General features: G+C 42.1%; 45 protein-coding genes. 11 read left to right on the plus strand and 34 right to left on the minus strand.

Annotation, left to right across the window (positions count from 1 at the left end; translation table 11 throughout):
* From VMW78_06825 to VMW78_06840, 4 genes are all read left to right on the plus strand, one after another.
* The coding region (locus VMW78_06825) for a hypothetical protein (protein ID HUV50711.1) at positions 1–538 on the plus strand (538 nt) is incomplete at its 5' end.
* Positions 538–987: a hypothetical protein gene (locus VMW78_06830; protein HUV50712.1), complete on the plus strand. Its 450-nt coding sequence runs from the start codon at positions 538–540 to the stop codon at positions 985–987. The genes VMW78_06825 and VMW78_06830, both read left to right, overlap by 1 nt.
* A 279-nt stretch (positions 988–1,266) precedes the next feature.
* Positions 1,267–1,635, plus strand: coding sequence for a PilZ domain-containing protein (locus tag VMW78_06835; GenBank protein ID HUV50713.1), 369 nt, complete (start codon positions 1,267–1,269; stop codon positions 1,633–1,635).
* Positions 1,636–1,768: 133 nt separating this feature from the next.
* On the plus strand, positions 1,769–2,353 hold the full coding sequence (locus tag VMW78_06840) for a type II toxin-antitoxin system prevent-host-death family antitoxin (protein ID HUV50714.1): 585 nt from the start codon (positions 1,769–1,771) through the stop codon (positions 2,351–2,353).
* Here VMW78_06840 and VMW78_06845 read toward each other — a convergent pair.
* From VMW78_06845 to mraZ, 23 genes are all read right to left on the minus strand, one after another.
* Positions 2,343–4,052, minus strand: a complete 1,710-nt coding sequence (locus tag VMW78_06845; protein HUV50715.1) for an ATPase, T2SS/T4P/T4SS family — start codon at positions 4,050–4,052, stop codon at positions 2,343–2,345. The two genes, VMW78_06840 and VMW78_06845, sit on opposite strands and share 11 nt — an antisense overlap.
* The gene (locus VMW78_06850; GenBank protein HUV50716.1) at positions 4,049–5,635 is read right to left on the minus strand and encodes an AAA family ATPase; all 1,587 of its coding nucleotides are present in this window, start codon (positions 5,633–5,635) and stop codon (positions 4,049–4,051) included. Before VMW78_06850 ends, VMW78_06845 begins: the two co-directional genes overlap by 4 nt.
* 55 nt (positions 5,636–5,690) lie before the next feature.
* Positions 5,691–7,247, minus strand: coding sequence for a type IV pilus secretin PilQ (gene pilQ, locus VMW78_06855; GenBank protein HUV50717.1), 1,557 nt, complete (start codon positions 7,245–7,247; stop codon positions 5,691–5,693).
* 12 nt (positions 7,248–7,259) lie between these two features.
* A complete protein-coding gene (locus VMW78_06860; GenBank protein ID HUV50718.1) occupies positions 7,260–7,781 on the minus strand; it encodes a hypothetical protein in 522 nt (173 codons plus the stop codon).
* Between the two features lie 121 nt (positions 7,782–7,902).
* Positions 7,903–8,457 (minus strand): hypothetical protein, encoded by a 555-nt coding sequence (locus VMW78_06865; GenBank protein HUV50719.1) that lies wholly within the window; start codon positions 8,455–8,457, stop codon positions 7,903–7,905.
* A 2-nt stretch (positions 8,458–8,459) separates the two neighbouring features.
* A complete protein-coding gene (pilM, locus tag VMW78_06870; protein HUV50720.1) occupies positions 8,460–10,361 on the minus strand; it encodes a pilus assembly protein PilM in 1,902 nt (633 codons plus the stop codon).
* A gap of 170 nt (positions 10,362–10,531) precedes the next feature.
* Positions 10,532–12,262 carry a TIGR03960 family B12-binding radical SAM protein gene (locus tag VMW78_06875; GenBank protein HUV50721.1) on the minus strand — a complete coding sequence of 577 codons (1,731 nt, stop codon included), beginning with the start codon at positions 12,260–12,262 and terminating at the stop codon, positions 10,532–10,534.
* 40 nt (positions 12,263–12,302) lie between these two features.
* Positions 12,303–13,490: a cell division protein FtsZ gene (gene ftsZ, locus VMW78_06880; GenBank protein ID HUV50722.1), complete on the minus strand. Its 1,188-nt coding sequence runs from the start codon at positions 13,488–13,490 to the stop codon at positions 12,303–12,305.
* Between the two features lie 47 nt (positions 13,491–13,537).
* Positions 13,538–13,897 (minus strand): four helix bundle protein, encoded by a 360-nt coding sequence (locus VMW78_06885; GenBank protein ID HUV50723.1) that lies wholly within the window; start codon positions 13,895–13,897, stop codon positions 13,538–13,540.
* Between the two features lie 41 nt (positions 13,898–13,938).
* A complete protein-coding gene (ftsA, locus tag VMW78_06890) occupies positions 13,939–15,165 on the minus strand; it encodes a cell division protein FtsA (protein ID HUV50724.1) in 1,227 nt (408 codons plus the stop codon).
* Between the two features lies 1 nt (position 15,166).
* Complete coding sequence (locus VMW78_06895) at positions 15,167–16,018, minus strand: FtsQ-type POTRA domain-containing protein (GenBank protein ID HUV50725.1); 852 nt, start codon at positions 16,016–16,018, stop codon at positions 15,167–15,169.
* A 4-nt stretch (positions 16,019–16,022) separates the two neighbouring features.
* Positions 16,023–16,970, minus strand: coding sequence for a UDP-N-acetylmuramate dehydrogenase (murB, locus tag VMW78_06900; protein HUV50726.1), 948 nt, complete (start codon positions 16,968–16,970; stop codon positions 16,023–16,025).
* Positions 16,963–18,348: a UDP-N-acetylmuramate--L-alanine ligase gene (gene murC, locus VMW78_06905; protein HUV50727.1), complete on the minus strand. Its 1,386-nt coding sequence runs from the start codon at positions 18,346–18,348 to the stop codon at positions 16,963–16,965. Before murC ends, murB begins: the two co-directional genes overlap by 8 nt.
* A gap of 24 nt (positions 18,349–18,372) precedes the next feature.
* The gene (murG, locus tag VMW78_06910; protein HUV50728.1) at positions 18,373–19,500 is read right to left on the minus strand and encodes an undecaprenyldiphospho-muramoylpentapeptide beta-N-acetylglucosaminyltransferase; all 1,128 of its coding nucleotides are present in this window, start codon (positions 19,498–19,500) and stop codon (positions 18,373–18,375) included.
* A gap of 5 nt (positions 19,501–19,505) precedes the next feature.
* Complete coding sequence (ftsW, locus tag VMW78_06915; GenBank protein ID HUV50729.1) at positions 19,506–20,654, minus strand: putative lipid II flippase FtsW; 1,149 nt, start codon at positions 20,652–20,654, stop codon at positions 19,506–19,508.
* Positions 20,651–21,979: a UDP-N-acetylmuramoyl-L-alanine--D-glutamate ligase gene (murD, locus tag VMW78_06920; GenBank protein ID HUV50730.1), complete on the minus strand. Its 1,329-nt coding sequence runs from the start codon at positions 21,977–21,979 to the stop codon at positions 20,651–20,653. The genes ftsW and murD overlap by 4 nt, the downstream gene beginning before the upstream one ends.
* 90 nt (positions 21,980–22,069) lie before the next feature.
* Positions 22,070–23,149 carry a phospho-N-acetylmuramoyl-pentapeptide-transferase gene (gene mraY, locus VMW78_06925; protein ID HUV50731.1) on the minus strand — a complete coding sequence of 360 codons (1,080 nt, stop codon included), beginning with the start codon at positions 23,147–23,149 and terminating at the stop codon, positions 22,070–22,072.
* 14 nt (positions 23,150–23,163) lie between these two features.
* A complete protein-coding gene (gene murF / locus VMW78_06930; protein HUV50732.1) occupies positions 23,164–24,594 on the minus strand; it encodes a UDP-N-acetylmuramoyl-tripeptide--D-alanyl-D-alanine ligase in 1,431 nt (476 codons plus the stop codon).
* A complete protein-coding gene (locus VMW78_06935; protein ID HUV50733.1) occupies positions 24,594–26,150 on the minus strand; it encodes a UDP-N-acetylmuramoyl-L-alanyl-D-glutamate--2,6-diaminopimelate ligase in 1,557 nt (518 codons plus the stop codon). The genes murF and VMW78_06935 overlap by 1 nt, the downstream gene beginning before the upstream one ends.
* Positions 26,147–27,970 carry a penicillin-binding protein 2 gene (locus tag VMW78_06940; protein ID HUV50734.1) on the minus strand — a complete coding sequence of 608 codons (1,824 nt, stop codon included), beginning with the start codon at positions 27,968–27,970 and terminating at the stop codon, positions 26,147–26,149. Before VMW78_06940 ends, VMW78_06935 begins: the two co-directional genes overlap by 4 nt.
* Positions 27,967–28,266, minus strand: a complete 300-nt coding sequence (locus VMW78_06945) for a hypothetical protein (protein HUV50735.1) — start codon at positions 28,264–28,266, stop codon at positions 27,967–27,969. Before VMW78_06945 ends, VMW78_06940 begins: the two co-directional genes overlap by 4 nt.
* An 82-nt stretch (positions 28,267–28,348) precedes the next feature.
* Complete coding sequence (rsmH, locus tag VMW78_06950; GenBank protein ID HUV50736.1) at positions 28,349–29,287, minus strand: 16S rRNA (cytosine(1402)-N(4))-methyltransferase RsmH; 939 nt, start codon at positions 29,285–29,287, stop codon at positions 28,349–28,351.
* 4 nt (positions 29,288–29,291) lie between these two features.
* Complete coding sequence (gene mraZ / locus VMW78_06955) at positions 29,292–29,738, minus strand: division/cell wall cluster transcriptional repressor MraZ (protein ID HUV50737.1); 447 nt, start codon at positions 29,736–29,738, stop codon at positions 29,292–29,294.
* 331 nt (positions 29,739–30,069) lie between these two features.
* Here mraZ and VMW78_06960 point away from each other — a divergent pair, with 331 nt between their 5' ends.
* From VMW78_06960 to VMW78_06970, 3 genes are read left to right on the plus strand one after another with little or no spacing between them, the layout of a single operon-like run.
* Positions 30,070–31,851, plus strand: a complete 1,782-nt coding sequence (locus VMW78_06960; GenBank protein ID HUV50738.1) for an ARMT1-like domain-containing protein — start codon at positions 30,070–30,072, stop codon at positions 31,849–31,851.
* A gap of 22 nt (positions 31,852–31,873) precedes the next feature.
* On the plus strand, positions 31,874–32,893 hold the full coding sequence (locus VMW78_06965) for a hemolysin family protein (GenBank protein HUV50739.1): 1,020 nt from the start codon (positions 31,874–31,876) through the stop codon (positions 32,891–32,893).
* Positions 32,890–34,125, plus strand: a complete 1,236-nt coding sequence (locus VMW78_06970; protein ID HUV50740.1) for a hemolysin family protein — start codon at positions 32,890–32,892, stop codon at positions 34,123–34,125. The genes VMW78_06965 and VMW78_06970 overlap by 4 nt, the downstream gene beginning before the upstream one ends.
* Positions 34,126–34,151: 26 nt before the next feature.
* On the opposite strand, the gene efp is transcribed toward VMW78_06970, so the two are convergent.
* From efp to kdsB, 3 genes are all read right to left on the minus strand, one after another.
* Positions 34,152–34,721 carry an elongation factor P gene (gene efp / locus VMW78_06975; protein ID HUV50741.1) on the minus strand — a complete coding sequence of 190 codons (570 nt, stop codon included), beginning with the start codon at positions 34,719–34,721 and terminating at the stop codon, positions 34,152–34,154.
* A 184-nt stretch (positions 34,722–34,905) separates the two neighbouring features.
* A complete protein-coding gene (locus tag VMW78_06980; protein HUV50742.1) occupies positions 34,906–35,754 on the minus strand; it encodes a hypothetical protein in 849 nt (282 codons plus the stop codon).
* The gene (gene kdsB, locus VMW78_06985) at positions 35,747–36,499 is read right to left on the minus strand and encodes a 3-deoxy-manno-octulosonate cytidylyltransferase (protein HUV50743.1); all 753 of its coding nucleotides are present in this window, start codon (positions 36,497–36,499) and stop codon (positions 35,747–35,749) included. Before kdsB ends, VMW78_06980 begins: the two co-directional genes overlap by 8 nt.
* A 107-nt stretch (positions 36,500–36,606) precedes the next feature.
* Between kdsB and larB the strand changes: the two genes are divergently transcribed.
* The gene (gene larB, locus VMW78_06990; GenBank protein HUV50744.1) at positions 36,607–37,356 is read left to right on the plus strand and encodes a nickel pincer cofactor biosynthesis protein LarB; all 750 of its coding nucleotides are present in this window, start codon (positions 36,607–36,609) and stop codon (positions 37,354–37,356) included.
* Positions 37,357–37,384: 28 nt separating this feature from the next.
* Here larB and VMW78_06995 read toward each other — a convergent pair whose 3' ends face one another.
* The 4 genes from VMW78_06995 to argC all read right to left on the minus strand — a co-directional run bounded on the left by VMW78_06995 (position 37,385) and on the right by argC (position 43,035).
* On the minus strand, positions 37,385–37,714 hold the full coding sequence (locus tag VMW78_06995; protein HUV50745.1) for an HIT domain-containing protein: 330 nt from the start codon (positions 37,712–37,714) through the stop codon (positions 37,385–37,387).
* A gap of 313 nt (positions 37,715–38,027) precedes the next feature.
* Positions 38,028–40,553: a preprotein translocase subunit SecA gene (gene secA / locus VMW78_07000; protein ID HUV50746.1), complete on the minus strand. Its 2,526-nt coding sequence runs from the start codon at positions 40,551–40,553 to the stop codon at positions 38,028–38,030.
* 312 nt (positions 40,554–40,865) lie between these two features.
* Complete coding sequence (locus tag VMW78_07005; GenBank protein HUV50747.1) at positions 40,866–41,792, minus strand: M23 family metallopeptidase; 927 nt, start codon at positions 41,790–41,792, stop codon at positions 40,866–40,868.
* A gap of 205 nt (positions 41,793–41,997) precedes the next feature.
* On the minus strand, positions 41,998–43,035 hold the full coding sequence (gene argC, locus VMW78_07010) for an N-acetyl-gamma-glutamyl-phosphate reductase (GenBank protein HUV50748.1): 1,038 nt from the start codon (positions 43,033–43,035) through the stop codon (positions 41,998–42,000).
* Between the two features lie 260 nt (positions 43,036–43,295).
* Between argC and panP the strand changes: the two genes are divergently transcribed.
* Positions 43,296–44,915 carry a putative pyridoxal-dependent aspartate 1-decarboxylase gene (panP, locus tag VMW78_07015; protein ID HUV50749.1) on the plus strand — a complete coding sequence of 540 codons (1,620 nt, stop codon included), beginning with the start codon at positions 43,296–43,298 and terminating at the stop codon, positions 44,913–44,915.
* Here panP and VMW78_07020 read toward each other — a convergent pair.
* Both VMW78_07020 and VMW78_07025 read right to left on the minus strand, forming a co-directional pair.
* Positions 44,912–45,121 (minus strand): hypothetical protein, encoded by a 210-nt coding sequence (locus VMW78_07020; protein HUV50750.1) that lies wholly within the window; start codon positions 45,119–45,121, stop codon positions 44,912–44,914. The two genes, panP and VMW78_07020, sit on opposite strands and share 4 nt — an antisense overlap.
* A 41-nt stretch (positions 45,122–45,162) precedes the next feature.
* Positions 45,163–46,605 carry a hypothetical protein gene (locus VMW78_07025; GenBank protein ID HUV50751.1) on the minus strand — a complete coding sequence of 481 codons (1,443 nt, stop codon included), beginning with the start codon at positions 46,603–46,605 and terminating at the stop codon, positions 45,163–45,165.
* A gap of 235 nt (positions 46,606–46,840) precedes the next feature.
* Between VMW78_07025 and VMW78_07030 the strand changes: the two genes are divergently transcribed.
* Entirely contained in the window at positions 46,841–48,706 is a 1,866-nt protein-coding gene (locus VMW78_07030) for an ABC-F family ATP-binding cassette domain-containing protein (GenBank protein ID HUV50752.1), read from the plus strand.
* Position 48,707: 1 nt separating this feature from the next.
* On the opposite strand, the gene arfB is transcribed toward VMW78_07030, so the two are convergent.
* Both arfB and VMW78_07040 read right to left on the minus strand, forming a co-directional pair.
* The gene (arfB, locus tag VMW78_07035; protein HUV50753.1) at positions 48,708–49,133 is read right to left on the minus strand and encodes an alternative ribosome rescue aminoacyl-tRNA hydrolase ArfB; all 426 of its coding nucleotides are present in this window, start codon (positions 49,131–49,133) and stop codon (positions 48,708–48,710) included.
* Between the two features lie 14 nt (positions 49,134–49,147).
* Positions 49,148–49,327, minus strand: coding sequence for a hypothetical protein (locus VMW78_07040; protein ID HUV50754.1), 180 nt, complete (start codon positions 49,325–49,327; stop codon positions 49,148–49,150).
* 211 nt (positions 49,328–49,538) lie between these two features.
* Between VMW78_07040 and VMW78_07045 the strand changes: the two genes are divergently transcribed.
* Complete coding sequence (locus VMW78_07045) at positions 49,539–49,826, plus strand: PBPRA1643 family SWIM/SEC-C metal-binding motif protein (protein ID HUV50755.1); 288 nt, start codon at positions 49,539–49,541, stop codon at positions 49,824–49,826.
* Positions 49,827–50,000: the final 174 nt, after the last annotated feature.

Genomic DNA, 50,000 nt, shown 5'->3' on the forward strand with positions numbered 1-50,000 from the left:
TATTATCGTGCTTGGCGTCTTAAGCGTTTTCGGCTTTAGTTTTATTTCGACGGCTGTTCATACTTATTCCATGATGGAAAAACAAAAAAGTCTTTTTGATCAGGCTGCAATGGCTATGGAAAGAATCAGCAGGGAATTGAGGGATGCAAAGTCTATTTCGTCTCCGGCATCCGGAAATTCAGGCTCCACCCTAACCTTCACAAAAAGCAATGGAACTCTACAAGACAGCGACACCAATATATCATTTCGGCTTCCCGGCACCAGTACTGTTTTGGAAAGGAACAGTACTGGTGCCGGCGGCGGCGGCGGCGGTGGCGGTGGCAGCGGCGGCGGCGGTAATACAGTGGACCTTGCCGATAATGTTTCCGCATTTACTGTAACCAATAGTTCCAATGAAATAACCATCACCCTTACATTAGAATCAGGTGAAGCAAGTATTACTCTACAAAGCTATATTTATCCCAAAAATCTGCCTTTTGATGGTGATGATTATTCTGGAAGAAATTTTGCAGGTTTTTGGAAGGAAGATATACAATAATGAGAAGAATTTTATCAGGTCATTTGAATAATAAGGGCGTTACCCTTATTACACTCATTATAGCCATAACGATATTCGCTATTTTTATAACGGTTTTTTCCTATGTTATGGTTGCCAAACACGGGTCTTCAGCCCTCTACGTGCAGTCAACACAGGCTTATGCTGTTGCGCAGGCAGGCATAGAATATGGCATTCGGTATGCAACGGATAAATATATAGCCGATCCTACTTATGATTATATTAATTTCCCAATTACTAAACCGTTCGGTAACGGGAGCTTCACTCTTGAATATAGTAGTGAAGATTCAGACACCCTGACATCAACAGGGACGGTCGGTGTAGCGACAAGGAAGATTATATGTAACTACTTAGAGGAGATAGTGACAGGTGTTGGTGGTAGTGGCCCAGATGGCCCAGGTGGCCCAGGTGGCCCAGGTGGCCCAGGTTAACCGAATAACATCTCTGTTCCTCTCATGAACAATTACAACTGCGACATCTATATTTACGACATAGAGTTGGCCAAGGAGGGAGGGATGAAGCCACCAAGTCACAAAAAGACTTTAATTTTAAAGCGTTATAAAAAAGAGAAAAAAAAGTTGTAGATACGGCATATACTGTATATTAAAAATTATATTATAATCTTAGTGCCTCTGTGCCTTTGCACCTTTGTGCCTTAATACCTTACTGCCTGAACTACTACTAATGACTTTTGAGTAAAGGGAGAGATTATGCAAACCGGCGATTCTGATATTAATAGAAGAGAATATATCCGCTTAGACAGGAGTGTGATGATCAGCTATAAAAAAGCGGGATCTTCTGAGGAATACGATATGACAAACACCAAAGATATCAGTAAGGCTGGAATGTTTTTCTTTTCTCATATAAATTACCCTGTCGGAACAAATCTGGAGCTGCTTGTCAGGTTTCCCTTTAGAATTGGAAAGGAGCGCGTTAAGGTAATTTCTAAGGTTCAGAATGTAAGAAAAAAAGAAAAGCTTTACGGTATTGGTGCGGTATTTATTAAGATGGATAAAACTGTTTTATCTGAACTTTATTCATTTATTGATAATATTAAGAAAAAAAATGGATTAGTGTAACCTAGGTTGAGCGATTTATTGCGAAGATATGTGCCGAGATCTTGATGCATAAGGGTTTGCGAAAACCGCAGGCATACCCGTGGATATGTCGAGGATTTTCGCGAATCCTTGATGCGCAAGAGATCGGTGCAGGTTGAGTAAAAAATCACTCAATTTAGGTGTAATGAGGGCTGCTATGCAATACATTCCAATCACAAGTGCAAAAAATCTACTGCCGGACCTTGTCAAAAAAATTAAAGCCTCTGATAATACTATTGCTATCACTAAAAATGGGATGCCGGAGGCCGTGCTGATCAGCATGAAAAGGTTCGAGGAGCTGTTGCAGGCATCGGATGCTCTGACTAATAATTTTTCCGGCACTGAAAAAAGACAATGTGTCCGTTTAGACGAGCATTTCGTGATCAGCTATAAGAGAGAATTGGGTTCTGATGGATACGATATCACAAGCATAAATAATATCAGTAAGGGCGGGTTGTCTTTCATTTCTCATGTGAATTATCCAATCGGAATAACGCTGGAGTTAATTATTGCTTTTCCCTTTAGAAAGGGAAAGGAGCGTGCTAAGATAATTTCTAAAGTTGTGAATGTAAGAAAAAAAGGAAAGCTTTACGGTATTGGCGTGGTATTTATTAAAATAGATAAAACTGTTTTATCTGAACTTTATTTATTTATTGATAATATTAAAAAAAAATCGACTGTTCGACAAGTTAGACCATAACTACCGAAGCCGCTTCCTCAAGCGTAGTTATTCCCCGAAGGACCTTATCGGCAGCATCATCTCGCAACGTTCTGAAGCTACCTGCTTCTTTAGCAGCTCTGGAAATTTCCTGGGCTGATTTTTTTTTCAAAATCATCTCCTGTACCATCTCATCGATGACCAGAACCTCATATACGCCGGTTCGCCCCTTGTAACCTGTATTCATACAACTTGTGCATCCTTTTCCGCGCTGGAAATCAGCGTCCTTTACCCTGTCCAGCAGCCCCCATGCGGCAAGCGCCGGTTCAGGCGGAATGTAAGGCTCTTTGCAGTTAGGGCAAATGGTTCGCATCAGACGTTGCGCAAACGATACCAGCACAACAGATGAAACAAGAAAAGTTTCTACATCCAGAACCATAAGCCGAGTAATTGCCGAAGCAGCGTCATTTGTATGTATTGTGCTCAAAACACGGTGTCCGGTCAGCGCCGCCCGGATAGCAATGCCGGCTGTCTCTTCATCCCGTATCTCCCCTACCATAATGATGTCAGGATCCTGCCGGAGGATGGATCGGAGGCTGCTGGCAAAGGTCATACCCGCCTTGATGTTCAACTGTACCTGGCGCACCCCTTCCATCTGGTATTCAACCGGATCTTCAACGGTAATAATGTTGACATCAGGTTTGTTCAGTTCTTTTAGTATTGAATAAAGACTTGTGCTTTTGCCGCTTCCGGTCGGCCCGGTACTCAGAATCATTCCATAAGGCTTTTTCATGACAGCCTCTATTTTTTTTCTGTCCTCTTCGGACATACCAAGACGTTCCAGAGTATAGACACCTGTGCTCGTGTCCAGGAGACGCATGACCAGATTTTCTCCGAAAATAGTCGGTATGACGGAGGCCCTGATGTTAATTTCCTTGTTCCCCATCTTAACCGTAAATCGTCCATCCTGTGGCACTCTCGATTTGGCCACGTCCATATTTGACAGGATCTTTATCCTGGAAACGATGGGCAGCATCATAGATTTGGCTGGAGCGGGAACATCGTGAAGCCTGCCGTCAACACGAAACCTGACATGGGCATAATCTTTTTCCGGGCTGATATGTATATCACTTGCCCCATGCTGCACTGCGTTTGAGATAATTGAATTGACCAGGCGAACAACAGGTTCCTGTTCAGCCATATCCTGAAGAGAGTTTACCTCCATATATGTGGTCGGTTCCACATCCCTCGTGGAATCAACATCATATTGCACCTCCTCAATATCGTCCACAACGCCGCCAAGGGCCGAATATGTTCCGTAAAGCCTGCTGATTAATTCAGTTAATTCCTTCTCAGCGCAAATTACGGGTTCCACCTCGGTATCTGTAAGAACTTCAGCGGTATCCAGCGCTTCTATGTCCAAAGGATCTATCATAGCTATCGTAAGGAGACGGCCTTTTTTCCTTAAAGGAACCAGTTGATGTTTCCGGGCTATGGCTGCGGGAATAAGGTCTTTTAAGCCGGTATCTTCCGGATAATCATCAGAATTGTATTTTGCTAAATGTAACTGCCGGCAGAGTACATCTACGATCTGAAAATCAGTAATAATCCCCTTCTGGATCAAATACTGTCCCAGCTTGATACCCGCCCTTTTCTGACCGAGCAAGGCCTCCATGAGCTGGTCTTCGGTTACCAGCCCGGCCTCTAAAAGCATATCGCCAAGTCTCTTTTTTGTTCTCAAATTTTGTCCTTTAAGTTAGTCGAGTATTTCCTCTTTGGAACATTGGAAAAAAAGAGAGTATCATCATCCCATCCGGTTACGATCTTTGCTCCTGAGAAAAGCACTGCCGGCAGCATATCGAGACTGTCTCTCGCTGATTCTTCATTAGCGAAACAATTCCTGAGAAGAACAGCAAATTTCCTGCCCTCCCGGCTATTCCTGTAAGGGAGCATCCTGAGAGAAAACGCCGAATCAGCATATAACCTTGTAAATTCATAGGCCTCTTCAAGCGTGTCTTTCATGGCCAGTTGCACCCACCAGCCGATTGCCAAAGGATTATCCTGCGCAGGAACAGCTGGAAAATTGATCACATCTCCAACAACTATACCATTAAGATCTTTAATCTCCGGGTTAAGCGGGGCCAGGGATGACAGTATCCTGTCCAGGCAATCAGAATCCGGAAGACCATACACCTTATAAACTATCGCCAAAACTGTTTCCCCGCTGTTTACTCTTATCTGCCCCAATACTTCAGGAAAGTTTTTTGCCTCTGCAAACACTTCCGGCTTGACTTTATTTACGCTCTCATGCGCTGCAAGATGAGTAGCGCCTGCCAAAAGATGCGGTTGAGGCACCAAAGGACGGACGGAATTTGATGCGGATAAGTTGGTTGGGATATCTGCTTTTAGTCGCTCAGGCTTTGGATTCAATATCAATACCGCGGCTATCAGGCAGCTTAAGGCAGCAGCCGCAGCCCACTGCCATCTTCTTGACTGCTCATGAGGAATTCTCTTAGCACATGCACGTACAAGGGAGCGGCTTACCCTGAACCTGTTCTGAATAATCAGCGTAAGTATAATCTGATGACATAAATTTATTATTTTTCTGGGATAACCACCGGTAGCCCTGTATATAGCCCACAAAGCCGGATAACTGAACATAACCGAAATTTTGTTGCCGCCACTTGCTGCTTTGTCCAGGCGAAATTTTATCATCAACCTGCTTTCGCGGAAGCTCAGCGGACCCAAAAAGAGACGGATATTTATCCTGTCGGCAAAATTTGCATGCTCTTTCAATATGTGCTGAAATTCTTTTTGCGCAAAAATAACTATTTGCAGCAACTTATATTCATTGGTTTCATAATTAAGAAATTCACGGAGAATTTCGAGACAAAAGAGAGGTATTTTCTGTCCTTCGTCAATAATCAGAACAACCCTCTTGTCCTCATCCACGCCTTTGCGAAAGAGATACTGCTTTATAAGCTCTTTTATCCGCCGCTCATCGGCATTGCTTGCAAGTTCAGCAGCTCCTAACATTTCAGCGAATGTATTCAAAAATTCATGAGGGTTGTTAAAATTAGGATCCAGTATAAGATGGGTTTCAGTTGCTTCTTCAGCGGCAAATCTGCGGATAATCTGGCGGCAGAGCGTGGTTTTCCCTGTTCCCACATCACCGATAACCACATTTAAACCCCTTCGCAGGCGTACAGAAAGTTCTAATTTTTGCAAACATGCAAGGTGCTGCCATGACTGAAAAAAAAACTCAGGATCAGGTGAGTTGGAAAAGGGTTCCTTCTTTAAATTTAGGATGCTGAAGTAATCCATTTAGCTCCGCTTTGCCACGCAATTAGTTGAATAGTCGGGTTTGGAAAACGGTCGCCTACTCCTCACCGATTATTGCCTGTTCAAGAATATGCGGGGTAATAAATATCAGTATTTCTTCCATATCCTTACTCTTAGACGCACCTTTGAAAAGATATCCCAATACAGGGATGTCTTTTAGCCATGGAACTCCATATTCGCCCTGGCTCATTGTTTCCTTGCTTAGGCCCCCGATAACTGTGGTTTGTCCGTTAAATAGTATAACAGAAGTTTCAGCGCTTTTAGTTATAATTGTTGGATTGCCATCTACTTTATTGATAAAATCAGGCTCATCTTTATTTATTTTGATTTCTATTTTAATAGTTTTATCGTCAATAACATGCGGTGTAACTTTCAAGCTGAGTGTCGCTTTTTTATACTCTATATCGCCTATATTTTCACCCGATGTAACCTTAAAAGGGATATCCCTGCCGCTTTCTATTACAGCTTTCTGATTATCAAGCGTTGTAATGGAAGGACTTGACAGGATATTTAGTTTACCTTCTTCCTCTAAAGCGGAAAGCTGGACATTAAGGACATGTTCGCCTAATTTTCCAGCTACATAACCCAAAGTCATACCTGCTCCCAGTGTCGGAAAATCTGTCGGAAAATCAACGGCAAGACCTGAAGTCGGATTTAATGCGGTGCCTAAAGCGCCCCCTAAAACCCCCTCTGAGTTTGAACCGGAAGTAACCCATTCGGTTTGACCGCCGCCCATATCGCGTTTATATAATCCCCCCCATTGAACCCCAAGCTCTCTGGCTGTATCCTTGCTTGTCTCAACTATATTTGCCTCTATCAGGACTTGAGAAATCGGCCTGTCAAGCTCTTCAATTAATGGGAGCATTCTTTCAATATCATTCCTGGTTGCCTGCAGAATAAGCGCGTTGGTATGTTTATCAACCATCACAGAACCATGAGTCTTCCCATCTGTCTTTTCTGCAAGAAATTTTTCCAGATTTTTTTTAAGATCTTCTGAATCAGCAAAACTGATCTGAATGACTTTGGTCAAAAGTGGCTCAACTCTTTCCAGCGCTCTTTTCTGGGTTTCCCGTGTTATGTCCTGCTGCATATCTTCCAGGGTTAAAATGCGGATCAAATCCCCTTCCCATGCATAGGTAAGTCCGTGTGAACGCAAAATACCTTCAAATACCTGGGCCCAGGAAGCATCTTCAACATTTATATTAACTTTACCGCTTACTTTCTCATTGATAATAATATTCTGATTTACTGCTTTTGCCAAAGTCCTGAGAAGCACAGAGAGTTCTATCTCTCTCATTTTCAAGCTTATTTTACCGGAAGGAAGAGACTTTTCAGGCTCAGGCACCACGCTTTCTTGTTTTACTTTCTCTTCCATTGCCATTTTCGGCAGGTCAACAGCGCGTTTTCTGGCCGAAGGGGAAAAGCCCTTAGACTGTTCAGCCTTTATCTTCCACGTCTCAAAGAAAGTATCTTTTTTTTCACTCTTTTTACCGGCACAACCGGCAACAATAGTGATAATTAAAATAGAAAAAACAAACCTGATCGCGATCTTATAAATCAGAGCGACACCTTTAAGATTATAATTTTTTTTCATATCCGACTCTGTCTACCTGGTTTTGTCTAATAAAGGGACGTTAACCTCTTCCAGTGGAAGTATGATAACATTTTTACCACCTGTCAGTTCAAGCGCTACCCGTGTCGGAGAAATACTACCGACAATATATCCGCCGCCATTGACTATAATTTCGCCTGCTTTATATTCTATACCATTAATGATGGCCAGTTTCTTATCAGCCATCTCTAAATATCCTGAATAGGTAAAACGCGCTTTCTCGGCTGAGACTTCAGCCCGACCGCTCTCCGGCTCGAATTTTACAGGCAGTCCGGGCTTTAAAAAAGGATCTCTCTTCCATTCAGCCCCAGCCTGTCCTATAATAAAGGCTTCGGTCTTTGTCAATACTGCCCTGCTCACCTCTTCGACAACATCGGCTGTGAGTTTTTTTAAGTTGGTCAATTCATCTTCCGTCTCAACATGGACTATCTTTGGAGTAGCCGCTAAAAAGTTGTATGCAGCATATCCGACAGCAAGTATAACAAAACAGAGTATAATTTTTTCTCGTGTTGACATATATATCTCTTGCAAGTGTTCAAAGGTTCAAAAATTCACCGTTCAGGGTTATAAGAAACTTAACCGTTGCACTAATCCTTACCCCTTAATCCTTAATCCTAAGCATCGTGAATGGTTACTATTACCTTTGTTTTTGATTTAAACTGAGAGCAAGCCACATTTTCACCTTTAATTCCTTTCCTTCCGTTGTTCTTTGAATATGAACTCTTTCTATATGTTCCAGGAAAGGAACTCTTCCAAGCTCAGTCAAGAATTTGCGGAAATTAAAAAAATCCCCTTTTACAAAAGCATTGACCAATAAAAGTCCGGAATCACGATCCAGAGATATGACATCCGGAATGACGGAAACGACTTCCAGGTTGCATTTTCCGGCTATTTCAGCAAATATCACTGGTATCCCTTCTATTTTATCTTCTGAGAGTCTAACCTTGGCTGGAAAGGTCAAAACTTCCGGACCGCCGGCCTGCATCTTACCCAAGATGTCTCTATACACAGGGAAAAGCACCTTCTGCCTATCTATCCGGCAGCTAAGCGCTTTAATTTCTTGATCCTTAATTTCAGAAAACTTATTGTATGAGTATATCCCTATAACAACAAGAATCAAAACACCCGCCCCGAATGCTGAAAAATAGATCGATCCCCTTCCCGGTAATTTTATAAATTGTTTTAGTTCCATTTTTAAACCAGTTTTAATTCTATAGTAAAATAAAGGGCATCTCCTTCTTCTCCGTATGATTCAACAGCGCCTTTATTAACCGCAGGAGCGCTGAAGATAGGTGAGCCTTCCAGCCTCATAGCATATGCTACTAAATAGGTTTCAAGCATATCGCTTTCCCCAAGTATAATGCCCTCCAGCACCAATCTTTTTTCAACATTCATGCTCTTATTTGCTGAAACGCTTCCCAGATCAACCGTTATGCTAAGCAAACGTATGTTTGAAGAAGCCAGGGCTGACAGCTCGCCGATAGCCGCATTTAGCAGTAATTTCTCGCTATATTTCTTAAACCCCTGCTGTTTCTTCTTGAGCCTGGTCGCCGCCTGCAAGATTAAGTCCTTATTCACACATGGACTATATTGATCCAATTGCTGATTAAGCCGGGCCAATTCCACTTTCTTCTGCTCACCGGAACTCGCCAGCCACCCAAAAAATCCAACAGAAGCAATTATAAGTAGCATAAAAGCCACAGAAATACACTGTTTTATAAGCGTAATTTTTGCATGATTCTTCTTGTCTTTGTGTGTAAAAATAAAATTAGGGGTACGGATATTGTCGGACAAAGCCATACCCACGGCCAGAGCAAACGGAGCCCTGCTGGAAACTGACTCGGGAGGAGCCACAGCGCCTAAAAAAGGAGTTTTGGCAGAATCAAAGGGATCGTTGATCTCCATATCGACTCCCAGTTTCTGAGCGATATAATCAATTAATGGGCCGTAAAAATGGACCCCTCCGGAGTTGTAAACCTTTCCGACACTTTCAACTTTAAAGGTCGTGGTGTAATGTTTAAATGTCCTTTCCACCTGTCTGGCCAATCTGTCGACAGCAGGACTGATCATCCCAAGTATTTCCTCTTTTTTGAGATGAAAGCCGATATCTTCTTCGGACAGAGGAGGAGAATCCGGGTTGAGGCTGAAAAGCACCTTTTGAGCCTGCCCGATATTCATGGCGGCTCCTGAATCAAAACCCCCTGAAAGAGGCTGCTCTTTTTCCCCAGTTAATTTTCCAGGTAATTCCAAAGAAAATTCTTTTTTGCTATCATTAAACCTTTCCATTAGGGATTCAATCATGCTGTTCACCCCGGTCTTGATGCCGCGGGTTAAGACAAGATTCCCCTTGAAAAAGATATCAATGCGTGACCAGCTATGGGCGATATGAAGATTAGTGACTGTTTGATCAGAGGTCGGCATCCAGCCGCTTTTTAATAGGTTTTGAATTGCAAATGGAGCAATTGATATGCCGGTAAGAGGAAAGCCGATCCTTAAAAAAAGATTTTTTGCTTCCTCTACCTCTCGCTTGGGAGCGGTATAAGCTATAACTACTATCTTGGAGACACCTTTTTCGACAACTTCATCCTGCACTCTAAAATCAAATATGGTCTCTTTTTCATCAAAGCCGGCTTCTTTTTTAAGTTTCCAATAAACTGTCTTTTCAATCTGCTTTTTCGCTGCCTTAGGTATCATAAAATGCCGTACATCAGCCCGGGCAGCCGACATAATACTCCATATTTTAAGCTCTTTCAAAGGACCGCAAAATTCGGTCAGCGCCGATTTCAGGAAATCGTCGAACTCAGGAGTATCTTCAGACAGGTCGTTATTAAATGACACACGCTTGAAATCCAGTAATTGCCATTTCAGGTCGGGAAGCTGTTTGATCTTAACCAGCCTGATATCGGCATAGCCGATATCAATCCCTACTGTAATCGATTCTTTAGAAGGAATAATTCCGGCCAAATAAGATTTAAAGCCACTGGTAATCGGAGAAAGAGTAGAGATAGCCAGGGTCTTGCCTGGTTGAGGATCATTACCGCGAATTGCATCAAGCAACTTTTCGGTAGAAGATATTTCATCGTTTTTCGACAGCATGGCAATATCTCAAAAACTCCTTAATATTAATTACTTGTAAAAACATTAACTGATTATTTAGCTCATATAGTATAATTTTGTCCAGAATTAACAGCTCACAACTCATCATATAAATACCCTGTCTATATCCCCCAACAACTATCAATTGAACTTTTCACACAATTGAAGTGTTACTTTTTCTTACAAACTCCGCATATAGTGCACGATTCAACCTTGCATGGTTCAGAGATTTTACCCTGCAGCGCCTTTTTGTATTCTCCCTTTAGATATGTTTTTCTGATTCCATGATCAATAAAATCCCAGGGGAGTAATTCATCTAAGGCCCGATCCCTCAGTGCATAAAAATCAGGATTTAAATCAGTTGATTTTAATGTTTTAGCCCAGTTGCCATGATTATTATTAGCCATGGATAAAATATTTGCGACCTTGCGATCTCCTCGCGAAAACAAAGCCTGAATGTAAGTATGACGCGGAATCTCTGCATTAACTCTTATATTAGCGACCTTTTTCAAACCATCCTTTACCATCTTTATCTTCTTTTTTAATGTATGTTCATCATCCATGGCAACCCACTGAAAGGGGGTAAACGGTTTTGGCACAAAAGGATTAAGGCTTACGGTTATTTGTCCTATATGTTTCTTTATCCTGCTCGACTTTAGAAACCGTTGTTTTATCTTTATGCATAATTTTATTATCTCTTCAACATCATCATCGGTTTCAGTCGGAAGTCCTATCATGAAATATAGCTTTAAATTTGGAATGCCGCTTAAAACAAGGGCTTCAGCAGCCTCAAGTATATCTTCTTCGGTAATATTTTTATTGATTACTCTACGCATCAGTTCGGAACCTGCATCAGGCGCGATAGTTACGGTTTTGACCTTACTTTGCATGAGCGCCGATATCAGTTCAGGAGCCAAAGCATCAGCCCTGAGAGAGCTAAAAGATATTCTGACATTTGTTTGTTTAAGCACTCTGCACAAATCTACAATTCCGGGATGATCTGAAACCGCTGCTCCGACAAAGCCGATCCTGTCTGTAAGCGAAGCCCCATGTTCCAAACATTTTTTCAGGAGATAAGGGGATCTTAATCGTGGAGGCCTGTAAATATATCCTGCGGTGCAAAAGCGGCATCCATGCGGACAGCCCCTGCTTACCTCGATTAAAAATGTTCGCTGAAATGTTGTATTTGGAGTCAAAATGGCGCTACAGGTGGGGATATGGGAAATGTCTTCAATAAAAAGGCGCTTGATTTTATCAGGCACGTCACATGTCGGCTCAAAAGAGCAAATAGTTCCATCCATATTGTATGTAGTTTTATAAAAACAAGGAACATATACTCCTGGAACGTTTCCGGCAAGATATTTAAGATGCGACTTTTTGTCTGCCTTCAATAGTTCGGGCTGAAAAACTTCAAAAAATCGAGGAAGCATTGCCTCTGCTTCCCCAATAAAAAAACAATCTATAAAACAGGCTATAGGTTCAGGATTTAAAAAACACGCAACCCCTCCTGCTACAATTAAAGGATGGACATCTTTTCTGTGGCTGGATTGCAGAGGTATGCCCGCTCTTTCGAGAATTGTCAGAACATTCAAGTAGTCGTTTTCAAACGAAAGAGAAAAGGCTATTATGTCAAAATCTGAAATAGGCCTTCCCGACTCTATCGTAGTTATGCGATCTGTTGCGCATCCGTTTTTCTCCGGCAGGAAAGCCCTTTCGCATAATACATGATCTATCTGATTGAGCAAATGATATACTGTCTGAAAACCAAGGTTGGACATTCCAACATAATATCTGTTGGGATATACAAGCGCTACCCTGATCCGCTCTTTCCAATCTTTTCGTATTGCGCCGATCTCTAATTCGGCAAATTTACGATGTGATTTATCTGTTTCATGCACCATCTTTTCAGCGTTGTATTTTCTTTGCTTTGCTAAGATTAAACTAATCCGCCTTCTTTCTTAAAAAGGTGGGGACATCAAAATCATTGTCAATTATTGTTCCCTTATACCCTCTGTATACGGCACCGGAGGATTCACCAACCGCCTCTTTCTGTCTTATAAATGTCGGCGCATCATAGTCTACAACATTTTGCAAATCAGCAGGGGTTATATCTCTGATCCTGCCTCTCAGACAATGCTGGGCAAGACTATTTTTCCGTGTTGATGATTTAGAACTATCGCCTATTCCTGTCGCAATGACTGTTACGCTCAACTCATCAGCAAGCGCGTCATCAATTACCGCACCCCATATAATATCCGCATCTTCACCAACTTCACGATATATCCGTTCTGAAGCTTCTGCCATCTCTTCCATTGTTAAATCACTGGGGCATGTTATATTCATTAATACACCCTTAGCGCCGGCAATGGAAATATCTTCCAGCAGAGGATGAGATATTGCCCGTTCAGCAGCCTCGGTTGCTCGGTTTTCACCACTTGCGACGCCAATACCCATGATGGCCAGACCAGCCTTTGACATAATTGTTCTTATATCGGCAAAGTCAAGGTTTACCAGGCCGGGCATCATGATAAGATCGGTAATCCCCTTGACTGAATGAAGCAACACTTCATCTGCTCTCTTAAACATTTCAATCATTTTGGCATTTTTGGATGCCAGGCCTCTTAGCCTGTCGTTGGGTATTGTAATCACGGTATCGGCAACATCCTTTAACATTTCAATCCCTTCTTCCGCCTGCATAGCTCTTTTTTTTCCTTCAAACGAAAAAGGTTTGGACACAACCGCAACCGTCAGCGCCTTAATATCTTTACAAATTTCAGCAATAACCGGCGCAGCGCCGGTGCCGGTGCCACCTCCAAATCCTGCGGTAATAAATACCATATGGCTGTCTTCAAGGGCCTCTCTTATTGCGTCCGCACTTTCCAGGGCTGCGTCTCTGCCTACCTGGGGGTTAGCGCCGGCGCCAAGGCCCTCTGTGATTTTATCTCCTATCTGGATCTTGGTCGGCGCCCTTGAGATATCAAGAGCCTGGGAATCTGTATTGACTGCTATAAATTTTACCCCCTGAAGCCTGGAATCAATCATGTTGTTGATTGCATTTCCTCCGGCCCCTCCTACGCCAATAACCTTGATCTTTGCAGATTTATTATTTTCCACAAATGTAAACATAATCCCCCTCCCTATATATAAGTTGATTGTAACCGTTTATGGTTGTCGGTTCACAGTTCACACTGTTTTTTCAATGAACCATGCAAGGATTGAAGCGTTTTGTATATTGATTTCAAGTCTTGAATTAATTCCTTTGCATCTAAATCAGAAAATATATTAAGCTCTCGTGAAATATAAATCTGTGCTCTCAGATCCACGGCCGATTTTTTTGCAATATTTATAAACCTTTGAAAATCCGGAATACTCTTTCTTTCGCTTCCTTCCGCAATATTTGATGGAATAGATATAGATGAGCGCAATATTTGATCTTTCATTCCATAATCACGGCAATTTCTTAATAATTTATAAAGACGTACCGACAACCTGCAAGATTTTTCCCGAACTTCTAAATCTTCAAAAGATGTTCCCATAATTATACCTCCTGTTTTTTTCAACTGTGAACGGTTACAGATTAAATTACATCTTTAAACCATCTTTTCATCCTGGTCATAATATTATTAAATATATTTCCGTCACGGATTCTGAATTTCTTTATGCTCTGATTCCTGGCGCCATATATAACGAGTCCGACACCTGTAGCATACATGGAATTATTCACTATATCGACAAGACCTATGATTCCCCTGGGTTTGCCAAGGCGTGTTGGAAGTTGCAATATAGATTCCGCAACATCAGCGGCTCCATTCAGAAGGGCTGAACCTCCTGTTATAACCACTCCTGATGAAATAATATTCTCCATGCCAGCCCTGTATATTTCTCTTTTTATCAGTGTAAATATCTCTTCCATACGTGGTTCTAAAATCTCTCCCAGTATCTGTATCGGGAGTTTTCTGGGATTACGCCCACCCATGCCCGGCACTTCGATTGTTTCTTCACCATGTATATTGCGGGTAATACAGGTCCCGTATTTCTTCTTTATCTTTTCTGCTTCAGCATGTGGTGTCCGCAGCCCGATTGCCAGATCATTCGTAAGATTGTTACCTCCAATGCCAAGTACAAATGTATGTCTGATATTGCCACCTGAAAAAATAGCCAGATCCGAAGTGCCGCCGCCGAGGTCGATAATGGCCGCTCCCAATTCCTTTTCTTCATCGGTCAAAACCGCTTCACTTGAAGCAAGAGACTCCAGAACAATATCACATACATCAAGACCTGACCGATTTGCACATTTTATAATGTTATGGGCAGATGTTACAGCTCCTGTAACAATATGAATCTTTGCCTCCAATCGCACACCGGCCATGCCGACAGGATTCTGGATGCCGGCTTCGTCATCTACAATGAACTCCTGCGGAAGCACATGTATTACTTCGCGATCCATGGGAATAGCAACTGCCCGCGCCGCATCAATTACACGTTCCACGTCTTGTTTTGTGATTTCCGAACCCTTTATTGCTACAATCCCGCGGCTGTTAAAACCGGTTATATGTCCTCCGGCGATTCCGGCATAAACAGATGAAATTTCACATCCAGCCATAAGTTCAGCCTCTTCAACAGCCTTTTTTATCGATTCTACTGTTGATTCAATATTAACCACCACCCCTTTTCGAAGCCCGATTGAGGGATGAGTGCCGATCCCGATGATGCTTATTTTATCCCCTGACAATTCACCGACCACGGCACAAATCTTGGTAGTTCCGATATCAAGGCCGACAATTATCTTTCCCTGTCCCTCCATCTTAAGCCTCCTTATAATCCATAGCCGGTGATTCAATTTTAACCGGATTTACCACAATGCGATCCAAATTGTTCAAGTCTATAGTATCAAAATCTGAAAACATCAGTCCTTTCTCCATATAGAAAAGAACGTTTTTAAGTCTTTCATACTTGCCTGGATAGTTATTATATCCAAGGCTTATAGCTTTGATACCGTTAAACGCATAAAGTGTAATGCCTATTTCCCTGTCAACACTGATTACTTTTAATAATTTGTTTGGAATAATTGATCCCGGTCTTTGCCCGAGTTGCAATACATCCATTACTGCATTAAAAGGTATGTTGCGGAATTTTCCGGAAACATCCAGACCAGAAACATCCAGATCAGAAAACTCAAGACCGATAATAATCGGCAAATTGTCGGGATCTGAGGCTGCTAACTCTTTAAATATCTCTCCATGATCGTTTATCAGAAATTTGCGGCCAAGGTCTATGATGGCAAGAGGTTTATGCTCCTTTATCCTTATATTTATTCCATCCGGCAGTTCCCTCATTACTTCGGCATCGTCGATCCATGGATGTGCCAACAATCTTTTTCTTGTTGCAAAAAGATTTACAGAAAAAATATTTATTCCAGCATCAATACCGGCATGCTTAATTATCTGATTTTGGGAAAGTCTGTTCGTTCCCTTAACGATTATGCTGTTTGCCCTGAAATAATCACACTGAGTCAACAGGTCATAACCAAAAATGAAAACAATGCTCATAGCCGTGACCAGGGAAACCGCAGCCATAATTTTGAAACAGGCAATAATGCGCCGAATAACTTTAGCGCGCCTTTTTGCCAGGCTGTTTTTATAATAGTTTTGTCGCATATACTTATCCCCCGGCTATTGTAATTTCCGATTCAAGCTCTATGTTAAAAATTTTCAACACTTCCCCCTGAATGAGTTCCATCAGCGCGAGCATATCTGCTGCCGATGCATTACCTTTATTAATGATAAAATTTGCATGTTTTGATGATATCTTTGCGCCCCCGATCGATTTCCCTTTAAGCCCTGCCAGATCAATAAGCTCCCCTGCTGTTTTGCCGAATGCAGGATTTTTAAAAAAACATCCAGCGCTTGGAAAGCCCGAAGGCTGTGTTTTTTTGCGTGCCTTCAAGATTTCCATAGCCTGCTTTTTCAACCCTTGCGGGTCCGAAGGACGCAGAGAAAAACAGCCGCTTAATATAATCGGTTGCCCGTTATCAATATCTGTTATCTTCCTGTCCCATGAGAGTTTTCTGTAAGCAAACCGCAAATTTTGCCTTAAAATAACTCTGGTTTCCCCTGCGGGCAGTAAAACCTTTATGGAATCAATAGCATCGGCCGTTGCTCCGTAAGCAGTGCCGGCATTCATTATAATGGCGCCTCCGACGGTTCCGGGAATGCCAAGAGCAAAATTCATTCCTTCAAAACCGTTGTCTATGGCAAAAGAACAAAGGGTATGAAGCCTTGTGCCGGCCATGGCTGTTACAATTACAGAGCCCTTTCCGCCGCCTGTTACGGCAATGCCGTCGAGACACTTATTAAGAACAACCACAATCCCGTTTATGCCGCTGTCCTTTACAAGAAGATTTGTGCCGCCGCCGATTACCATGCAGTAAATCCCCTTTTTCTCAGACCATTTGATAAGCTCCAAAAATTTTTCAAAACTTTCAGGGGTTACAAAAGCCCAGGCAGGCCCGCCAACCCGTAAAGAGGTGTGCCTGGACATAGGTTCGTTGAATTTGACGTTTTTGCCAAAAAGCTTTGCGAGCCATTTTTTTGAGTCAGGATTAAGCATTACTAGTTGCTTTCAGCTCTTCAAGTATTTCTTCCCCTGCTTTCCATACATCCCCTGCGCCAAGAGTAAGCAGAATATCCCCTTGCCTTAATGTTTCTTTTAAATAAAAGACAGATTCGGAAACACTGTCTGCATATATGGCATCTCTGTGGCCATGGGCCTTGATCCCCTCACATAACAACAGGCTGTCAACCCCTGTTATCTTTTCTTCTCCAGCAGGATATATGGGAAGAAGTATAAGTTTGTCAGCCTGGTAAAAAGCGCGCGTAAAATCATCAAAAAGAGCTTTGGTCCTTGTATAGCGGTGCGGTTGAAATACCACCACCTTGCGTCTGTCCGGCCAGCATGTCTTAACCGCCTGCAGCGTTGCCTTGATTTCAGTAGGATGGTGGCCATAGTCATCCACGACTGTAATCCCCTTTATCTCCCCCTTGACTTCAAGCCTGCGGTGAACCCCTTCAATAGTTTCAAGAGCATATTTAATTTTTTTAAACGGAATATCCAGTTCAATCCCAACCGCAATACTTGCCATGGAATTATAGATGTTATGAGATCCAGGCAGATTCAATACTATTTCACCAAGCAACAAGCCATGATGATAAATACTGAATCTGCTTTTAAGACCTTCAAATGATACATGAGTAGCCTGAAAATCGGCTTGCGCACTCATCCCGTATGTGACGAATCTTTTCTTTATTTTCGGGATCAAGCCCTGTATTGGCTCGTTATCAAGACAAAGGACAACAAGACCGTAAAAAGGGACTCGATCTATAAATCTTAAAAAAACCTCCTTTATGGCGTTCAGGTCCTTGTAAAAATCAAGGTGTTCCTTGTCTATATTTGTCACTACTGCTATTGCAGGAGACATTTTTAGAAATGAACCATCGCTTTCATCAGCCTCAGCCACAATAAAGTCTCCATGGCCCAGAAGCACATTTGTGCCGATGCTTTTCAGTTTTCCTCCGATAACGACTGTCGGGTCCAACCCCCCTTTATCAAGAATACTTGCAATTATTGAGGTGGTCGTTGTCTTGCCGTGCGTTCCCGCGACTGCAATGCTGTATTTTAAACGCATAAGCTCGGCAAGCATCTCAGCCCTTGGTATCACGGGAATCGACATTTCTCCGGCCCCGACAACTTCCGGATTTCCAGGCTCGATTGCCGACGATGTTACCACAACATTGGCTCCTCTGATCTGCTCCCTGGAATGCCCTTTAAATACAGTGCATCCCAGCCTTTCCAGGCGCTCGGTAATGGATGACAATTTTACATCAGACCCTGAAACCTTGTATCCAAGATTAAGAAGTAGTTCGGCAATACCGCTCATCCCTATGCCGCCGATTCCAACAAAGTGCATGTGATATTTCTTATGATACATATTCGTAAATTAGGAATTGGCAATTCAATCCCTTAATCCCCTAATCAACTTGTAACAATCGTCAACAATAGCCTCAGCCGCATTGGATCTGCCGATGGACTTTGCCTTGGAAGCCATAGCCTTAAGGGCTCCTGGATTTGATGCATAGTACTCGATTCTTTCGGCAAGCTTTTTACCGGCAAGATCTTTTTGAAGTATCATTTCAGCCGCACCTGCATTTTCAAGTGAACCTGCATTTAAAACCTGATGATCGTCGGCGGCAAAAGGATATGGTATGAAAATAACCCCCTTGCCTATGACCGCGACTTCGGCCACAGTTGTCGCGCCTGCCCTGCAAACAACCAGGTCGGCATTATGATACTGCGTGGCCATATCGTCGAAAAAAGATTTAACCATGCAGGAAATACCGCTTTTCATGTATGCTCTTTTTACATCTTGTTCGTCGGCAGATCCGGTCTGATGCACAAAAAAATATTTATCCTTTTCCTTCAAATATTCAAAAGCTTCTAAAACAGCCGTATTTATGCTGTGAGCCCCCTGGCTTCCCCCAAGAATCAGTACTGTAAAAGGTTTTTTCCGCAATTGATCAGCCGAACCTGCATCCTGCGGATCTATTGTGGGTTGCAGAATCTCCTTGCGTACCGGATTCCCTGAAACAAGTATTTTTTCCGGTTCAACAGGGACAAGCCATCGGAATCTCTCTAATCTTGTGTCTTTAAAGGATACATATATTCTGTCCGCAAAACCGGATAAAATGCGATTTGTAATTCCAGGCAGAATATTCTGCTCATGGATGACGATCTTAATGCCCATAAGCCATGCCGCTATAACAACCGGTCCGGCAGAATAACCGCCGACCCCTGCAACAAGGTCGGGCCTGAAATCCTTAAGAATCATGATGGATTCAAGTATTGCTTTTGGTATTTTTAAGACCGAAACAGCCTGCCTCCATAATCCCCTGCCCTTGATCCCTTCTGCTGTAATAGGTTTATGTTTAAAAACAGTTTTTGATAAAATAGCTATTTCAAAAGGATTGCCTGTGCTGACGAAAAGAACTCTGTTCTCCTTATCCCGCGTTGCAAAGGCGTCTGCAATAGCTATACCCGGAAAAAGATGTCCTCCTGTACCACCGCCTGCGATAATAATGCGCATAAGTGTTATTCGCCCTTCAATCCTGACGCTTCTATATTATTCAGTATCCCTATTGATGCCATACTGAATAAAAGCGATGTCCCGCCATAACTCAAAAAAGGTAATGCAAGCCCCTTGGTCGGCAAAAGTCCGACAGCAACTCCCATATTAATGCAAACCTGAATGGCTATTGCAGATGTAATGCCGACAGCCATAAACGACTCAAAATAATCCCCGGCGTTTTTCGCGATATTTATGCCCTTCCATAAGATCAGAGAATAAAGCCCTATGACAATCAGCACCCCGCACAAACCAAGCTCTTCACCAATGACCGAAAAGATAAAATCCGTATGTGGTTCAGGAAGATAAAATAGTTTCTGGTAACCTTTTCCGATTCCTGTGCCCCATATTCCACCTGTACCAAAAGCCATGAGAGAATGGATGATCTGATAACCCTCATTCATTGAATACTGCCACGGGTCCCAGAAACTGATGATACGTTTTAAGCGATACTCTGAGTTAATCATTAAAAAGTAAGCAGCAGGGAGTAAAAATATTAAAGGGGACAAAAGATGTAAAATGCGTGCCCCACCGACATAAAGCATGATCCATGTAATAATCCAGAGAATAAGCACAGACCCAAAATCAGGCTGAAGAAATATCAGGGTTGTAAACATGCAAAGAATAAAAAAGTGGGGTAAAAAACCTATATAAAAATCTTTGAGAACATCCTTTTTTTTGCTCATGGAATAAGCCAGATAGATTACCAGCGCAAAACGGGCAAATTCCGACGGCTGAAAATTTAAACAACCAAACCGCAGCCAGCGCGTTGAACCATTCACAGAATATCCAAATTCTGTAGTCTTCACTGCTACAAGAGTAATAACGGCCAGAATAAGAATCGGGTATGTTAAAGAACGGATAAGTTTCAATGGAATGTGCCTGCAAGCAACCAGAACAAGGATACCAAGCAGGGAAAAAAGGACCTGTTTTTTCAAAAAATAATAATCGCTGCCGAACTTTTTAAGAGCAAGGGCTGAACTGGCACTGTAAACCATTACAATTCCTATCCCCACAAGGAAAAGCACCGGAAACAGAAGCTTGACATCGTAATGTCCTGTTTCCGCGCCATAGGCTCTTAAAACCGGTATTTTTTCTGCTTTGCCTTTTTTCATTTCAGCCTGCTTTTATTTATTTTGCCGACAGCCCTGCAAAAGTCTTCTCCCCGCTTGGCATAGCTGGTATACATGTCAAAGCTTGCGCATGCCGGAGATAGAAGAACCACATCTCCTGGAGAGGCTGCATGATAAGCCGACAGCACAGCATCCTCCATTGAAGAAGCCCTTTTTGTTGATGTTATATCGCCAAGTGCGGACGCTATATCCTCTTTTGCTTCTCCAAAAACAATGAGCCTTTTAACATGCCGGCTCACCAAATCTCTGAGGGTTCGAAAATTACCGCCCTTATCACGACCTCCCATAATAAGAATTACCGGCTTGCTGAAGGTTTCAAGCGCCCTTGCGACCGCATCAACATTTGTTGCCTTTGAATCGTTGAAAAAACCAACCTCATTTATTGTGGCAACATATTCGAGCCGATGAGGAAGCCCTTTAAAACTACTTAAAGCCGATTGTATCCCCTCTAAACTCCCTCCAATCGCCAGCGATGCCAGCGATGCCGCATAAGCATTTTCCAGGTTATGTTTTCCCGAAAGCTTTATGGATGAAAAATCAAGAGATTTAAAAAAAGTATTTATTTCAGCATCATCTGCGATCTGATTATAAAAGGACAATTTTTTGCTTTTAATATTTTTACATATAGAACCTATAAGAGGGTCAAGACCATTAAACACGGCAACATCACTTTCCTTCTGGTTTTCAAATATCCGCGCCTTAGACTTGGCATAAGCCGCAAAATCAGAATAACGGTCAAGATGATCTTCAGTAATGTTCAGCACTACTCCCACCTTTGGCCTGAAAGTATCTATTGTATCAAGCTGAAAACTGCTTATTTCAGCCACAATAATTTCAGCCTTTTCCCCTTTGTCCGCATATTCAATTAAAGGATTGCCTATATTGCCTCCGACAAAAACCCTTTGGCCTGATTTTTTAAGCATGTCTCCTAAAAGTGTTGTGGTTGTGGTCTTGCCGTTAGTGCCTGTCACCGCGACAACAGGTTCCCGTATAAATCTACAGGCAAGCTCGATTTCTCCCAATATCGGTATCCCCTTTAACGCGGCTCTTTTTATCGGCAAAATATCATGAGGGACCCCAGGGCTTACAACAATGAGATCCGATTTTTCAAAAGTATCAATTCTATGCTGCCCAAGCTCCATCTTGATGCCCATTTCACGCAAAACAGGCGCATAAGCTTCCAGTTTGTCTTCTTCTGCTTTGTCTGTAACAATAACCGACGCGCCCCTTTTCTTTAAAAAACAGGCAGCCGCAAACCCGGACTTTCCCAGACCCACTACTACAATATTTTTATTGGCAATCTGCATATATAATTTTGAGTTTTTAATTTTTAATTGTGAATGAAAAAAATCCGATTTTAATTTAAAATTCAACATTCAAAATTAACAATTTTCTTCCTACCTGAGCTTCAGCGTACTCATGGAAAGAAGGGCAAGCATAATCGATATTATCCAGAATCGAACTATGATTTTTGGCTCCGCCCACCCTTTTAATTCAAAATGATGATGAAGAGGGGCCATTTTGAAAATCCTGCGGCCGTTTGTCATCTTGAAAAAGCCGACCTGAAATATAACGGAAAGCGCTTCAATTACAAACAGCCCCCCCACAAGCACAAGCAGTATTTCCTGCTTTGTAATAACGGCTGCTGTCCCAAGTGCAGCCCCTATTGGAAGGGAGCCGACATCCCCCATGAAAATCTGTGCCGGATATGTGTTAAACCACAAAAAACCGAGACCTGCGCCGGCTAACGCTCCGCAGAATATAGTTATCTCCCCGCATCCGGAGACATAATTGATCTGCAGATAATCGGCGATTTTGACATGGCCGGCAACATAGGCAAAAATCATGTATGTGGCCGAAACTATGATCACAGGCCCGATTGCAAGACCGTCAAGACCGTCCGTAAGATTAACGGCGTTTGAAGTCCCGACGATCACAAGGGTTGTAAAAAATATATATCCCCAGCCGATATCCGGAGACATGTTTTTAAAAAAGGGTATGGTTATGGTTGTAGTGAAACCGGTGTGAGAAAAAAGCAAAACACCTGCTCCGATTGCAAGTGTTGCCTGCAGCAGCAGCTTGTTTCGACCGCTTAAACCCTTGCTTCTCTTCTTGGCCTGCATGAGATAGTCATCAATAAAGCCTATAACGCTGTACCCGATTGTAATCAGAAGAATTATCCATATGTAAAAATTTGACAAATCAGTCCAGAGAAGTGTCGATATTACAACCGAGAATACAATCAGAATTCCGCCCATTGTGGGTGTTCCTGCTTTTTTGCTGTGCGCTTCAGGGCCATCTTCCCTGATATACTGCCCGATCTGCCTGTCTGTGAGTTTTTTGATAACCCATGGTCCAAGAAAAAAACAGATCAACAAAGCCGTCAGGCTGGCATAGATGGTTCGGAATGTAATGTACTGAAATACATTAAAAACCGAAATTGTTTCGTGCAGCGGATAAAGTAAATGATAAAACATAATTAAATCCCCTGTTAAGCGGCTTTATAGCCGACCCGCTCTCTAAGCCCTTCTACTATCTTTTCCATGCCCATTGCTCTGGAACCCTTAATCAGAACCCAGTCGCCGGGCATGAGCCAGTCTGCCAGGTCTTCGAGAATCTCTTCTCTGGTTCCTGTAAAGATATCCAGCGAATCATCTTCTTCCCTGGCGCCTGCCGCGACACTTTCTGCAAACTCACCCGTAATATAGAGCTTTGCAATATCGGATTTGGCGGATAACGAACCGATCTTTTTATGCATGGTCTCAGCATATTCGCCAAGTTCGAACATATCGCCGGCAATGATGGCCCCTCTATTTTTGCCCTTTAATGATTTAAGCGTCATGATTGAGGCTTTCATTGAATCCGGATTAGCATTGTATGTGTCGTCAATTATATTAGCCCGGCTTATCATAAGAATATTCATCCTCCCATGAGCCGGCTTAAAATCCTCAAGACCGGCTTTAATTTCAAGCGCGCTTTGACCCATAAGATATCCAACAGCGGCTGCGGCAAGCGCATTTGACACCATAAAATCGCCGAAAACACCAAGATTTACTGAAACAGTTCCTGACGGCAAAATCAGCGTAAATGAAACTCCGGATTCCCTGTTAATCACAGACTCAGCCCTGACAGCAGCTCTGTCTGACAGCCCATAAAAAAGCACATGCCTTGAGGTTTTATTCGCCAGATCAACAACTCTCCGGTCATCTGCATTGAGAATTGCCGTGCCGTCCGGCCTGATTTTCTCCAGGAGCTCCCCCTTGGCGCGCATAATTCCTTCTATTGAACCTAATCCCTCTAAATGAGCATGGCTTATATTGGTGATAATGCCGATGTCAGGCAAACAAATATCCGCAAGCATTCCTATCTCTCCGGGTCTGTTCATGCCAAGCTCGAGAACAGCCCATTCATGGCAACGGCAAAGCCTTAGAAGGGTTAATGGAAGCCCGATTTCATTGTTTAAATTACCCTTGGTCGACAAAGTGCAAAATTTCCTGGCAACGACCGCGGCAGTCATATCCTTGGTACTGGTTTTGCCGTTTGATCCGGTTATCGCCACAACAGAAACATCCGCCCGCTTGCGATTAAAACGGGCAAGATCCCCCAGAGCCTTTGTCGTATCCTTTACCGCAACACAAACAACCCCCTTTTTTTTCCATTTTTCGTTTGGCAAAACGTTTGCTTTATCCATGTTTACAAGAAGACCGCGAACACCCTTCTTGATTACATCGCAGGCAAAAGAAAACCCATCATGGATATTTCCTCTGATCGCGACAAACAGCTCATCAACAGATATGCTGCGAGAATCAATGGAGATGCCTGAAAATGTGCTCTTTATATCACCGAGCAACAAATCTCCCTTTGTAGCACCGACTATATCGGCACTTGTCCACGGCATCGGTTTTGTGTAATTGTCGGTCATCAAAGATTTTGCAAATTCCTTAAAGCTGTTTCAGCCTCTTTTCCATCATCAAAGGGGATGGTTTTACCGCCGATTATCTGATAGGTTTCATGGCCCTTGCCTGCTATCAGAACAATATCGTCTGCCCTGGATATTGTAACGGCAAGCTCTATGGCCTTTTTACGATCAGGTTCCACGACATATCCTTTTTTCCCCTTATCCTGGTTTGACAGACTATCCATATCCGCGCGGTCATATTCCGGTATTGACGTTTTTCTCATTCCATCAAGCACCTGCGTAATGATATCCATAGGCGCCTCTGTGCGTGGATTATCCGATGTAACAACAGCAACCTCGCATAACCTGCCGGCGATTTCGCCCATTTGATGTCGCTTACCTTTATCCCGGTCGCCTCCACAGCCGAATACGCAGATTATTCTTGCCTGGGCCATTGATCTTAAAGAGGATAAAACATTTTCCAGAGCATCAGGAGTATGCGCATAATCCACATATACAAAACGCCCGGCAGTATTTGGAATAGCTTCAAGCCTGCCTGGTATGCGGGTGAGAGCCTCTATTCCTGCCTTTATGACATCAAGCGGCAGGTTTAAAGAAATTCCGACACCTGTAACGCTTATTATGTTTTTCAGATTATGTTTGCCGACAAGGGATGATCTGAAATCAAACACCCCTTTTATGGTTGAAAGTCTTCCCGCAATGCCGCTCGGTTCGCACTTGATATTAGAAGGCCTGATCATATTGTCCGAAAGCTCAAAGACTTCCGGCTTTGAGCTTTGAGCTTTGAGCTCCGACGCGAGTTCCTTTCCCCTTGTATCGTCACAATTAATTACAGCCAGGGTCCTGCCTTTTTTGGGCCCTGACATTAGATTTTCTGTAAAAAGCCTTTTCTTACACGACCAGTAGGAATCCATATCCCCGTGATAATCAAGGTGATCCCGGGTCAGATTGGTAAATACACCAACATCAAACCAGCAATTCGCGATCCTGTGCTGGTCTATGGCATGTGATGAAACCTCCATAACAACATGTGTAATGCCCTGTTTTAGCATCTCGGCTAAAATTCTCTGAAGATCAAGCGATTCAGGCGTTGTAACAGGACTATTAAATACTTTGCCTGAACAACGGTAATTTATCGTCCCTATAACACCCACTCTGAAACCGGCATTTAAAAGTATGCTTTCGATCAGATAGGCTGTGGTTGTTTTGCCGTTTGTGCCGGTTATTCCTATTAAAAATAAATCTTCGGAGGGGTTGCCGTAAAAGGCGGCAGACATGGCAGATAGAGCCTTCCTGGTATTTTCAACCTCGATAATTATTGAATCCCGGTCAATCGGCTTTTGTGTAATAATTGCTGATGCGCCATTTGCCAATGCCACGTCAACATAGTCATGGCCATCCATCACATTGCCCTGTATAGCCACAAAGATCCCGCTTTGCTTAACATCCTGTGCTCTGCAATGGATTGAAACCACCTCAGCCTTATCCATTCCTTCCTCTTTTTTTTTACCGGAAATACTTTTTACAGCAATTGTTTTAAGCAAATGCGAAAGTTTCATGCTGAAACCTTTGAAAAATGTCTAATTTTATCTGATCCATTAAATCTGTTCAGACCGGCCCGTCTATTAACAGGAGTGCCATAAGGCGCATTATGAGTAGCCGGCAGATTCATATAATTCAGGGTTTCAAAGGCAATTTTTTTAAATACCGGGGCTGCGACAATACTACCAAAATACTGTTGCTCAGGCTCATCAATTACAACCAGGACAGCTATTTCAGGATTTTGTGAAGAAGCAAACCCGACAAATGATGCTATATATTTATCTTTGGCATATGTTCCTTTTTCATCAACTTTCTGAGCAGTGCCTGTCTTACCGCAAACAGAATAACCTTCAAGCGCTGCATTGACCCCTGTGCCTCCATCATCGGTTACAGATTCCATTATCTTTTTCAAGATTCCGGATGTTTGTACCGAAATAACCCTTCTAACCTCGCAAGGGCCTGAACTTTTTATCAAACGTCCATTCTGATCCATTATGGCCTGCACAATATAAGGCTTCATTAGAATCCCGCCGTTGGCAATCGCGCAAGTGGCTGTTATAAGCTGAAGCGCTGATACGGAAATCCCCTGGCCGAATGAAATTGCTCCGGCATCTATTTTTGACCATCGCTTATGTGAAGCCAGGCTTCCGGATGTTTCCCCCGGGCAGTCTATTCCGCTCTTTTTACCAAAACCAAAATCGCTCAGAGTCTTATAAAGCAAATCCTGGCCGGTTGTTTCAGCAACCTTAACTATACCGATATTGCTTGAATATTTAACGATCTGCTGCAAGGACATCCAACCATGAGGCTTGGTGTCATGAACAATATCTTTCCCGATTCCGTATGAGCCGTTTTCGCAATAAAAAATAGTATTCTGTGTGCATTTCCCTGATTCTAATGCCGCTGCTGCTGAGAAGATTTTCATGGTTGAGCCTGGTTCAAACTGATCGGCTATTGCCCTGTTTCTCCAAAGCTCCTTTTTAAAACCGCTAAAAGTATTAGGATTAAAAAAGGGATAGTGCGCCATAGCCAATATAGCCCCTGTTTTAGGGGCCATTACTATCGCCATCCCGGAATTGGCGGAAAATTTATCAACCGCTTCCTCAAGAGCGCTCTCCGCTATGTGCTGTATTGTCCTGTCGACAGTCAGGATAAGGTTGTTTCCGCCGAAATCTCCGGCTACTGTTTCCCCGCCGTTAAATCCACGGCCGAATGCATCCTTTAAAACCGTAAATTTACCTGCGTCGCCTTCAAGATAATTGTTATAATAAAATTCAATACCTTCCAGACCATGGCCATCGATGCCTGAAAATCCAAGCATCTGTGCAGCAAGGGTTCTGTTTGGATAAAAACGCTTGTTCTCAGGTATGAAAGCTATACCTTTCAGCTTTAAATTCTTTACCTGCGTTGCCTCGCTGGGTGTAATATGACGCTTTACCCATACAAATGATCTTTTTTTTAAATTTAGATTTCTGCAAAGGGAGCTTTCATCAATTTTCAGTGCCCTTGCAATGAGCCTGGCCGTAGTTGCTGGTTCTGAAATATTTTGGGGATATGCTGCTATTGATGCCATGTCTATGCTGACTGCTATTTCTCTGTGATTTGCATCATATATGGTTCCGCGCTTTCCCGGGGATATAAAAGATTTTTCATATTGGTCGGCTGCTTTTTGAGACAGCCACGGACCGCAAAAAACCTGCAGGTATACCGCCTTTGCCCCTATCGCAGCTAAAATAATGCTAAAAATAAAACCAATAAGCATAGAGCGCACTCCGATACGCCTTTGTTGAAAACCGGTGCTGTTGGTTTCGGATAATATTCGATGTTTTGGTTTCATGGAATTATAATAATCTGTTTTAAAGTCGGCCTTGTCAGATTGAGCTTCCGACTTGCTATTTCTGCAAGCCGTTTCGGAGATTTCAGACTTGCAAGCTCTGTTTTTAATTTGTTTTGCAAGGTTATAATTCTTTGATTATTATCTATTTCTTTTGTTATCTCATATCCGATCCCCACACATTGAACTCTGCACCAGGTATAAGAAAAAAGTTCGACAATGAAAAACGATAACAAAACAAACCAGACTCCTGTTGGTTTTGATTTGCGAAAATTATTTTTTCTTTTTTTAAAACCCATTAGCAATCTAACCCTGATAAGTTTTTTTATTCACCGCAAAGCCGCAGAGGACGCAAAGAAATTTATTAATAAAGGACTAAAGCTATATTTTTTCGCAAGCCCTTAGTTTTGCGCTTCTTGCCATGGGATTGGCCGCTATCTCTTCTTCAGTAGGCCGCAATACTCTCCTGGTCAAAGAGCGAACAACCCTTTTTGGATTACAAACACATTTTGGAAAGTCCGGCGGACAAATGCACTTGCCCTCCAGAGCTTTTATTTGATGTTTTACAATTCGATCTTCAAGGGAATGGAAAGATATTACACAAAGACGGCCTTTGGGCCTTAAGAAATTTACGGCGTTTTGCATAAACGAATCAAGCACTTCGAGCTCTCTATTAACGGCAATCCTAAGAGCCATGAACACTCGAGTAGCAGGATGAATTTTCTGAGTAAATAAAGATTTCTTTGGGACAGAGTCACATACTATTTGAGCTAACTGCCCGGCTGAACAGATTCTTTTTAGCTTTCTTACCTTTACGATATTACGTGCTATCTGTTTTGCCCAGCGCTCCTCGCCGTACTGCTTAAAAAGTTTTTTCAGACCTTCTTCATCCATCCTGTTTACCAAATCTTCGGCTTTTACCCGCGAGTTAATGTTCATACGCATATCCAGAGGCTCGTCCTTTTTGAAACTAAAGCCTCTGCCGCTTAATTCGAGTTGATAAAAGGAAACTCCAAGATCTAAAAGAATACCGTCTACTGCATCAATATTTATCTGTGAAAGAATATCCGGAAGATTAACAAAATTTTCGTGAAAAAGACGGACATTTGATTCATATGGTTTCAAGGCCTTGTTTGCATTTAATATTGCATCCTTATCCTGATCTATCCCGATCAATAACCCGCCGGGGATAATTTTTTCCACAATGGCAAGAGCATGGCCTGAACCGCCAAGCGTGCAGTCAACATAGGTTTTCCCTGGAATACAATTCAGGAAATGGACCGCTTCACTCAGCATGACAGGAATATGTTTGTATGACATTGGATTAAAGCCCTAATTTTGCAATTTCGTTTCCAACATCCTCCTTTTTCATATCATCTTCCATCTGCATCGCTTCCTGCTCATATCTTTCTTTTGACCATATTTCAAAGTGAGCAATTTGGCCCACAAGCACGATCTCCTTTTCAAGCCCGGCATACTGTCTTAATACCGACGGAATCAGGATACGCCCCTGCTTATCACACATGCAATCAGATGCTCCCCCAATAAAAACCCTCCTGAAACGCCGCATATATTCACTGGTCTGGGCCAGGGACAATACTTTGGACTCGATTTCACCCCACTGATCAAAAGTATATGCAAACAGAGACCTGTCAAGCCTGGTAACCATTACGCCGTCACCACCGCCATCCTTAATGACATCACGAAACCTTGCCGGAATTATGACGCGTCCTTTTGAATCAATTGTATTATAGGAGCTGCCCCTGAACATATAACACCCCAATTGCCCACTTTTATCCACTTTTTTTTAGATAAAAGTACATTTCAATCAAGGTGTCAAGAAAAAAATAAAAAGATTTATATTTTTTATAATGATTTATAAAAGTTAAAGGTAAGAATTTGTATTAATTTTAGGTGGGAAATTGTGGGGCCGCATCTCTCTTTCCTCAATTTAATAAATTTTTAGTAAGGCGAATAGAGATCATATTGTTGTATTGATAGCATTTATAGTGTATATTGTTAATAAGGTATTTGGTAACCGTTGACAGCTTACGGCTATCGGTTCACGGTTGAAAAAACGTAAGGTAGAGGAGGAGAGAGTTTTGAAAAATATTGATGCAAAAAGACCGGTGTTGCCCCCAAAAACCCCTGAGACCGATGCATGGGTTACAGCATTTTTTATAGAAAACCATATTGACTATTATACCTACCCCGACCATGTTTCCACACCTGAACAAATAAGATTCATTGTCTTTACAGAAGAGGATGAGCGGTATTATCCATGTTCAGATCGCATGTTTGAAGCCATAATGAACAGAAACCGGTCGGAATTTTTACAGAAAAAATATCATGAGATTTTGCAGAAAATGCTTAAAGTTATTGACGGTCAAATAGAGAATACAGATGAAAAAGCCTATCTTGAGTCGCTGATTAAAATCAAGTACCAGCATGAAACAAGGGATGAAATCATGATACCATCCCGCGTTGAAAAGCGCCTGATGGGAATCTTCTTAAACCGCACCCAAATTGAAGACCCTTACATTTATGAAAAAAAACTGCGAAATAGCCGAGCAAATAACGCATTAAGTTCAGATGCCTTAATCAATGCCATGAATCATGGAGATGTTGACGATCTGAAAAATTCTCCTTCAACCCTTTCGAGCATTAAAAAAATCTTGCATTATCTGGAACTAAAGAGGCTTCTTTCTCTGTCAGTGGAACATTCTCTGTGGGAGTCCGATAAAACCGCGTACTTCACGCAAAATGATTACCTTGGTTTTTTTAACCGCCGGTTTTCCGGAAACGGAGTCGAACCCCTGTTTGACTTTTTGTGCGCTCAGGACAAGGAAAAATCTCTATCCAAAAAAATACTGTGGCTGGCAGATGAAGCAGGAGAGATTATGGTGGATTTCGCCATAATTAATTATCTTATAAACTTGGGGCATAAAATTATTATTGCTTTCAAAGATGGACCTTTTTTTACCAAGATCGATTATTATGACGCTGTTGAAGATGAAATGTTAAGCGGAAAGCTTAAAGGGGCATTATTTATTTCTGAAAAAAACCTTGGCAAAAATGAACTCGCTAATATGTTGAGAAGCGATAAAAATATTATCGTTATATCTGATGGAACAAGTGAAAATCTCAACCTCCTTCTCGCATCCACAACATTTGCCAGAATTTTCAAAGAGGTTGACGGTGTAATATCAAGGGGAGAGGATCAAAGGCGGCGTTTCTTTGACGCTCATTTTCAATTTACTCAAAATATATATAACATCTCAGCCGGAAATAAGGGTTCAGTCCTGATAAGTTTTAAGCCCAAACATCCGGCGGTAATCAAATTTTCTCATGCGGACCTTGAAGAAAAGGCTAAAACAATTATTGATCAAATGAAAGAGTCCCGGGGAAAGGGAATGACGGTAATATTTTACAGTGGAATTATCGGTTCCATACCAGGAAAAATAGAAATGGCAAAGAAAATAATGTCCGCTTCCATCAGTCTCCTCAGGAAACAGTTTGCAATGACCTTTATAATAAATCCCTCGGAATATTATGAGTCAGGGATGGATGCGGATGACCTTATGTATATGTGGAAAATCGTCCAGACAAGCGGCTTTATAGATATATGGCGATTTCAGACATATGAGGATATTGTTAAGGTGTTTCAGAGTATGGATAAAAAGGTCCCGCCTGAATGGGTGGGCAAGGATGCCACATTCAGCACAGGATGTACAAAAGAAATGAAAATCGCCCTTGAAGTACAGCGGAAATATCCGGAAATGCAAATCATCGGACCGCCGCAGGAAAGGTTCATGCGACGCAAAGAGTACGGCATAGGCAAGATGTATGATCAAAGGCTAAGTGAAATCTGCCGGCAAAAATAAGCTTTTATTGTAGGACGACAAATTGGAACTCACGATAATCATCAAAATCAGCATAATATTTTTTCTGCTGATTATTTCCGGTTTTTTCTCCGGATCGGAGACCGCTCTATTTTCTCTCTCGCTAATGCAGCGTGAACGCATAAGAAAAAGTAAAAATAAAAGCGCCGCTCTGATTGACAAACTTCTTATGCATCCGAAACAGCTTATAATTACAATCCTTATCGGCAACGATCTTGTAAATATAGCCGCATCCGTTGTTGCAACGTATCTCTTTGTATCCATGATAGGCGAACAGGGCAAATGGGTTACAATTGCCATCATGACCCCTGTGACTCTGTTATTTGCCGAGGTAATACCAAAGATATTTTCAGCAGCCCATAATGAGCGTGTCGCCCCCTTTGTATCAAAGCCTCTTGATATTTTCGGAAGATTAATTTCACCTCTGAGGTGGGTTTTCAATTATGTCGCAAACTCCATCATAAAACTATCAGGCGCTGAAAGAAGAAAAGCTTTGCCTGCCATTATGGAAGATGATTTTCGCGACATGGTTGATCTGAGCCACAAAGAGGGGGAGCTGAAAAAGATGGAAAAGGAGCTTATCCACAATGTTTTCGAGTTTAGCGACACCCGTGTCTTTGAGGTCATGACCCCCCTGAAAAAAATGTTCTGCCTGACCGAAGATATGGATATAGACACGATTTTAAAACATATTAAGGAGATCCACTTCTCCAGGATCCCGGTTCGCGAAGAAACTGCTGATAAAATTACTGGGATTCTTTATGTAAAGGATCTGTTAAAGGTTAAAATTAAAAAGATCGACGGCAAAACAAAACTTTTGCCGAAAATATGCAGAAAACCATTTTTTATACCTGAAACAAAAATGGTTGATGAGCTCTTTTATACCTTAAAGCAGAAGCATACACATATTGCTATCTGCCTGAATGAGCAGGGAATGGTTTCAGGGCTTGTCACAATGGAAGATCTTTTAGAAGAACTCTTTGGTGAAATCTATGATGAACATGATATGGGTGAAGCTGGATGATCAGCCTGAACATAATTATAATAGCTGTTTGCATCCTTATTCAGGCCTTTTTTTCCGGCTCTGAGATGATGCTGTTAGCTTCAAACAAGCTAAAACTCAGGCAAGAGATTGCAAAAGGGTCAAAAGGGGCCAGGCTTGCCCTGAACATGATTAATGACCAGCAATGGTTCCTTGCGACTACCAGCACAGGAACAAATATGTTCGTGATAATATCCTCAGTTATCTCTGCTACATACTTTCACCAGCTTTTCGGAATCTATGGCGAACCCTTGGCAATTATTATCATATCTCCCGTGCTTTTGATGTTTGGAGAAATAATACCAAGAACACTTTTCCAGCAAAATGCAACGAAAATCGCCCCGAGGATCGCCAAGACCCTGTGGATAGCATCACGTATTATATTCCCTGTTACATATCTGGTTTTTGGGGCCAGCAGGCTGTTTTACGGCCGTTCAGGTCGGGAAGCCTTTAAAAAACAACATCTTATAACCAGAAAGGATCTGGCGCTGATATTAAGGGTGTCGGGCGAAGAAAGCGATCTTCAGAAAAAGGAAAAAAAACTCATACACAGGGTTTTTCATCTTGCTGAATCGAATGTTGCTGATGTCATGGTTCCTCTTGTTAATGTCACAGCCATACCAGACACTGCAACAGTAGAGGATGCCATAAAAATAATCGGCCGGACCGGCTATTCCAAACTCCCTGTGTTCAAAGATAGAATCGACAATCTTACAGGCGTTATATTTGCCAGGGATCTACTCGGTACCCCTGATACTCTGGAAAAAATCGGTCAATTTATGCGCAAAGCGGTTTTTGTGCCTGAACTTAAAAAGGCTGATGATCTTCTGGTTTCCTTCCAGAAAACTCGCGACTCCATTGCAATCGTTGTTGATGAATATGGCGGAGCTGTGGGTATTATTACACTTGAAGATATTCTCGAAGAGGTTGTTGGGGAAATCCGGGATGAATACGACAGTGAAACAGGCCAGTTTGTCAGGCTCAGCAAAAACCGGTTCCTGGTAAATGCTGCAATGGAAATCGAGCAGGCCAATGAAAAAATAAACCTTAATCTTCCCAAAGAAGATTACGAAACAATTGGAGGATTTCTTCTGAAACAGATGGGAAAGATCCCCAAAAAGGGAGAAATATTAATATACAAAAATGTAAAATATACCGTCATGCAATCAAGCAACAGAACGATTAACGAAATTCTTATAGAAACTAATCTTTGATGAACTCGAATTCATCATCTTAACACCTAACACTTAACTTTTACCCGCTCAACATATTGACCTGTTCTGGTATCTATCCTGACAAGCTCAGCCTCCTCAATAAATGGAGGCACCTGCACAAGAAAACCTGTCTCAAGTGTTGCCGGTTTTGTGCTCCCCGCGGCAGTATCACCTTTAACCCAGGGCTCGGTTTTAATAATCCTTAAATCGATAAAGTTGGGAAGCGATATGCCAATCGGTTTTTCTTTAAAAAAAAGCACATTGCAAACAGTATTTTCCTTTAAGAATTTCATCGACTCATCAACATGCTCTTTGGATAAAAACTCCTGGTCATATGTAGATGTGTTCATGAAACAGTATCCGTTATTATCTGAATAAAGATATTCCATTTCACGTTCTTCAAGATTAGCCTCCTGGAATTTCTCGCTTGATCTGAATGTCCGATCAAACTGAACTCCTGTAAGCATGTTTTTTAACTTACACTTATAGAGAGAATGCCCCTTACCGGGTTTTAGAAAGGCAAATCGAACTATTACATATGGATCTCCATCCAACTCAATTTTAAGACCTTTTCTCAGGTCACTGCTTTCAAGCATTTATACCTCCTTATTGTTTGATAAATTAGTAAAAAGTCTCGAAATCGTCATGCCGGACTTGATCCGGCATCCAGAACTCATTGAATTTACTGGATAGCGCTGATGCTTCACTTCGTGTTACTACGTGTCCGGCTTTCGCCGGAATGACGGAAAACGGTGTTTTTGGACTTTTTACAAAGTTATCTTATTTGATATCCTCCTCAATAATAGCCCCCGGCTGTGGCGCTACGTGTGGCACTACGTGTGGCCCTACGGTTTCTTCCGCCGGCTTTTTCAAGGGAATGGGTTTTGATGTAGCAGCAACCGACGGTATGCTCATTTCGATCTTTTTTATCCTTTCCCGGATAGATTCAACTTTATTTGCTAAATCCACTGTAATCTGTTTTAGCTTTTGCTCATAAATCTTCTGTTTACTATCAAGAGCATTGTCAAGCGCCTTTCCGTCTATCTTGGCGGAAGAAAGCAGAGATATATCCGCTTGCATTTTATTTAAATCATTTTTTGCCTTATCAAACCCTTTCCCAAGATCTGCCAGATTCTTATCAAGGGTTTTGATTCCGGATGCGGCATTTTCCAAATTCTTTCGGACAGAGCCTAACTCCTTCTCGATATCGGCTATGGACCCTTTTAGCATTTTATTATCGACCGTTCTTGCGGATCTGATATGTCTTATGGCAGTATCAGCCTCTTTCAATCCCGCCTGTAAAGAAAGGATGGTTTTTTCTACAGGCTCGAGCTTTTTTACAAGCATCTCTTCAAGTTTTGCCTGTTTGTCCGACACCAATGATAGCTTTGATTCCAGGCTCTGAGAAACAGCCTCGCCGGTGGAGTGCACGCTGCCTACCCTCTTCTTGATATCAAGATAAGCAACAAATAGAATAACCGCGATCAGGCAGGGAATCAAAATTGATACAAAGGTAATCCTCCAGCTTAATTTTTCAATACGGCGATCCTTGATTTCTTCTTCAAACCCAATATCCTGAACTTTATCATCAATACGTATCCTGAACTTTGTGGGGTCTGTTTCAGCCATTAAAATTTACTCCCATCATAATTATTTGTTCTACCCTTGCAATATCCTCCGGCAAATCAACCTCGGGCGAATCATAATCTGTTACAACCACCTTGATTTTATGGCCGTATTCAAGAGCCCGGAGCTGTTCAAGCTTTTCTATCATCTCAAGCCTTCCTTCCGGCAGGTTCCGGAATATTTCCAAAAACCGTCTTGTATATGCATAAAAACCCAGATGCTTGTAAGTATCAAAATTGCCGGAGAAATCACGGCTGCATGGTATCGCTGATCTGGAAAAATAAAGAGCAAAACCAGCGCTGTCAAATGTAACCTTTACATCCTTTGGGTTTGTTATTTCATTTTTATTTATGATTTTAAAGGCAAGGGTGCTCATCCCAAGAGCCGGATCAACAAAAAACGGCTCTACAAGCTCATCAATACAGACCGGGTTAAGAAGAGGCTGATCCCCCTGCACATTTACAATAATATCATCGGGATTAAGGCCGAGCTTCTCTGCAGCTTCAGCCACTCTGTCCGTGCCGGATCTGTTCTTGGCCGAAGTCATAACAGCCTTGCCGCCAAAAGCAAAAACAGCATCATAAATTCGTTGATCATCAGTGGCCACAAAAACGTCCGATATTCTTTCCGCCTGAATCGCTTTTTCATAAACCAGTCTTATCATCGGCTTCCCGGCGATAAGGGCAAGAGGCTTTCCGTCAAATCTTGTAGATCCGTATCTTGAAGGAATAATTGCCACTATTTTCATATTACTTTCTCCATAAAAAACAAGTATCTTGCCTCTTGCTTTATATGCCCCGCATTGTATATAGTGAATTTGCAAAAAGTCGAACTCTTAACACCTAACACTTAACAATGAATACTAACTTACTTAATCATCTACTTAAATCTGTTGCCAAAGGCAAAATTTCTGTCGAAGATGCAACTAAAAAACTGACGCATATATCCTTTGAGGATATAGAATATGCACATATAGACCATAACCGATCACTTCGCAAGGGGTTTCCTGAAGTTATATTCGGCCAGGGTAAGAGTACGGATCAGATTATCGGAATCATGGAAAGGATGGCTCTTCAGGAAAATATCATTCTTGTTACCCGTATCAGCAGAAAAAAGGCTGAAAAGGTAATTTCCCGCTTTAAGGATGCTGCATATCACAATGATGCAAAGATGATAATCTGGGGGGGAAACAAAACCCCGAAACAGGGAAAAGGAATGATACTTGTAATTTCGGCAGGTACTTCCGACATACCTGTCGCAAAAGAGGCATATCTTACGGCAAAAGCCATGGGCAATGATATTGAAGCGGTTTTTGATGTCGGCGTTGCAGGAATTCACAGGTTGTTCGACCATAAAGATTTGATTGAAAGGGCTTCGGTTCTTATTGTCGTCGCGGGGATGGAAGGTGCGCTTCCAAGCGTGATCGCAGGAATGACCGGCAGCCCGATAATAGCTGTTCCCACCAGCACAGGTTATGGCACAAGTTTTTCAGGCCTGACAGCCCTTTTTGCCATGCTAAACTCCTGCAGCTCAAATGTTGCAGTGGTTAACATAGACAATGGATTTGGAGCAGGATATATGGCATCTGCAATAAACAGGGTATAAAATACAACCCTAACAGCCTGTACACCTGTTATTCCCACCCGCCAATAAGGTGCAGATGTATATGAAAAATAATCTGTCCACCTCCCTTTTCCACGTTAAAAAGGAGCTTATAGCCTGATTTTGCGACCCCCTCCTTCTTTGCCATGTCCTTGCCGGCCATTATCATTTCAGATACTATCTTTTTGTCCTCTTCCTTTAAATCATTTACACTCCTTATATGTTTCCTGGGCACAATCAAAAGATGAACAGGGGCCGCAGGATTAATATCTTTAAAAATCACAAGTGTTTGGTTTTCATATAAGAATTTGGTTCCCATCTTGCCATTTATAATATCACAAAAAATACAGTCTTTTTCCATATCAGTCACCATCATTACTCAAGTTTCGCGCCCTTAATTTCTATCAAGCTCAATACGGTAAAGGAGCCAAATTCAATTTTTCAAGCGAAATGATTTATTTGTCTTTTTTAACCAGCACTTCACGACTTGTGCCAAGTACAGGCACAAAGGATATATAACTTACTAAACTCATACGTGGTTTCAAGCATTGTCTTAATGCCTGTTATTGGTGCCGTTGTCGAAGCTTAAGGTATAATATTTTGCTTTAAAAATTTATTTTGGCCCTTAGCGTTTTACCCGTGCTTCCTGACTTCCGCCTCCTGCCCCCTGCCTTCTATTTTCCGCAACACTTCTTATACTTCTTGCCACTCCCGCATGGACACGGAGTATTTCTCCCAACCTTATTTTCCGTTCGCCTGACCGGTTTTTTTATTTCACCTTCAGCCCCGCTGGAAAATACAAGATTTTTCTCTTCCGACCTCCTTAAATTATCAATCTTTTCAGGTTCGGATATCTGCACTCTAAACAGAACTCCAACAATCTCCTCCTTTATCCTGGAGATCATATCCTGAAACATTTCAAATCCTTCCTTTTTATAAACAATCAAAGGATTCTGCTGAGCATAGCCTCTAAGACCGATTCCCTCCTTCAGATGATCCATGCTGAGGAGATGATCCTTCCACAGGTTATCTACAGTCTGCAGCATTATAATCCGTTCCAGTCTCCTGATATTTTCCGCCCCTATCTCGGCCTCCTTTTCATCATATACCTTGATGGCAGCATCAGAAATCAACTGGTCAAGCCCTTCCCCTGTCAGACCATCTAATGTGTCATCATCTATCCTGTCCAAACGAAAATTAAACTGCTTAAATACCGCCTCATTAAGCCCTTTTATATCCCATTCTTCGGGAAGAACCTTTTCCTCGGCAAAAATACCGGCAATATTTCCGGCCTGTTCACAAATCATATCAACAATAGAGCTTTTCAGGTTTTTGCCTGTCAATGCTTCGTGGCGCTGCCTGTAAATGACCTCCCTCTGCTGGTTCATTACATCATCATACTCAATAAGCTGCTTGCGGATATCAAAGTTGTGCCCTTCAACCTTTGCCTGGGCATTTTCTATTGCTTTACTTATAAGATTATGTTCAATCGGCTCTCCCTCCTCCATGCCTAATCTATCCATAATCGATGTCATGCGTTCTCCACCGAATATACGGAGAAGATCATCCTCAAGAGCAAGGTAAAAACGGGACGATCCAGGATCGCCCTGTCTTCCGGAACGGCCTCTAAGCTGATTATCAATGCGTCTGCTCTCATGCCTTTCTGTGCCAAGGATATGCAACCCTCCCAGCTCGGTTACTCCTTCGCCTAATACTATGTCGGTCCCGCGGCCTGCCATGCTTGTTGAAATTGTAACCGCCCCTTTCTGACCTGCCTTGGAAATAATCTCCGCCTCTTTTTCATGGTTTTTTGCATTAAGCACGGAATGCTTGATGCCTTTTACTTTTAACTGGTTGCTGAATTTTTCCGAAATATCGATTGAAACCGTGCCTACAAGAACAGGCTGGCCTATTTTATGCAAATCGATTATTTCATTCATGGCTGCTTCAAACTTCTCTTTTCTGGTTTTATAAATAACATCAGGAAAATCGACCCTTATCATCTGTTTGTTGGTGGGAATAACCATAACGTCAAGATTATAAATCTTTTTAAATTCAGCAGCTTCAGTATCAGCCGTACCTGTCATGCCTGCAAGCTTATCATACATACGGAAATAGTTTTGAAAGGTAATTGTTGCAAGGGTCTGGTTTTCGTTTTCTATCCTGACATTTTCCTTGGCTTCAAGCGCCTGGTGCAGCCCTTCACTGTAGCGGCGGCCCGGCATAAGGCGACCTGTAAACTCATCTACTATGATTACCTCGCCATCCTTTACAATATAATCAACATCGCGCTTAAAGAGGGTATGAGCCTTTAGCGCCTGATTAATATGATGAAGAAGCTCAATATGTTTTGGGTCGTATAAATTGTCTGCATTAAGAAGGCTTTCAGCTTTTGCTATTCCTTTGTCGGTCATAACCGCTGTTCTGGCCTTTTCGTCAACAACATAATCTTTGTCCTGCGCAAGGCTCGGTATTATCCTGTTTACCTGGTAGTATAGATCGGTTGATTTTTCAGCAGGACCGGATATAATAAGCGGGGTTCTTGCCTCATCGATTAATATGCTGTCCACCTCATCCACTATGGCAAAGTTGAGTTCCCGCTGGACAATTGAGTCTCTCTCGAACTTCATATTATCCCGCAGATAGTCAAAGCCGAACTCATTGTTCGTGCCATAGGTAATGTCTGCGCTATAAGCCTTTTTGTGCTCAACATCATCCATGCCGTGCAACAGGGAATCAACAGAAAGACCTAAAAAATTATAAATCTGTCCCATCCATTCTGTATCACGCTTTGCCAGATAATCGTTCACAGTAACAACATGCACTCCTCTGCCTGAAAGAGCATTTAAATATACAGGAAGGGTGGCAGCCAGTGTTTTCCCCTCACCTGTCTTCATTTCAGCGATCTTACCCTCATGCAGAACAATCCCGCCAACAAGCTGGGCATCAAAATGACGCATCTTGAGAGTGCGCACCGAAGCTTCCCTCACAGTTGCAAATGCTTCGGGAAGAATATCTTCAAGGGATGCCCCATTTTCAAGCCGCTGCTTAAACAAAACCGTCTGACCTTTCAGCCGGTCATCATTCATGGCCTGCATTTCAGGTTCAAGAGCATTAATCTTATCTACAACAGGTTGCAGCTTTTTTAATTCCCGTTCGTTTTTGCTTCCAAATATTTTTGTCAAAAAATTAAACATTATCTATAAAATACTCCTAATAAATACCTTGTGAATTCGATTTTTTATAATAAAATGAACTCCACAAAATGTCCATGAAGAATTTAAGTTGCTGTTTTTAAAACCGGGAATTACAGGGAGGCGCAAGCTCACTTAAAGACAAGAAAAAGAAAGGAACTAAAGAATATATAGAGAATTGTTAATTTTAAATGTTGAATTTTGAATTAAAATCGGACTTTTTCCTTCATTCAAAATTAAAAACTCAAAATTATACTTAAGCCTGACGCCGACACGAAGTGAACCATCTGAGCAAAAGGGGGCGTTTTTCAAAGGTCGCTAATTGAGTATGTATGTTTCAGGATTAAACGGAATCCCGTTAAGATGAACCTCATAATGGAGATGAGGGCCTGTGGTTCTGCCTGTATTACCGACAAGCGCAATGGTCTCGCCCCGCTTTACAGACTCGCCTGGTTTTTTTAATATCTTCTGAAGATGCGCATAACGGGTAACCATTCCATGTCCATGATCAATAATAATTACTTTGCCAAGCAGGCCTTTTCTGTCGGCAAATGTTACGGCCCCATCAGCAGTGGCAATTACAGGTGTACCCATCCGCGTAGCAATATCCAAGCCTTTGTGAAATTCGCGCAAACCGGTAAAGGGGGATACGCGGTATCCGAATCTTGATGATATCCACCCGCTTAGCGGGCGTACAGCAGGTGTTGAAGCAAGAAGGTTTCGTTGATCTTCAAGATGTTTCAGCAGCGACTCAAACCCCTGCTTTTGATTTGTTGATGCAAAATCAAGCTGCCCTGTCTGCTCGTGCATTTCACGAACCAGACTGTTGTGCTTATCCTCAAGAGGAATCTGTGTGTCAAGATCATCAGGCATTGAACCGCCGATGCCAAAAAGGTTGTCCTCACCAGCAGGTTTTTCAATATTGGCAACGATTCTTATCTGTTTTTCAAAACTGTTTAGCTCAACCATTTTTGACTTTAAGGAATTGATTTCATCTGCAAAGTTTTTTATCTGCTTGCGCTGGCCGATTATTATATCAGACTGGTCGGAAACATTGGTCTCCATCTTTCTGATATTTGATAATTTCAGCTTAACATCATAATAGTCATACATTACAAAACCAAAAAACATGATGATAGCTGCGACAAAAAGGCCTGAAAAACGTAAAAATGTTCCGGAAACAGTTGCCTGTTTTATTGGAGAGCCTGAATCGCTTAAAATAAAAAATGTGGTTTTTCGCTGCATAAATTGAGACCTTTGTGAGTTCCAAAAATATTCAATTTTGTCTGCCTGTGCATTGCACGCAGACAAAGGATGCGAAAACTTCAGAACTTCAGTTTTGTTCGTTATCATATAAATTATAGGTTTGTCAAGTCAGTAACACCTGAAAAATAAAAAGAAATGTCATTAAATTCGCAGTGCGCACCTCAGAACCGTCAATTTTGCATTTCTAAACAGGAAAAGGAACATTATTTAGCCCCCTGGTTTCATCCAGGCCAAGCATGATATTCATATTTTGAACAGCCTGGCCCGCAGCCCCCTTCACAAGGTTATCTATCGCAGAAATTATTATCAGCCGTTTGTTTGGTTCATCTATGCTAAAACCTATATCGCAGTAATTGGTTCCCCTCACATGCAAGGTGTCGGGAACCCGATTTTCAGGGCATATACGAATAAAAGGATGCCCTGCATAAAAAGAGGAAATACAGCTGTGTATTTCTTCAACGCTGATTTTTTTCTCAAGATTTACATATATCGTTGTAAGCATGCCGCGCGTCATGGGAACAAGGTGCGGCACAAATGTTATTCTCACCGGCTTTTTTGCTTCTGTGCTCAGAATTTCTTCCATTTCAGGACAATGCCTGTGCTGGGCGACTTTGTATGCCTTGAATGATTCATTTGCCTCGCAAAAATGGCTTGTCAGCGAAAAAGATCGCCCTGCTCCGCTAACCCCTGACTTTGAATCTGCGATAATTGTATTGATATCTATAAAATCTCCTTTAAGCAAAGGCATAAGAGGCAAAAGAACGCTGGTTGGATAACATCCTGGATTGCCTATCAGAGAGGCATTTTTTATTTTATCAAAATAAATTTCGCAAAGACCGTAAACCGCTTCTTTAAGCAGCTCTTTTGCAGTATGCGGCTGATAATATTTTTCATACCTCAAAACATCCTTGAACCTGAAATCAGCGGAAAGATCTATGACCTTTTTGCCATGCCTCATCAAGCCGGGAACAATTTCCATGGGAAGCCTGTGAGGCAGGGCAATATATATTATATCCACTTTATCGCAAAACCTGTCCTCATTAAATTCTTCGCAAGCCAGGTTTACAAAACCTGCCATCGAGGGATAAATCCTGTCATATTTCATCCCCACATACTTGCGGGATGTTAAGGCTGTCAGCTGGACATCCGGATGTCCCAAAAGTATCCTGACAAGCTCCGCTCCAGCATATCCTGTTGCGCCGATTACGCCGACCCTGATCATATATCCTCCTGATTAAAACAAAGTAACCGTTCACAGTTTACAGTTAACGAAGGTACTTACTTATAAACCGTGAACCGTGAACGGTTACCATTTATCAAAGGCCTCAGGCTTTATCAAGGATATTTGCATAAAAGATTTGCTTGGAATCAAATACAGGTCGTGTTAAGTAAAATGTGTCAAGTGTCATTGTCGTGTGTTAAGTAATTGATAGAACAAATAATTACCTTAACCCAACTTGAGTAATAAAGGATAAAAACAGTTTGGAAAAGAAACCAGAACTCGTCGCCGACTGGCAGACTCTAATGAGAACATTTATTAATCATGAAGATGATGCTTCCAGGTCCACTCTTGTCAAATACATGGAGCAGATATTTTTCGGGCTTCACGATTTTCTCAAGAAACATGTCGGCATCACCGAAGAGGTCAGCCTCAAGGATTTATCAAAAAACTTTACCAATACCCTTATCAGTAAAAATCCTGAAAAGAAACTCGCGGATGTGATAACAGATCTTGTCGAGAATATTGCGCCACACGCCGTCAATGTTACCTCACCCTATTTTGTTGGCCACATGACTTCCGCAATTCCATTTTTCATGGTTCATCTCAAAACCATAGTCGCAGCGCTCAATCAAAATGTAGTTAAAATTGAAACATCAAAGGTTGTCTCAATTTTGGAAAAACAGGTTATAGCCAAAATTCACAGGCTGATCTACGAAGAAGATGAATCTTTCTATGAAAGGCATGTCCAGAATATCCTAACCACGTTAGGCTGTTTTATTGAAGATGGCACCCTGGCAAATCTCACAGCTTTCTGGGTCGCCAGAAACTCCCTGCTTGCGCCAAAAAATGGTTTTACCGGCGTTGAGCAGGAAGGAATACATGCCGCATACAAAGCATACCAGACAGAAAGGTGCGTTATACTGGCATCAAGACTTGGTCACTATTGCCTTAAAAAAGCCGGTGGTATTCTTGGAATAGGCAATCAAAACATTATAATAATTGATGTTGATGCCAACAACCGCATGGACTTGAATAGTCTAAAAAAAGCGATCAAAGACATAAAAACCAGCTCAATTAAAACAAAGATTATTGCTATTGTCGGCATTGCCGGAACCACGGAAACCGGGACCGTCGATCCTCTGCCTGAAATAGGAGAAATATGCGCAGAAAACAGGATTCACTTTCATGTGGATGCCACATGGGGTGGCCCGACGCTAATGTCTGAAAAATACAGGCATCTGCTTAAAGGTATAAACCTTGCGGATTCCGTGACAATAGACGGCCATAAACAGTTTTATATGCCGATGGGCTGCGGCATGGTTGTCTTTAAGGACCCTTCGATCATGGATTCTGTCTCATATCATGCAAACTATGTAAACCGCCCGGGTTCCGTTGATCTTGGCATAAAATCGCTTGCAGGGTCAAGGGAGGCAAGCTCTATTATACTGGACAGCGCGCTTAAAATAATGGGAAGCAGGGGTTATGCGCTGCTGATTGAGCATGGGATTGACACATGCCTGAAGTTTGCCGAAGAAATCGAGAAAAGACCGGACTTCCAGCTAATAACGCACCCGGAGCTTAACATTCTTACCTACAGAATATGCCCCTTCCATATTCAGCGCCGGTTAGCCCGGGGTAATCCTGAACAGATATGCAACATTAACAAAAAATTAAACAAAACAAACACGGCTGTTCAAAGGCTGCAAAGGGAGGCTGGAAAGAGTTTTGTTTCACGAACAAAATTAAAAATATCAAACAGGCATGGAAAAGATATTGTTGTTTTTCGCTGCGTAATAATGAATCCCATGACAAACATAAAGATTCTAAATGAAATCCTTGATGAACAGGAAGAAATATTTAAAAGTAATTTTGAGATTTAACCTTTTTTAATATCTTTGACCAGTTCTTTAATGATGGAAATAAGATTGCTTCCTCTTTCACGAGCTATACGATGCGCATCATCAACTATTTGACCGGCCTGCTTCTCCAGATCTTCATGCGGAGGGGTGGGAATCTGTTTTTTCTGATATTGCCATAATAAATAACGCATGGTCAGACTCTCTTCCTGGCGTCTTATAAACCCCATATTCTTTTCTCCTTAGCAATAAAAACAGTAACTAAAAAATATTAGCTTTTCAAACCACCGCAAATATGAAAAATCACCTTTTCCAATATAATTTTTGGATTCTCTCCGGTTGACTTAAGCCGCAAATCAGTTTCACTCAAGCTCTTAATATCTTCAATGAGTTCATTTGTCGTAAACTTTTCAGAGCTGAGAAGCATCTGGTAAACGGGATAAGGGTTGTTCGGGTTTTGCGCGATCAGCAGGTCCACGGCTGATTTGCTTTTGCCTGCTTTAACATTTTTCGAAAGCATGCTTTCCCAATCTTCCAGCAGGCTCAACAGGTCGTTGTCATACTCCTTGATTGCAGGCATAACAGCACTCTGAAACTGATCAAACCTGATACCGGCATGCCATGCCCTCCCATGCCGGCTTTCAACAAAACCCTTAATCAGCAAAAGCTTTCTAACCTGATTTGTTATTGCCGCAAACAATTGAAGAGGATGATCTAATTGAGGCAGAAGAGAATTCAGAAAAAAAAGGGCTTTTCCTAAGTTACGGCCTGATATTGCATTTGTCAGCTCAAATATTGGATCTGTTTTTGTGCGTTTTACAATAAACTTTACATCATCAATTGTTATTCTGTTTCGCTCACCAACATAACTGATAAGTTTCTCCAGATTATTTAAAAATGAGCGGATGTTAAAACCGGTCATTTCAAACATGGCGGCAATTGCGGCCTTATCCATTCTCTTTTTATTTTTTGTGAGAACAGTTTCCATGCTTTCATAAAGAACCCTTTCCTGGGCCATTTTGTCTGCTCTTCGTTCACCTTTTGGGACAGAGCAATCAACAATCATTCCGCATTTATTTATAACTTTATAAAGGCCCTTTCTTTTATCAATCATATCAGCGGTAATTATCAGATGATTATTTTGGGGGAATCCATTCTCAATGGCCTGCTGCAAAAGTTTTCCTTTATCCTCTCCTTTAGATGGAGTCAGGCCGCCGGCCATACAATAATCGACGGTTCTATCAAGCCATTCTCCATCAGCCGATCCGTCAACATCAAGTTTTAATGCTTTGTCTATGCTTGCCTTGCTTATATCGTCAAAGGAAAGGTTCAAAAGCCCGAGAAGGCTTAGAAGATAGTTTGCAGCCTTTTGAATATTGTCGTTATTATATTCATTCTTTGCTTTTTCTATAAGAGCCTTTTCGTTTAGTTTTGAATAAAATATCTGTGTGTCGCAAATAGCCACAACCTTTGTGCCCTGCAAAAGAGAATATGTGTTTATACGCTGCAGCGCGTCATTAATTTTCTCATCGGCTCCATCTACAGGTTCATAGTTTAACCCACTAACCTGACCGGAAAGCAATTTATTTAAAAGCTCTTCAAACACTGCCTTGCAAAGCAGTTCCTCTCCGAAAATCAGATACACAGGGGCAAACCCGTCCTTATCAGGCTTTTTCAGATAATCCTTAAATTCCTTATAGTTAATTTCCGTCATTATGTATATTTTTACAAAACGTTTTAAGTGTTAGGTGTTAAGTGTTAAGAGCTTGATAAAACAGATAATTACTTTAACATGGCACCTGCTCCTTAAACCCTTATAACTTTAAAAGAATAACAGGAGATGTGCCGTGAGTAAAGGGAAAAGGAGATGCTTGCTTATCGAGTTTAATTGGGATATTCACAATCAAAATATAATACACTTAACACCTAACACTTAACACTTAATAAACATGATCAGCATTGAAAATCTATCAAAAAGCTACGGCAATCACGTCCTGTTTGACAACGCAAGTTTCAGGATAAACTCCAGACAGCGGGTTGGCGTTGTCGGACGAAACGGGCATGGTAAAACCACCCTGCTTAAGCTCATCACCGGAGAGGTGCATCCGGATTCAGGATTGATCACCACGCCCAAGAACTATTGTATCGGTTGTGTCAGCCAGCAGATTGAGTTTACCAGGGATACGGTTCTGGCCGAAGGCATGACAGGACTTTCCGAGGCTGAACAGGACCATCACTGGAAGGTTGAAAAAATCCTGTTTGGACTGGGATTTACCGCATCGGACATGCAGCGGCATCCCGGGGAATTTTCCGGCGGTTTCCAGGTACGGCTGAACCTGGCCAAGATTTTGGTTGCCGAGCCGGACCTGCTGCTTCTGGACGAACCCACAAATTACCTGGATATAACCTCAATCCGATGGATTACCCGTTTTTTGTCGGGCTGGCCCCGCGAACTTATGCTTATCACCCATGACCGCAGCTTTATGGACGGAATCGTGACCCACACCATGGGTATTCATCGCAAAAAGATTCGCAAAATCGCCGGAAATACCGAAAAGTACTATTCGCAGATTGCCCTGGATGAAGAAATCTACGAAAAAACCCGGATCAACGATGAAAAACACCAAAAGGAAACCGAACTGTTCATCAACCGGTTCAGGGCTAAAGCCAGGCTGGCAAACCTCGTCCAGTCCCGTATCAAGGCCCTGGCCAAAATGGAAAAACTGGAAAAGCTGGAGACCATCAAATCCCTTGGCTTTTCATTTCGATCCAAACCGTTTCCCGGAAAACATGTGATGAGCGTAAAAAACCTGACATTTTCCTATGATACAAAAAAGCCGCTGATTCAAAATCTGGATTTTACCGTTACCGCCGGTGAACGGGTCTGCGTGATCGGCAAAAACGGCAAAGGCAAAACCACTCTGCTCAAGCTCCTGGCCGATAGTCTCGCGCCACATTCTGGAGAAATCGCTTGCAACCCCAACATAACCCGAGGTGTTTTTGAGCAAACCAACATCAAAAGTCTAATAGACACCCGCACAGTGGAAGAAGAAATCCTTTATTCCCACCATGATGTGGATCGTCAGACAGCCAGAAACATATGCGGGGCCATGATGTTTTCCGGTGATGATGCGCTTAAAAAAATCAGCGTACTTTCCGGGGGTGAAAAAAGCCGGGTGATGCTGGGCAAGCTTATGGTCACACCGGTCAACCTGCTGCTTCTGGATGAGCCAACCAACCACCTGGATATGGATGCATGCGATGCTCTGCTTGCGGCCATCGACAACTTCAACGGCACGGTTATTATGGTGACCCATAATGAAATGTTTCTCCATGCCCTTGCCAAAAAGCTCATCGTCTTTCGGAGCGACCACCAGGAGGTTTTTCACGGGGGGTATCAGCAGTTTCTGGAAAAAAGCGGGTGGGAAGATGAAGATCGCAGAGGAAAACCAGACCAGACCAAAAATTCAGTTGAAAATAACGCCGGCCGGCCGAACCGGAAAAACCTGCGTAAAAAGCGGTCTGAAATCATCATTGAAAAAGGAAAAACATTAAAACCCATGCAAAACCGTATGTTGAAGGCGGAAAAAGAAATAGAACGCGGCGAAACTGAAATCGCACAGATCAATAAAGACCTGGTCTCGGCTTCAGTAAGCGGTGACGGCTCAAAAATTGCCAATCTTTCCAGACAGCTTAACACACGGCAGGCCACTGTCGACAGCCTGTATGATGAACTTGAATCCCTGACAATTGCGCTGGAGAAAAAGCAGGCTGAATTTGAGAAACAACTGGAGAACCTGGACGCAATGGCTTGAGCTAATCCTCGGAAGTTGAAACCAGCCCTCTCATCCGTTTGATTCTACTTCGCCTCTTTTTAGCTGCCAGCAGGCGTTTACTTGATGCAAGGCTCGGTTTGGTCTTAATGCGGGGTTTAGGTTTTTCAGCTGCTTTTTGAATTAATTTAATCAGACGGCCAATCGCATCCTGCCGGTTCCCTTCCTGTGTTCGAAACCGTCTGGCCTCAATAATAAGAATCCCGCGAGCTGTAATTCTTCTGCCCGCAAGCCTGGTCAAACGACAGCGAACCTGATCGGAGAAAGAAGTGGAATTTCTTACATCAAAGCAAAGCTGAACAGCCGTGGAAACCTTATTGACATTCTGGCCTCCAGGGCCTGATGCCCTTATAAACCGAAGCTTAATTTCATTTTCGCTTATTTTAATATCAGGTGTGATGTAAATCATTTTAATAGTTTACATCATCGTTGTTTTTTTCTCAAGAGCAACAAATGCAGCCCCCTTATACCTTCCAAAGTGCCTATACAGGCATCATACTTTGCCTTGCTCACATCTATTCCACCTAATAAAAGTCCGCTTTGCTTAATATATCCTTTACGTTTTTTCTGATTTCTGCCATAATTTTTTAGTTTTATGAGCATACCTCCTCTGTTTTATTAGGGCTGATTTGTTTATCTTCTTAGGAGGTGTGCCTTATCTTAACAAAACATGCGATCTGATCTCTTATACGATGCGGTAGATGAACCGCAAAAGCCGGCGAATCTAAAAAATGGCTAACTTCCTTACGGTCGAAGATTTTCCGCTGCTTGCGGCGGGGAGCTTCAATCCTATAAAATTTTTAATGGTGAAAACATGGAAAAAACTTTTAACGGTCAAAAGACAGCAAAATTAGGTACTGAAAAGAAGCCTGCTGTTGTTAATGTACAAACAGAAGAAAGATTGAAAGAAGTAGCATTGATATTTGAAGAAAAGTGTTGGAAATATACAATTGGAGTAGAACCGGATAAGCCAGAGGATATTACCGATTTAGAAATATTATTGAATACACCAAAATCAAAAATAACCGAAACTAAAGTTGGCCGCAATGAGCCGTGCCCATGTGGAAGCGGGAATAAGTATAAAAAATGCTGTGGCAAATAAGGCTATTTTACATTGCCTCTGTTGGTCGACATGATTGGATCCTTTGTCAAGTAACAAGCAATCCCTAAGCCTTCCCATACTTAAAAGATAGCTATTTGCTTTTTTACGGATGTTCCGCAGGTTCCCCCGCAGGTTCCAAGTTTAAAAGTTGAGAACGTCCCGTAAGTTGTCCCA

The organism is Anaerolineae bacterium (assembly GCA_035529315.1).
GTDB lineage: Bacteria > Desulfobacterota > Desulfobacteria > Desulfobacterales > ETH-SRB1 > Desulfaltia.

What these genes read in the sequence shown, in the direction of transcription:
- VMW78_06860 (HUV50718.1), bottom strand. Translation starts at nt 7,781, where the DNA reads ATGTCAACACGAGAAAAAATTATACTCTGTTTTGTTATACTTGCTGTC.
- pilM (HUV50720.1), bottom strand. Translation starts at nt 10,361, where the DNA reads ATGCTGTCGAAAAACGATGAAATATCTTCTACCGAAAAGTTGCTTGAT.
- efp (HUV50741.1), bottom strand. Translation starts at nt 34,721, where the DNA reads ATGCTTGAAAGCAGTGACCTGAGAAAAGGTCTTAAAATTGAGTTGGAT.
- VMW78_06885 (HUV50723.1), bottom strand. Translation starts at nt 13,897, where the DNA reads ATGGGAACATCTTTTGAAGATTTAGAAGTTCGGGAAAAATCTTGCAGG.
- larB (HUV50744.1), top strand. Translation starts at nt 36,607, where the DNA reads ATGAATACTAACTTACTTAATCATCTACTTAAATCTGTTGCCAAAGGC.
- murD (HUV50730.1), bottom strand. Translation starts at nt 21,979, where the DNA reads ATGCAGATTGCCAATAAAAATATTGTAGTAGTGGGTCTGGGAAAGTCC.
- VMW78_06935 (HUV50733.1), bottom strand. Translation starts at nt 26,150, where the DNA reads ATGAAACTTTCGCATTTGCTTAAAACAATTGCTGTAAAAAGTATTTCC.
- VMW78_06835 (HUV50713.1), top strand. Translation starts at nt 1,267, where the DNA reads ATGCAAACCGGCGATTCTGATATTAATAGAAGAGAATATATCCGCTTA.
- rsmH (HUV50736.1), bottom strand. Translation starts at nt 29,287, where the DNA reads ATGTCATACAAACATATTCCTGTCATGCTGAGTGAAGCGGTCCATTTC.
- VMW78_07025 (HUV50751.1), bottom strand. Translation starts at nt 46,605, where the DNA reads ATGACGGAAATTAACTATAAGGAATTTAAGGATTATCTGAAAAAGCCT.
- VMW78_07020 (HUV50750.1), bottom strand. Translation starts at nt 45,121, where the DNA reads ATGGGGTTTATAAGACGCCAGGAAGAGAGTCTGACCATGCGTTATTTA.
- VMW78_06875 (HUV50721.1), bottom strand. Translation starts at nt 12,262, where the DNA reads ATGGTGCATGAAACAGATAAATCACATCGTAAATTTGCCGAATTAGAG.
- murF (HUV50732.1), bottom strand. Translation starts at nt 24,594, where the DNA reads ATGACCGACAATTACACAAAACCGATGCCGTGGACAAGTGCCGATATA.
- VMW78_06830 (HUV50712.1), top strand. Translation starts at nt 538, where the DNA reads ATGAGAAGAATTTTATCAGGTCATTTGAATAATAAGGGCGTTACCCTT.
- arfB (HUV50753.1), bottom strand. Translation starts at nt 49,133, where the DNA reads ATGATTTACATCACACCTGATATTAAAATAAGCGAAAATGAAATTAAG.
- VMW78_07045 (HUV50755.1), top strand. Translation starts at nt 49,539, where the DNA reads ATGGAAAAAACTTTTAACGGTCAAAAGACAGCAAAATTAGGTACTGAA.
- VMW78_06865 (HUV50719.1), bottom strand. Translation starts at nt 8,457, where the DNA reads ATGGAACTAAAACAATTTATAAAATTACCGGGAAGGGGATCGATCTAT.
- pilQ (HUV50717.1), bottom strand. Translation starts at nt 7,247, where the DNA reads ATGAAAAAAAATTATAATCTTAAAGGTGTCGCTCTGATTTATAAGATC.
- VMW78_07040 (HUV50754.1), bottom strand. Translation starts at nt 49,327, where the DNA reads ATGCTCATAAAACTAAAAAATTATGGCAGAAATCAGAAAAAACGTAAA.
- mraY (HUV50731.1), bottom strand. Translation starts at nt 23,149, where the DNA reads ATGTTTTATCATTTACTTTATCCGCTGCACGAAACAATTTCGGTTTTT.
- murB (HUV50726.1), bottom strand. Translation starts at nt 16,970, where the DNA reads ATGCTTAATCCTGACTCAAAAAAATGGCTCGCAAAGCTTTTTGGCAAA.
- VMW78_07005 (HUV50747.1), bottom strand. Translation starts at nt 41,792, where the DNA reads ATGCAGCGAAAAACCACATTTTTTATTTTAAGCGATTCAGGCTCTCCA.
- VMW78_07030 (HUV50752.1), top strand. Translation starts at nt 46,841, where the DNA reads ATGATCAGCATTGAAAATCTATCAAAAAGCTACGGCAATCACGTCCTG.
- ftsA (HUV50724.1), bottom strand. Translation starts at nt 15,165, where the DNA reads ATGGAGGGACAGGGAAAGATAATTGTCGGCCTTGATATCGGAACTACC.
- VMW78_06980 (HUV50742.1), bottom strand. Translation starts at nt 35,754, where the DNA reads ATGGCTGAAACAGACCCCACAAAGTTCAGGATACGTATTGATGATAAA.
- VMW78_06970 (HUV50740.1), top strand. Translation starts at nt 32,890, where the DNA reads ATGATCAGCCTGAACATAATTATAATAGCTGTTTGCATCCTTATTCAG.
- kdsB (HUV50743.1), bottom strand. Translation starts at nt 36,499, where the DNA reads ATGAAAATAGTGGCAATTATTCCTTCAAGATACGGATCTACAAGATTT.
- VMW78_06940 (HUV50734.1), bottom strand. Translation starts at nt 27,970, where the DNA reads ATGAAACCAAAACATCGAATATTATCCGAAACCAACAGCACCGGTTTT.
- VMW78_06995 (HUV50745.1), bottom strand. Translation starts at nt 37,714, where the DNA reads ATGGAAAAAGACTGTATTTTTTGTGATATTATAAATGGCAAGATGGGA.
- argC (HUV50748.1), bottom strand. Translation starts at nt 43,035, where the DNA reads ATGATCAGGGTCGGCGTAATCGGCGCAACAGGATATGCTGGAGCGGAG.
- VMW78_06895 (HUV50725.1), bottom strand. Translation starts at nt 16,018, where the DNA reads ATGCGACAAAACTATTATAAAAACAGCCTGGCAAAAAGGCGCGCTAAA.
- murG (HUV50728.1), bottom strand. Translation starts at nt 19,500, where the DNA reads ATGCGCATTATTATCGCAGGCGGTGGTACAGGAGGACATCTTTTTCCG.
- murC (HUV50727.1), bottom strand. Translation starts at nt 18,348, where the DNA reads ATGTATCATAAGAAATATCACATGCACTTTGTTGGAATCGGCGGCATA.
- mraZ (HUV50737.1), bottom strand. Translation starts at nt 29,738, where the DNA reads ATGTTCAGGGGCAGCTCCTATAATACAATTGATTCAAAAGGACGCGTC.
- VMW78_06945 (HUV50735.1), bottom strand. Translation starts at nt 28,266, where the DNA reads ATGGGTTTTAAAAAAAGAAAAAATAATTTTCGCAAATCAAAACCAACA.
- VMW78_06850 (HUV50716.1), bottom strand. Translation starts at nt 5,635, where the DNA reads ATGGATTACTTCAGCATCCTAAATTTAAAGAAGGAACCCTTTTCCAAC.
- ftsW (HUV50729.1), bottom strand. Translation starts at nt 20,654, where the DNA reads ATGAAAAAAGGCAAAGCAGAAAAAATACCGGTTTTAAGAGCCTATGGC.